The 41,628-nt window shown below is 72.8% G+C and carries 35 protein-coding genes and 1 pseudogene; 22 read left to right on the top strand and 14 right to left on the bottom strand.

The genetic code is table 11. From position 1 onward, the window contains the following. A pseudogene (locus ABZY33_RS30320) lies at positions 1 to 179 on the bottom strand (DNA-directed RNA polymerase subunit alpha); the annotation flags it as partial. 305 nt (positions 180 to 484) lie between these two features. Then, positions 485 to 1,372: a sigma-70 family RNA polymerase sigma factor gene (locus ABZY33_RS30325; RefSeq protein WP_356494899.1), complete on the bottom strand. Its 888-nt coding sequence runs from the start codon at positions 1,370 to 1,372 to the stop codon at positions 485 to 487. An 83-nt stretch (positions 1,373 to 1,455) separates the two neighbouring features. Here ABZY33_RS30325 and ABZY33_RS30330 point away from each other — a divergent pair, with 83 nt between their 5' ends. The 3 genes from ABZY33_RS30330 to ABZY33_RS30340 all read left to right on the top strand — a co-directional run bounded on the left by ABZY33_RS30330 (position 1,456) and on the right by ABZY33_RS30340 (position 3,515). Then, entirely contained in the window at positions 1,456 to 2,232 is a 777-nt protein-coding gene (locus ABZY33_RS30330) for an NAD(P)H-binding protein (protein WP_356494900.1), read from the top strand. 412 nt (positions 2,233 to 2,644) lie between these two features. Beyond that, complete coding sequence (locus ABZY33_RS30335; RefSeq protein ID WP_356494901.1) at positions 2,645 to 3,193, top strand: cupin domain-containing protein; 549 nt, start codon at positions 2,645 to 2,647, stop codon at positions 3,191 to 3,193. 157 nt (positions 3,194 to 3,350) lie between these two features. Continuing rightward, entirely contained in the window at positions 3,351 to 3,515 is a 165-nt protein-coding gene (locus ABZY33_RS30340) for a hypothetical protein (RefSeq protein WP_356494902.1), read from the top strand. Positions 3,516 to 3,681: 166 nt separating this feature from the next. Here the strand turns inward: ABZY33_RS30340 and ABZY33_RS30345 are convergent, their stop codons facing one another. After that, complete coding sequence (locus ABZY33_RS30345) at positions 3,682 to 4,956, bottom strand: cytochrome P450 (protein ID WP_356494903.1); 1,275 nt, start codon at positions 4,954 to 4,956, stop codon at positions 3,682 to 3,684. A 413-nt stretch (positions 4,957 to 5,369) separates the two neighbouring features. Between ABZY33_RS30345 and ABZY33_RS30350 the strand changes: the two genes are divergently transcribed. Both ABZY33_RS30350 and ABZY33_RS30355 read left to right on the top strand, forming a co-directional pair. Then, complete coding sequence (locus ABZY33_RS30350; protein ID WP_356494904.1) at positions 5,370 to 6,131, top strand: alpha/beta hydrolase; 762 nt, start codon at positions 5,370 to 5,372, stop codon at positions 6,129 to 6,131. Beyond that, complete coding sequence (locus ABZY33_RS30355) at positions 6,128 to 6,631, top strand: hypothetical protein (RefSeq protein ID WP_356494905.1); 504 nt, start codon at positions 6,128 to 6,130, stop codon at positions 6,629 to 6,631. The genes ABZY33_RS30350 and ABZY33_RS30355 overlap by 4 nt, the downstream gene beginning before the upstream one ends. A gap of 107 nt (positions 6,632 to 6,738) precedes the next feature. Here ABZY33_RS30355 and ABZY33_RS30360 read toward each other — a convergent pair whose 3' ends face one another. Next, positions 6,739 to 7,347, bottom strand: coding sequence for a TOPRIM nucleotidyl transferase/hydrolase domain-containing protein (locus tag ABZY33_RS30360; protein WP_356494932.1), 609 nt, complete (start codon positions 7,345 to 7,347; stop codon positions 6,739 to 6,741). A gap of 302 nt (positions 7,348 to 7,649) precedes the next feature. Here ABZY33_RS30360 and ABZY33_RS30365 point away from each other — a divergent pair, with 302 nt between their 5' ends. From ABZY33_RS30365 to ABZY33_RS30375, 3 genes are all read left to right on the top strand, one after another. Further along, the gene (locus ABZY33_RS30365) at positions 7,650 to 8,690 is read left to right on the top strand and encodes a serine hydrolase (RefSeq protein WP_356494906.1); all 1,041 of its coding nucleotides are present in this window, start codon (positions 7,650 to 7,652) and stop codon (positions 8,688 to 8,690) included. Between the two features lie 252 nt (positions 8,691 to 8,942). Continuing rightward, positions 8,943 to 10,154, top strand: a complete 1,212-nt coding sequence (locus tag ABZY33_RS30370) for an exo-alpha-sialidase (protein WP_356494907.1) — start codon at positions 8,943 to 8,945, stop codon at positions 10,152 to 10,154. Positions 10,155 to 10,301: 147 nt separating this feature from the next. Beyond that, on the top strand, positions 10,302 to 10,751 hold the full coding sequence (locus tag ABZY33_RS30375) for a nuclear transport factor 2 family protein (protein ID WP_356494908.1): 450 nt from the start codon (positions 10,302 to 10,304) through the stop codon (positions 10,749 to 10,751). Between the two features lie 64 nt (positions 10,752 to 10,815). Here the strand turns inward: ABZY33_RS30375 and ABZY33_RS30380 are convergent, their stop codons facing one another. Both ABZY33_RS30380 and ABZY33_RS30385 read right to left on the bottom strand, forming a co-directional pair. Continuing rightward, the gene (locus ABZY33_RS30380; RefSeq protein ID WP_356494909.1) at positions 10,816 to 11,916 is read right to left on the bottom strand and encodes a glycoside hydrolase family 43 protein; all 1,101 of its coding nucleotides are present in this window, start codon (positions 11,914 to 11,916) and stop codon (positions 10,816 to 10,818) included. Between the two features lie 221 nt (positions 11,917 to 12,137). Beyond that, the gene (locus ABZY33_RS30385; protein ID WP_356494910.1) at positions 12,138 to 13,265 is read right to left on the bottom strand and encodes an NADH:flavin oxidoreductase; all 1,128 of its coding nucleotides are present in this window, start codon (positions 13,263 to 13,265) and stop codon (positions 12,138 to 12,140) included. 256 nt (positions 13,266 to 13,521) lie between these two features. Here ABZY33_RS30385 and ABZY33_RS30390 point away from each other — a divergent pair, with 256 nt between their 5' ends. Then, a complete protein-coding gene (locus tag ABZY33_RS30390) occupies positions 13,522 to 14,490 on the top strand; it encodes an SDR family NAD(P)-dependent oxidoreductase (protein WP_356494911.1) in 969 nt (322 codons plus the stop codon). Positions 14,491 to 14,598: 108 nt separating this feature from the next. Here the strand turns inward: ABZY33_RS30390 and ABZY33_RS30395 are convergent, their stop codons facing one another. After that, complete coding sequence (locus ABZY33_RS30395; RefSeq protein WP_356494912.1) at positions 14,599 to 17,160, bottom strand: discoidin domain-containing protein; 2,562 nt, start codon at positions 17,158 to 17,160, stop codon at positions 14,599 to 14,601. Between the two features lie 530 nt (positions 17,161 to 17,690). On the opposite strand from ABZY33_RS30395, the gene ABZY33_RS30400 reads away from it, so the two are divergent. The 7 genes from ABZY33_RS30400 (at position 17,691) to ABZY33_RS30430 (ending at position 25,306) form a co-directional block, all read left to right on the top strand. Continuing rightward, on the top strand, positions 17,691 to 18,509 hold the full coding sequence (locus ABZY33_RS30400) for an endo alpha-1,4 polygalactosaminidase (protein WP_356494913.1): 819 nt from the start codon (positions 17,691 to 17,693) through the stop codon (positions 18,507 to 18,509). Between the two features lie 56 nt (positions 18,510 to 18,565). Next, positions 18,566 to 19,894, top strand: coding sequence for an ABC transporter substrate-binding protein (locus ABZY33_RS30405; RefSeq protein ID WP_356494914.1), 1,329 nt, complete (start codon positions 18,566 to 18,568; stop codon positions 19,892 to 19,894). A 9-nt stretch (positions 19,895 to 19,903) separates the two neighbouring features. Beyond that, a complete protein-coding gene (locus ABZY33_RS30410; protein WP_356494915.1) occupies positions 19,904 to 20,857 on the top strand; it encodes a sugar ABC transporter permease in 954 nt (317 codons plus the stop codon). Next, on the top strand, positions 20,854 to 21,747 hold the full coding sequence (locus ABZY33_RS30415) for a carbohydrate ABC transporter permease (protein ID WP_356494916.1): 894 nt from the start codon (positions 20,854 to 20,856) through the stop codon (positions 21,745 to 21,747). Before ABZY33_RS30410 ends, ABZY33_RS30415 begins: the two co-directional genes overlap by 4 nt. A 46-nt stretch (positions 21,748 to 21,793) precedes the next feature. Then, positions 21,794 to 22,744, top strand: coding sequence for a carbohydrate kinase family protein (locus ABZY33_RS30420; RefSeq protein WP_356494917.1), 951 nt, complete (start codon positions 21,794 to 21,796; stop codon positions 22,742 to 22,744). Continuing rightward, the gene (locus ABZY33_RS30425; protein WP_356494918.1) at positions 22,741 to 24,054 is read left to right on the top strand and encodes an alpha-glucosidase/alpha-galactosidase; all 1,314 of its coding nucleotides are present in this window, start codon (positions 22,741 to 22,743) and stop codon (positions 24,052 to 24,054) included. Before ABZY33_RS30420 ends, ABZY33_RS30425 begins: the two co-directional genes overlap by 4 nt. A 181-nt stretch (positions 24,055 to 24,235) precedes the next feature. Further along, complete coding sequence (locus ABZY33_RS30430) at positions 24,236 to 25,306, top strand: PHP domain-containing protein (RefSeq protein WP_356494919.1); 1,071 nt, start codon at positions 24,236 to 24,238, stop codon at positions 25,304 to 25,306. A gap of 61 nt (positions 25,307 to 25,367) precedes the next feature. Here the strand turns inward: ABZY33_RS30430 and ABZY33_RS30435 are convergent, their stop codons facing one another. Together ABZY33_RS30435 and ABZY33_RS30440 are read right to left on the bottom strand one after the other, a co-directional pair. Beyond that, positions 25,368 to 27,497, bottom strand: a complete 2,130-nt coding sequence (locus ABZY33_RS30435) for an NB-ARC domain-containing protein (protein WP_356494920.1) — start codon at positions 27,495 to 27,497, stop codon at positions 25,368 to 25,370. Between the two features lie 81 nt (positions 27,498 to 27,578). Further along, positions 27,579 to 30,446, bottom strand: a complete 2,868-nt coding sequence (locus ABZY33_RS30440; protein WP_356494921.1) for a hypothetical protein — start codon at positions 30,444 to 30,446, stop codon at positions 27,579 to 27,581. A 173-nt stretch (positions 30,447 to 30,619) separates the two neighbouring features. Between ABZY33_RS30440 and ABZY33_RS30445 the strand changes: the two genes are divergently transcribed. Together ABZY33_RS30445 and ABZY33_RS30450 are read left to right on the top strand one after the other, a co-directional pair. Next, entirely contained in the window at positions 30,620 to 31,006 is a 387-nt protein-coding gene (locus tag ABZY33_RS30445) for a hypothetical protein (protein WP_356494922.1), read from the top strand. Positions 31,007 to 31,065: 59 nt separating this feature from the next. Then, positions 31,066 to 31,437 (top strand): hypothetical protein, encoded by a 372-nt coding sequence (locus ABZY33_RS30450; protein ID WP_356494923.1) that lies wholly within the window; start codon positions 31,066 to 31,068, stop codon positions 31,435 to 31,437. A 68-nt stretch (positions 31,438 to 31,505) separates the two neighbouring features. On the opposite strand, the gene ABZY33_RS30455 is transcribed toward ABZY33_RS30450, so the two are convergent. Further along, entirely contained in the window at positions 31,506 to 33,011 is a 1,506-nt protein-coding gene (locus ABZY33_RS30455; RefSeq protein WP_356494924.1) for a HAMP domain-containing sensor histidine kinase, read from the bottom strand. Continuing rightward, positions 33,008 to 33,697 carry a response regulator transcription factor gene (locus ABZY33_RS30460; protein WP_356494925.1) on the bottom strand — a complete coding sequence of 230 codons (690 nt, stop codon included), beginning with the start codon at positions 33,695 to 33,697 and terminating at the stop codon, positions 33,008 to 33,010. The genes ABZY33_RS30455 and ABZY33_RS30460 overlap by 4 nt, the downstream gene beginning before the upstream one ends. 160 nt (positions 33,698 to 33,857) lie before the next feature. On the opposite strand from ABZY33_RS30460, the gene ABZY33_RS30465 reads away from it, so the two are divergent. Genes ABZY33_RS30465 through ABZY33_RS30475 form a run of 3 tightly spaced genes read left to right on the top strand, consistent with a single transcriptional unit; the run spans position 33,858 to position 36,462 of the window. Next, a complete protein-coding gene (locus ABZY33_RS30465; RefSeq protein ID WP_356494926.1) occupies positions 33,858 to 35,195 on the top strand; it encodes a ferredoxin reductase family protein in 1,338 nt (445 codons plus the stop codon). Positions 35,196 to 35,213: 18 nt separating this feature from the next. Beyond that, on the top strand, positions 35,214 to 35,627 hold the full coding sequence (locus ABZY33_RS30470) for an FMN-binding protein (protein ID WP_356494927.1): 414 nt from the start codon (positions 35,214 to 35,216) through the stop codon (positions 35,625 to 35,627). A gap of 22 nt (positions 35,628 to 35,649) precedes the next feature. Then, a complete protein-coding gene (locus ABZY33_RS30475) occupies positions 35,650 to 36,462 on the top strand; it encodes an FAD:protein FMN transferase (protein WP_356494933.1) in 813 nt (270 codons plus the stop codon). Here ABZY33_RS30475 and ABZY33_RS30480 read toward each other — a convergent pair. From ABZY33_RS30480 to ABZY33_RS30490, 3 genes are read right to left on the bottom strand one after another with little or no spacing between them, the layout of a single operon-like run. Further along, positions 36,404 to 37,291 (bottom strand): geranyl diphosphate 2-C-methyltransferase, encoded by an 888-nt coding sequence (locus ABZY33_RS30480; RefSeq protein ID WP_356494928.1) that lies wholly within the window; start codon positions 37,289 to 37,291, stop codon positions 36,404 to 36,406. The two genes, ABZY33_RS30475 and ABZY33_RS30480, sit on opposite strands and share 59 nt — an antisense overlap. A gap of 33 nt (positions 37,292 to 37,324) precedes the next feature. Then, complete coding sequence (locus ABZY33_RS30485) at positions 37,325 to 38,776, bottom strand: family 2 encapsulin nanocompartment cargo protein terpene cyclase (protein WP_356494929.1); 1,452 nt, start codon at positions 38,774 to 38,776, stop codon at positions 37,325 to 37,327. 37 nt (positions 38,777 to 38,813) lie between these two features. Then, a complete protein-coding gene (locus ABZY33_RS30490) occupies positions 38,814 to 40,226 on the bottom strand; it encodes a family 2B encapsulin nanocompartment shell protein (protein WP_356494930.1) in 1,413 nt (470 codons plus the stop codon). Positions 40,227 to 40,608: 382 nt separating this feature from the next. Here ABZY33_RS30490 and ABZY33_RS30495 point away from each other — a divergent pair, with 382 nt between their 5' ends. Further along, entirely contained in the window at positions 40,609 to 41,526 is a 918-nt protein-coding gene (locus ABZY33_RS30495; RefSeq protein ID WP_356494931.1) for an endo-beta-N-acetylglucosaminidase H, read from the top strand. Positions 41,527 to 41,628: the final 102 nt, after the last annotated feature.

Raw genomic sequence — 41,628 nt, forward strand, 5'->3', positions numbered from 1 at the left:
AGGACACCGTCGATGCGGATGGACGTGACCGCCGCACCCGGGATCGAGGAGAGGAGCGTACGGCGGAGCGAGTTGCCGAGGGTGTAGCCGAAGCCGGGCTCCAGCGGCTCGATCACGAACCGGGAGCGGAATTCGTCGACGACCTCTTCGGTCAACGAGGGACGCTGAGCGATCAGCATAAAGTGTTTGCCTCCAGTAATCGGCGCCCGCCATTTGGCGCCTTGAACACTGCGAAGCGTAACGGGCGAAACGGTGCCGCATGCGCAGCCCCGCCCCGCACCACCCCGCAGGCGCCCGTCACACGTGGCCGACATCACCCTGCCGAGACCCCGCACGGGGCCCGCTGCGGCCGGTCCGGCCGCAGCGTACGGGGTGCACGTCGGGTCAGCGGCGGGACTTCACTGTCCTGCGCCGCACGGTCGCCCCGACGCGCTCCCCGGTAAAACTTCACCCATAAGAAGCGGTCGTGTGCGGCTCCCTCGGGTCAGGCGACCGCGAGTTCCAGCGCGGCCAGCCGCTCCGGTTCGGCGATCACGTCGACGGCGGTGATCAGCCCGCTCTCCGGCTCGACGGTGAAGGCCAGGACCAGGCGCAGCCGGCCGTGCGGGGCCATCGCCAGGCCGACGACGCCGTCCAGGAGCGCCGGACCGGTGAACCGGGCGCGCCCGGCCGCCGCCATCGCGCCCCGGGCCACCGTGTGCGCCCCGAGCACGACGACCGGCTCCGGGGTCGGGGTCACGGCCGGGTCCGCGGTGAGGACCACGTCCGGGTGGAGCAGGGCGACGAGGGCCTCGAAGTCACCGGTGCGGGTCGCGGCGAGGAAGGCGTCCACGGCCTTGCGCTGCCGGGACGTGTCGGGCGCCGCGGGGGTGGTGCCCCGGACCCGGCGCCGGGCCCGGCTCGCCAGCTGCCGGGCGGAGGCGGGACTGCGTTCGAGGATCGCGGCGATCTCGTCGAAGGGGAGCGCGAAGAGGTCGTGCAGGACGAAGGCGAGCCGCTCGTCGGGGGTGAGTGTGTCGAGGACGACGAGCAGGGCGATGCCCACCGCGTCCGCGGCCTCGACCTCCTGCTCGGGGCCGGGGCGGCCGTCCGGACGGGCGGTGCCGGCGGGGGGCTCCAGCGGATCCTCCCGGCGGGTGGCCCGCGAGCGCAGGGCGTTCAGGCAGGTCCGGGTGGTGATGGTGGTCAGCCAGCCGCCCAGGTTCGCCACGTCACTCGGGTCCGCGGCGGCCGCCCGCAGCCAGGTCTCCTGCACCGCGTCCTCGGCCTCCGCCAGGGAGCCCAGCATGCGGTAGGCGACCGCCCGCAGATGCGAGCGGTGCGCCTCGAAGTCCTCGGCCCGCAGACCTTCCCCGAATTTTTTTCCGTCCATCTGTCACACACCCCCACCGCGGCGTGTCAGAGCAGCAGAACCGACGCTCGCACACCACGGAACGATCGACTGAGGAGATCATGATGACCGCTGACAGCACTGTCCTCGTCACGGGGGGCACCGGAACGCTCGGCCGCCACGTGCTCCCGCTGCTGCGGCAGGCCGCGCCCGGCCGGCCGCTGCGGGTGCTCACCAGGAGCCCGCGCCCGGACGCCGACGGGATCACCTACGTCACCGGCGACCTGTCCACCGGCGAACACGTCGCGACCGCGATGGCCGGCGTCGGGACGGTGCTGCACCTGGCCGGCGGCAACAAGGGCGACGACGTGATCGCCACCCACCTGGTCGCCGCGGCCCGCGAGGCCGGCGTGCGGCACATCGTGCACATCTCGGTGATCGGCGCCGACCGGATGCCGATGGCGTGGTTCGCGACCCAGCGCGCCGCGGAGGAAGCGATCACCGGATCGGGCATCCCGTGGACGCTGCTGCGCGCGGCCCAGTTCCACGACCTGGTGCACCTGATGGTCTCCAAGATGGCCAAGCTGCCGCTCGTCCCGGCGCCCGGCATGCGGCTGGAGCCGGTCGACGCCCGGGACGTCGCCCAGCGCCTGGTCGAACTGACCCTCGGGGAACCGGCGGGCCTGGTGGCGGAGATGGCCGGTCCGAAGGTCTACACGATGGACGACGTGGTCCGCGGCTACCTCGGCGCCACCGGCCGCCGCCGCCCGGTGCTCGGCCTGCGGATGCCCGGCAAGGCGGGCCGCGCCTACCGCGAGGGCGTGAACCTGGCCCGGTCGGCGCGGGCGGTGCACGGGGACCGGACGTGGGAGGCGTTTCTGGCGGAGCGGGTCGCGGTGTGAGGGATGTGGCAGACGTGGCGGCGTGAGGGATGTGACGGCGTGGCGGAGACGCCGGTGTGACGGATGTGGCGGCGTGACGGAGTCACCGGCGTGGTGGATGTGACGGTGTGACGGACGTGACGCGTGGCGGCCGTGTCGGCGTGCGGCGGTCGACGGCGTGGCGGATGTGACGGCGTGACGGACATGACGCCTGGCGGCCGTGACGGCGTGGTGGATGCGACGGCCTGACGGACGCGGCGTAGGGCTCGGGCCCGGTCGGTGGCGCCAGGGTCCGGGGGCGGGGCCGTCGGTCGTCCGCCCCGCGAGGGTCGCGGCCCGGTACCGGGAAACGCGGAAGATCCGTCGCAGGACCGATCCCGCGCGGTGGTGTCGGCGCCATGATGCGGGAACCCTGGATCAGAAGGAGTGCCACATGTCGCACCTGGAGCGCCTCGTCGAGTATCCCGAGCCCCGTTACCACGGGGAGCGCGGGGAGAAGAGCGCCGTGTTCCGCCCCGCGTCCACCCCGCCGGACCTCTCCTCACCCGGCAGTACGACCCACTACCTCGCCACGAACGAGTCCACCGGCGGTGAGTTCGGCCTGTACAAGGTCGAGTTGGGCGGGCGTTCCCCGGGAGCCAGAACCCACTTCCACCGGGCCATGTCGGAGTCCTTCTACGTCCTGTCGGGACAACTGGAACTCTTCGACGGCGACAGGTGGGTGAGCGGCCGCGAAGGGGACTTCCTGTACGTACCGGCCGGCGGCCTGCATGCCTTCAAGAACGTCACCGATGAGCCCCTGTCCATGCTCATGCTCTTCTCCCCGGGGGCGCCGCGTGAGGAGTACTTCGAGCGGGTGGCGGAGATGGCACAGCGCGGCGGCGCGGAGCTGAAGGACTTCCGCGAGCGGCACGACAGCTACTTCTCCGAGGATCTGGACGCGAAGGGGAACCCCGGCGGCGCCGGGCGTCACCGGGACTGACGACCGGGGGGCCGCACCCGCGCGCCCCCTGGAGCGCTCCGCGTTTCGGCCGAATGGAAGACACGAACGGGTGGGTCTGGCCGGAAGCCGTGTAGGGCCGGAACCGATCGGATAAGCCTCCTTTCGATCTTTCCACCCACGAGCAGAGGACTGCCTCATGCGTCTGCGTACAGTTGTCACCGCCACGGTTCTTGCCGCCTTCGCCGTTCTCGGTGGCGCGGGTCTCGCCGCCGCCGACAACGACGGTTTCAGTGACGGCGACACCGCCGTCGTCAACCACGAGACGAACGTGGTTCAGTTCGGCGACATGGACCTGGACTGACCAGCAGCACAGCTGTAGACCCTCTGGTGTTGCGCCACCGGTACGCGGGCGGCGCAACACCAGAGGCATGTCCAGGTGTCAGGACGACGCCCGACCTCAGCCCTTCAATCCGGCGACGGCCACACCTCCTTGATCACGGGCGCGGATCAGGTCCGGGTCTCCGGGGCTACGGGCGCAGCACCACGGGCAGTGCGTCGTGGCCGTTGGAGATGAACGAGCCCGTGGGACGCAACTCCGAGGCGGGGACGGCGAGACGCAGCTCCGGGAAGCGGGCGAACAGGTCCCGGAGCGCGATCTCGCCCTCCATCCGGGCCAGGGCCGCGCCGAGGCAGACGTGCACGCCGTGGCCGAAGGCGAGATGGGCCTGGCCGGTCCGGGTCACGTCGAAGGCGTCGGCGGTCGGGCCGTGCAGGGCGGGATGGCGCCCCGCGGCCGCGTAGGAGGCGAGGATGGCCTCACCCTGACGGATCGCCAGGCCGCCCGGCAGCGGGATGTCCTCCACCGCGTACCGCATCGGCAGGTGAGCGACGGGCGCCTCGTACCGCAGGGTCTCCTCGACGACATCGGACCAGGGGACGCGGCCCTCGCGGACCAGCGCCAGTTGGCCGGGGTGGGTGAGGAGGGCGGTGATGGCCTGGTCCAGCAGGTTGACCGTGGTCTCGTACCCCGCGCTGATCACCAGCAGGAGGGTGTCGAGGAGTTCCTGTTCGGTGAGCGCGGCGCCGTCGTCGTCACGGGTGGCGATGAGGACGGAGGTCATGTCGTCGCCGGGCCGGGCGCGCTTCGCCGCGACCTGTTCGGCCATGATCGCGTACAGCTCCTGGGTGTTCGCGGCGGCCTCGTCGGGGCTCAGTCGCGTGTCGAAGACGCGGTCGACGGTACGGCGGAACCCGGAACGGGTGTGGTCGGGCAGCCCCATGAGTTCGCTGATGACGCGGATCGGCAGCGGATAGGCGAACCGCTCGCGCAGGTCGGTGGGGTCGCCGGGGGCCGCGGTCTCCAGCTCGTCGAGGAGCGTGCGGGTGATCTCCTCGACGCGGGGCCGTAAGGCGGCGATACGCCGTGACGTGAAGGCCGGGCTGATGAGCCGCCGCAGCCGCCGGTGGTCGCCGCCGAAGGCGGTGAACATGTTGTCCACCGCCACCCAGAGCGCGAGGGGCCAGCTACCGACGATCTTGTCGGGGAAGATCGGCCAGTGCTGCCGGGGGTCCTTGGAGACGCGGGCATCGGTGAGCAGTTGCCGGAGCAGGGCCGGGTCGCTCACGGCCCACGCCTCGACGCCGAGGACGTCGACACGGGTGGCTGGACCACGGGAACGCAGCTCGGCGTCCTCGGCGTGCCGGTCGCCTCCGGCGGGGTTCAGGGTGAGGGGGCGGGGCGGGTGCGGGTGGGGCGGGTTCTGCGGCTCGTACGGCTCGTGCGGTTTGTGCAGCTCGTGCATGCGAGTTCCTCAGGGATGCGGGCGGTGAACGCTGCGCCGGTCGTGTCAAGGAGGCCAAAGCAGGCTCTACTCACAGTAGTTGGCGGGTCGCTTCGCGTCAGGGGGGCGTCACCGGGTGGTGGCCGGGGAGGGGCTGCGTCTCTCGGGTGGCGTGCGTCGCGCGCTCCGGTGGTGGCCCCGAGGTGTGGCGCGGGCCGGATCGGTGGCTGTTCGCCGGTCCGGGCCCCCGCACGGGCCGTTTCCGGCGCCGACCCCGTCCGGCATGACCGCTACCGGGACCGGCCGCCTCGGGCGTGAGCCGCTTCCTCGGCCCGGTCCGTTCGTCCCTCGTTTGCCGCGTCCCAAGAGTGGTACTTCCTTGCGTTTGGAGAGATCACGGCGGCCCAAGTGGCCGGAGAGGCGAAGGTGTGCCGGTGGAACAGACGAGAGAGGCGGGGTTGTACACCCGCAGGTTCGGGCCGAAGCCGGAGACGGGCGCCCCGGCCGCGGTACTCGTACACGGGCTGGGGCTCTCCGGGCGGTACTTCGTGCCGCTCGCGCGCCGGCTCGCCGCGGAGGACACGCCGGTGCTGGTGCCCGACCTGCCCGGCAACGCCCGTTCGCGGGGCGCCGCGCGCAGGGCCCCGGATGTCGGCCAGGCCGCCGCCGCCCTGGCGCACTGGCACCGGCGGCTGTCACTGGGGCCGACGCTGCTGGTGGCCAACTCCGTAGGCTGCCAAGTGGCCGCGGCCCTCGCCGCCCGCGCCCCCGGCCTTGTGAGCCGGATGGTGCTCGTCGGCCCGGCCCTCGACCCGGACGTACCGGCCTGGCGGCAGTGCGGCGCGCTCATCCGTGACGCGCCCCGCGAACCTCTGAGCCTGCTCGGGGTGGCCGTCTCCGACTACCTGTTCACCGGCCCCCTGCGCTGCGCGGCATCGTTCCGCCACGCCCTGCGGGACGCGGCCGAGGCGTTCGAGGCGAACCTCGCGCGGATCCGCGTACCGACCCTCGTCGTACGCGGGGCCGGGGACACCATCGCGTCCCGGGCCTGGACCGGGCGGGTGGCCGGACTGGTCGGTGACGGGCGGACGGCCGAGATCCCGGGCGCGGCCCATGCCGCGCACTACAGCGCCCCGGACGCCCTCGCGGAGCTGATCGGGAAGTTCACGGCGGCCGATCCAGGAGGATCCGCATGATGTCGTCCGAGCACTCCGGCCGAGGGACCAAGAACTCGGAGCACCGCTCGCCGTGGCTGCGGCTGCTGCCCGGCATCTCCCCGAAACGGCGCGGCTTCGTCCTGGCCTGGTACGGATTCACGCTCACCTTCGGCGGGATGCGTCTGCTGACATGGCTCATCCACATCGACGTGGCCGGCGTCGGTGACATGAGCGCCGGCGGGGTCCATATCCACCACTATGTGTGGGGCATCCTCCTGCTCATCGTGGTCGGCGCGGCAGGGCTGGGCGAACGCTCGGCGCGGGCCCGCGCGTGGATGGGGCTGGCCTACGGGGTCGGGCTCGCCCTCGTCATCGACGAAGCGGCGCTGCTGATCAGTCTGGAAGACGTGTACTGGGACACGGAGGGCGGCCTCAGTATCGCCATCGCCATCGCGGTGATCGCCGTGGCGGGAAGCATCCTGGCGCTCACACGTGGGCGGCGCGCCTCCCGGGCGGACGAGGACGCGGACGACGACTAGGACGAGGGCGGGGGAGAGGCTGACGGCCGCGACCAGGGCGAGGGCGGCGACGGCCGGCCCGGCCCGGACGGCGCGCGCCCTACGTCATCCACGTCATCCACGTGTCCTCACAGTGCCGAGAGAAGGCGGTCGAGGGGGCGGGGCACCCGGTCCGGCGCGAGCGCTTCGACGAGGAGACGGCCGTACCGGATCTTGCGACCCTTCTTCGTGCCGAGGAAACGCCGCATCTGCTGGTGGCGGTCGCGGCCGTGCTGGTCGGGCTGGCGTTGGAAGGTCTGCCAGGCACGGACGTCGCCTTCGGCGCGGAAGATCTCCTCGACGGCGGCCGGGCCGAGCGCGCGGATCAGTTCGTCCTCCAGGTCCGTGGCGCAGACGCGGATGTCCGCCGAAGAGGCCCGGGCGCGGGTCAGCCCGCGCTCGTAGAAGGCGCGTTCGCGCTCGTCGCACAGGCCCGCCAGGCGCAGGCCGAGGCCGGGCGGCCCGAGGAGAGCGGCGTAGCGCCCCACGCTCATGGCTCCGCCCATCGGCACGGCGCACACTCCCTCGGCGGCCAGGTCCCGACCGCGCCGGGCGGCCAGCGTCTCGACGGCCGCGAGATCACTCAGACCCTCCAGCAGCACGGCGGCCCGTACACCGGCCCGTTCGCCCGACTCGCGCGCCGGCCCTGCCGGTCCGCCCGCCGCCCATGTGGTCACCGCGGTCCGGAACGCCGTCATCCTCGCCCCACCGGCCACGTCCGCCGTATCCGCCATGGGGCCGAGTCTGCCCGCGTATCGGCGGTACGGCACGTGAATTTGCGCGTGCCGGGGCCCCACGGTGCGCTCCCGCCGCGTTCCGTTCCGCTCCGCGTCCGAGGCCCCACCCCGTCCCATCCGCACCGCTTCTCTGCGCGTGCGCACTGTTACCCGGCCATGACACCGCGATCTTGAAGTGGTCGCCGTCGCAGAAGTAGGTTCGCCATGCACCGAGTTCCCCCCACTCCAGCCGGCGCCTCCGCGCCGGGAGAAGAGTCGCCACTATGGGTACCCACGCCCGTCCCCACCGACTGCACCGCACCGGCGCCCGGATCGCGACGGTCGCGCTGATCGGGGCCGTGCTGCCGGTCACCGCCGCGGGCCTCGCCGAGGCGGCCGTGCCGAGCGCCACGCACGCCGTCGACGGGACGGATGCGCCCGGCGCCGCGCCCACCGCCCGTGCCCTGCGAAGCCGGAGCGCGCCCGCGACGTACACCCGGACGCCGGGCGCCGCCTCCGAGGCGAAGGTCCGCAGCCAGGACGTTCCGAACACCGGAGTCGACCACGCGTTCCTGCTGGACGCCCGCGACGGCAGCCAGGAGCGCGAGATGTGGGCCGGGGCAAAGGCGGACGAGAGTGTGTCGATGGCCAGCACGACCAAGATCATGACGGCCCTCGTGGTGCTCCGGCACCCGGAGTGGCTGGACCGGCCGATCACGGTACGGCAGGCGTACCGGGACTACGTACAGGAGAACGGGGCCAGCACCGCCGACCTGCAGACCGGCGACACGCTCACCGCCCGGCAACTGCTGCACGCCATGCTGATCCCCTCCGGCGGCGACGCCGCGATGGCGCTCGCCGACTCCTTCGGCGCCGGGGAGACCCAAGAGGCGCGGATCGCCGACTTCGAGGACCAGATGAACGCCGAAGCGCGCCAGCTGGGCCTGACGGGGACCCACTTCGACTCCTTCGACGGCATCTCACACGGCGACAACCGCAGCACCGCCCGCGACCTGGCCAGGCTCGGCCAGCGTGCGATGCTCCAGCCGGTCTTCGCCGAGGCCGTGAAGAACACGCAGTACAAGACCGAGGCCCCCGCGGCCAACGGCCACACCCGGTACTACACCTGGAACACCACCAACGCCCTGCTGAGCACCTACGACGGCGCCCTCGGCATCAAGACCGGAAGCGGCGCGGAGGCCGGGTACTCGCTCGTCTTCGCCGCCGAGCGTGCCGACCGCACTCTGGTGGGTGCGATCGTCGGCGCCGACCACGAAGTCTTCGAGGACGCCACCGCGATCCTCGACTGGGGCTTCGCCCACTGAGTTCCGCTGCGGGCCCACGCCCGGCCCCACGGGGGATGCGGGACTCCTCCTCAACTCCCGTCGCCACGTGGGGTCGTGCTGCCTCTTGACGCTCACGCCTCCCGTGAGTACAACGATGTAAATCCGATGTACAGCGATGTAAATCGGGTGCGGTACCGCATCCGTCCCACTGCACCACCGTTCCCCCACGCCCCGCCCCCGGTGGCAGCCGCCCCGTGTCACGCGGTCGCGTGGGTGTCCCGAGGAGGCTTCATGTACGCACCGTCCCCCGTGCGGCCGCTGCCACCGGCCCCGCCGCGCAGAGTCCTTCTGTTCGGCGCGGTGGTGCTCGGTCTGTTCGTCACCCTGCTGGGCGGCGTCCAGGCCGGCACCGCACACGCGGCGACCGGTACCGCCCTGCGGGGCGACACCGGCCTGTACCCGCGCGTCGTGCGCCTCGCGCACAGCGGAGTTGCCAACGGGCGCGTCCTGGCCTCGGTCGTCTCCTTCTCCGGTAACAACGGTCTGGGTGCGATCCACGAGAGCACGGACGGCGGCCGCACCTTCCAGCAGGTCGGCACGGTCACCGACCCGGAAGCCGCGGGCGGCCAGGGCCTGTGCTGCTCCACCCTCTTCGAACTCCCGCGTCCGATCGGCTCGTTGCCCGCGGGCACGCTGCTGTGGGCGGCCTCCGTCGGACAGGACGAGGCCGGCCGCCGGATGGCCCTGCGCGTCTTCACGAGCACGGACATCGGACGCACCTGGACATACCTCTCCACCATCGCCACCGCGGGCAACGAAAAGGGGCTGTGGGAACCGGAGTTCTCCGTCGACGCCGCGGGTGAACTCGTCGCGCACTACTCCGACGAGACGGACCCCGCGCACAGCCAGAAACTGATGGCCGCCCGGACCACCGACGGCGTCACCTGGTCCGGCCACCACGCCACCATCGCGAGCGGTCTGGCCTCGGACCGGCCCGGAATGGCGGTCGTGCGCCGCCTCGGTGACGGCACGTACTTCATGACGTACGAGATCTGCGCCGCCGCCGGGCAGTACGTGTGCGTCGTGCACTACCGCACGTCGGCGGACGGCTGGAACTGGGGCGACCCCGCGCACCTGGGCTACCGGCCCGAGACCGCGGACGGCAAGTACTTCAAACACGCCCCCACCGTGGCCTGGGCCCCGCTGAACGGTTCCGCAACGGGCCGCCTGTACCTGGTGGGCCAGGTCCTGCACAACGCCGACGACTCTGTCGCGGCGGGCAGCGGGGGTACCGTCTGGGTCAACGACACGGGCGGCGCGGGCGCCTGGCGGGAGATCGCCGCGCCGGCCGCGGTGGCGTCCGGCACGGTCGACTACTGCCCCAACTACAGTTCGGCGCTGCTGCCTTCGGCGGACGGGCAGAGCCTGCTGGAGATCGCCACGGACTACGACGGGGCCGTGTGCAAGCCCTACTACGCCACTGGCGCGGTGCCGTCCGCGTGACGCCGCCGACTGCGTGAGGTGCGCAGGGCGAGGGCAAGGGCGAGGGCGTGTTGCGTACGTGAGGACGTGACGGACGTGACGACTGTGCAGCACGACGATGTCTGATCGCCGCCAGCACCGTCCGCCGACGGTGAGCATGCTGGCGGCATGACGATGTCATCCACTACGGAGTCAGTGACAGTCCTGACCGGCATGTACGCGGCCGAGGCGGAGTACTTGGCGGCGGGAGGCCCGGGCGAGGCTTCGTTCGACCTGCTCGCCCCCTTCTTCGCGCCGGACGTCGCACTGCACCAAGCAGACGCTCTGCCCTATGGAGGCACCTGGCGCGGGCACGACGGTATGACGCGGTTCTTCCGCAGGATGGGGGAGGTGTGGGAGTCGTTCGACATTCTGGAGCAGGAGTTCCTTGCCACGGGTGAGACCGCGGTCGTGCTGACCCAGGTCCGTGCGCGCGCCCGTGCGACCGGCCGTGCACTCGGCTTCCCGCTCCTGCAAACGATCACGGTCAAGGACGGACGGATCACCGAGGTCCGTCCGTTCTACTGGGACACGCGGGCCATCGCCGACGCCTGCGCCGTGCCTTCCCCGACAGACTGACGGCCCGCCCTGCCGGGCCGACGGCTACGGCAGCTCCACCGTCCGGCGCGGACGGCGCTCCCGCTCACTCGAAGAACTTGAGGCTCCACCCGGTATTCGTCTCGGCCCCTGGGACGTTCGCCCGCCGGTACGTCGTGTTTCCCCACCACGCGAACGACCCGCGGTACCACTGCCGGTTCTCCCACGCGTACGGCGTCCCCTTCGCCACCGCGTGGAACATGAGGGGGAACGTGCTCCCGGCCGGCGGGCTCGTGTTGATGTCCCCGTCGAGCAGGACGAAGCTGTGGTGGCCCGGGCCGTCGACGTGCAGCGTCGGGTCCCATCCGGCCATCATCGTCTCGCGGTGCGAACCGAACAGGCAGCCGTTCGACTTGTACCAGTCCCACACGTACGTGGGATCGCCGCCGCCGCGCAGCCGCAGATCGGCCAGGCAGTACTGGTCGCTCCAGCTGCCGTTGGCGGAGTAGACGATGTGCAGTTGCCCGTCCGGGTCCTTGACGGCCTCGGGAGCCTCGTTGATGTACGGGTCGCCGACCACGCGCTCCCAGCTCTCGCGCGGCTGGGAGATGACGGACCGGCCGCCGGTGGGGGTCGCCGGATCGCTCATGCGGGCGAGGTAGAGGTTCTGCTCGATGTTCGTGTCCCCGGCCCACCCCGACCAGACGAACCAGCGCTGCCCCTGGAAGGTGAACAGGGTGCCGTCGATGGCCCACTTGTCGTCCGGCAGCGCCAGCTTCCGCTCGGCCGAGTAACCGGTGTCCGGGGCGGCGGAGCTGATGACGTACATCCGGTGGGCGGCGCCCCGGCCGGCCGAGAAGTAGATGTAGTACCGGCCGCCGTCCCGGACGATCTCCGGTGCCCAGATCTCGCCGCGGCCGCCGGTGTCCGACCAGACCTTCTTCGGGGACGCGGAGGCGAGAGCGTCCGGGGACGACGCCTGGCGTACGACGATGCCGCCGTCGGCGGACTGGACGGCGATGTAGGTGCCGCCGACCCGCAGCACGCTGGGGTCCGCGCCCTTCAGGCCGATCGCACCCTGCGCCGCCTGTGCCCGCGCGGGAGCCGCGCCGCGCGCCGTGCCGGGCGCCGACAGCGAGAGCGGGACGGCGAGCGCGCCCGCCAGGGCGAGGACGCCGAGACCGAAGGAGCGTCGGAAGAACTTCATGGGCTCTCCTCTGTGCAGGCCGCTGCTCCCGGAACGCACGCCCGAGCGCTGTTACATCGTTGGAAGTGGCGCTCCCACAGGCTTTCGAATGACGTGTGACATGTCAACATCTGGGGCGGCGGACTCCCGTGCGCCGGGGGTGTGGTACGACGTGGTGCCACGGGCTCGGGGCAGCGGGAGGCGGACCGGTGGGCGACGAGCGTCGCCCACCGGCTCCGGTCCTAGCTCAGCGTCTTGAGCGCGGCCGCGTCGTAGGGCTGCAGGTCGTCGAAGCGGCCCGCGAGGACCTTCTCGGCCCACTGCGGGTCCTGGAGCAGGGCGCGGCCGACGGCCACCATGTCGAACTCGTCGCGCTCCAGGCGGTCCAGGAGGTCGTCGATGCCCTTGGTCTTCGACCCCTCGCCCTGGAACGCGGCGATGAAGTCGCCGTCGAGGCCGACGGAGCCGACGGTGATGGTCGGCTTGCCGGTGAGCTTCTTGGTCCAGCCGGCCAGGTTCAGCTCCGAGCCGTCGAACTCCGGGACCCAGTAGCGGCGCGTGGAGGCGTGGAAGGCGTCGACGCCGGCCGCGGCGAGCGGGCTGAGGATCGCCTCCAGCTCCTGGGGGGTCTCGGCGAGCCGGGCGTCGTACGCCTCCTGCTTCCACTGCGAGAACCGGAAGATCACCGGGAAGTCGGGGGAGACGTTCGCGCGGATCGCGGCGACGATCTCGGCGGCGAACTTCGTCCGGGCCACGGGGTCGCCGCCGTAGGCGTCGCCGCGGCGGTTGGTGCCGGCCCACAGGAACTGGTCGAGCAGGTATCCGTGCGCGCCGTGCACCTCGACGCCGTCCAGGCCGATGCGCTCGGCGTCCTTGGCGGCCTGCGCGAAAGCGGCGACGACGTCGTCCACGTCGCCCTGCGTCATCGCCTTGCCGGCGCCCGCGGTCCCGTCGACGGCGATCCCGGACGGGCCGACGACGGGGGCGTCCGTGAAGGGCGGCCGGCCCGGCTTGCGCACCATGCCGATGTGCCACAGCTGCGGCACGATCGCGCCGCCGGCCGCGTGTACGTCCTTGGCGACCTCGGCCCAGCCGGCCAGCTGCTCCTCGCCGTGGAAGCGCGGCACCCGGCTGCTGTCCCCGGCCGAGGCGTGGCCGACGTAGGTCCCCTCGGTGATGATGAGGCCCACGCCGGCCGCGGCGCGCCGGGCGTAGTAGGAGCGCACGTCCGCACCCGGAACGCCGTCCGGCGAGAACATGCGCGTCATCGGCGCCATCGCGATGCGGTTGCGTACGGTCAGGCCGTTCAGTGCAAGGGGGCGGGAGAGGGTGTCGGCGGCACGGGACGCGTGCGACGTGGGGGCAGTCACGGAGTGTTCCTCCTGGGTACCGGTCAGTATGTGCACATGCATGAATACGGCGGTGCCAACCGATCCGAACGCCGTCGCATTCCGCTGCCATGCCCTACGGCTGTGTGATCCAGGACACCGGCCGGGGCGGAGGGCCGCGCGCATCGGTGATCCGTCGGTGATATGTCGGGGAGCGGTGTCAGGGTTCGGGTGGCGGGTCACCGTTCCTGCCGTTCCCCCGAGCCCAACCACCCTCCAGCCACGAGGAGTTCCCGCCATGCCGCCCCATCCCGCCTCCCCGCCCTGGGACGTCCGTCGGCTGCCCCGCGTGGACGGCCGTTTCTTCCTGGTCACCGGCGGCAACGCCGGCATCGGGTACTTCGTCGCGGAGCAGCTGGCGACCACCGGGGCCACGGTCGTCCTCGGATGCCGCAGCCCCGTGAAGGCCGAGGCCGCCATGGCCGCGATCCGCGCGCGCGTGGACGGCGCGCGGCTGCGGGCCCTCACGCTGGACATCGCCGACCTCACGTCGCTCGAAGCGGCGGTGGCGGCGCTGGAGGTGCCCCGTCTCGACGCGGTGGTCCTCAACGCCGGTGTCGCGCTGGACGATCCGCCCCGTCAGGAAAGCGTGGACGGCCACGAGTTGATGTTCGCGACGAACCATCTCGGGCACTTCGCGCTGACCGCGTGGCTGATGCCGCTGCTGTCGGCCGCTCCGGCGGCACGCGTGGTCACCATGGGCAGCTTCGCGGCCAAGTCCGAGCGGCTGGACCTGGACGACCCGCAGTCCCGGCACGACTACCGGCCCAAGCGCACCTACGGGCGCTCGAAGCTGGCACAGATGTACTTCGGCTGCGAACTCGACCGCAGACTGCGCGCGGCCGGCAGCCCCGTCACCAGCGTGGTGGCCCACCCCGGCGGAGCCCTCGATTCTCTGACCCCGTCCCGGCCGCCGGTCCATGTGCGCACCACGGGCGCCCGGTTGGGTGCGGCACCCGCGGCCCTGCTCGTCCAGGGCAAGCACGAAGGCGCCCGGCCCGCGGTCCGGGCCGTGCTCGACCCGCGGGTGCGCGGCGGCGAACTGTGGGGCCCGCGCCGCTTCGGCCTGCGCGGTGCGCCGCACCGGGAACGGCTGTGGGACCACCTGACCGACGCGTCCGTCGCCACCCGCTTGTGGAGCGCGAGCGCCACCCTGACCGGCGTCGACCCGAGTCCCGCCAACGGAGGGCTGAACTCCGCCCCGTGACGGGCTCACCCTCCGTACCGCCGCCCGGCGGCGAGGTGCGGTGGCACACGCGTACGGGGCGGCCCCGTGGTGGGACCGCCCCGCACGCGGCGCGTCAGCGCGGCGGGATCACGGGAAGGACGTGATCTTGGACGGGACCGTACTGGTGCCCGAGGTCGGGGCGCCGGTGTTGTTGACGACGTGGGCGTACTGGCCCTTGCCGCCGAGGGAGATGACCTGGATGTCGTGCAGCTTGATGCCGGGCTTCACCGGGACCTGGAAGCCGTGCTGCTGCACGATGCTCGGATCCGAGGTGAAGTTGCAGTAGCTGCCGAGTCCCCACGCCTCATGGGTGGTGACACTGTCGGCGACCTTGTAGGCGGCGTAGCCGACGATGCCGTCATGGGTGATGGCGGCGGCGTTGGGCACGTCGTACGCCTTCTCGTTCTGGAAGAAGATCGTCCGGCCGCGTTCGCCGTTCCAGAGCACGTCGTACTTGTTGAAGTGCTCCACGAAGAGGCCGGTGGCGAGGACGTCGTCGCCGTTGACGACGAGTCCGTAGTCGGCGCGGTTGGTCTCCCAGCCGACGCCGTCGCCGTGGTCGGCGCGCCAGATCCAGGTGTGGTCGACGATGACGTCATCGCTGTTGACGACCACCGAGTTGGTGGCGAGGCCGGGACCGGCGCCGCCGATGCGGATGAAGACGTCCTGCATGGTGGTCGGGTTCGCGGCGTGGTCGGCGCTCGCGCCCGCCCCGCCGATCTGGAGCAGCGTGTCGGACTTCTTGCTGCCCGCGTCGATGAGGAAGCCCGCGAGCTTCACGCCGTCGACATCGGCGACGTGCATGGCGTCGATGCCGTTGTCGGGGACGATCGTGGCGAGGCCGAGGCCGAGCACCACGGTGTTGGCCCGGTTCACGTTGATGGTCTGGTCGAGGTGGTAGACACCGGGCGTGAACAGGAGGTTCAGGCCCTGGGAGAGCGCCTGGTTGATGGTGGCCGAGGTCGCGCCGGGCTTGACGACGTAGAACTGGCTCAGCGGGAGCGAGGTGCCCGCGTTGGCCGGCCAGGACACGCCCCGCGCGTTGGTGCGCTTGGCGGGCACGAACACCTTGTAGTCATTGCCGTCCAGGTAGAGGAACGGCTTCTCGCGCGAGACCGGGGTGGTGTCGAGCGTGGTGTACGGACCGGTGTCGAAGTCGGTCGCCGGAGCGCCCTGCACACCGGAGAACGTCATGTTCCACACGCCGTTGGTCCAGCCGCCCACCGAGCTGTCGCGGGTGTACCACTGCTGCTGCGAGTACGGGCCGACCGTGCCGTCGATCTTGGAGTCGGCTATGTAGCCGCCGGAGGCCCACCCGTACCCGTTGGGCGCGAGGTTGAGCCCGCCGGTGACGTGCATGCGGCGGAACGGCGCGGCCTGGGCGACGGCCCAGCGGTCGGTGCCGTTCACCGGGTTGAGCGAGAGGTTCTCGGCGGAGCGCCAGAAGTTCTGGGTGGCGTTGCCGTTGAACCAGCCCGCGTCGACGGTGACGTCACCGTTGATCTTCGTGTCGTCGGGGTTGAGGCCGAGACCGGAGATGGAGGTGTAGAAACCGAGCTGGGCGTTGATGTTGTTGTACGTACCCGGCTTCAACAGGAACTGGTAGCGCTGCGAGCCGAACTGGTTCGACTCCTGCTGCGCGAAGACCTGGTCGAACTTGGCCTGGAGCCCCGGCGTGCTCGGGTCCGCCACGATGACGTTGGGACCGAGGTCGCCGCCGCCCTCCACCGGCGGGGTGGTGGTGCCGCCCGATCCGGTGTGCACGGCCACCTCCCACAGCGAGTAGCCGTAGCCGGTGGCGCGGCTCGTGCCCTGCACGCGCAGGTAGCGGCCGGTGCCGCTCACGTCGTACGAGGCCTGGCCGCCGGTGCCGTTGGTGACGTCCTTCAGGGTGGTCCAGCTCTGCCCGTCGGCGGAGGCCTGGATCTTGAAGGCCTTGGCGTACGCGGCCTCCCAGTTGAGGTCGACCTTGCAGATGCTCTGCGAGGAACCGAGGTCGACCTGGACCCACTGCGGGTCGGTCGCCTGGCTCGACCAGCGGGTGGCGGTGTCGCCGTCGAACGCGGCGGAGGCAGGCGTGCCGCCGTTCTCCGTGGACGAGGCGCTCGCCGGCCGGCCCTTGGCGGCGTTCGTGCTGGAGCAGCCGTCGGCGGGCGGGGTGCTCCCGGAGTCGCCGAAGACCTGGAACTCCCAGAGGGAGTAGCCGTAGGTGGTGGCCCGGGTGACGCCCTGCATCCGGACGTAGCGGCCCTTGCCGGCGACGTCCAGGGTGTCGGTGCCGCCGTCCGAGGCGGTCACGGACTTCAGATCGGTCCAGGTGCTCGCGTTGTCGGAGACCTGGATCTTGTAGTCCTTGGCGTAGGCCGCTTCCCAGTTGAGGACGACCTTGCTGAAATTCGCCGACGTGCCCAGGTCGACCTGGAGCCACTGGTTGTCACCGGCGGCGGAGGACCACCGGGTCCCGTTGTCACCGTCGACGGCGGCCGCGGCGAGCGTGCCGCCGTTCTCGGTGGAGGAGGCGGTGGCGGTCCTGCCCTGGGAGAGCGGCGTGTCGGCGGCGGCCGCGGGGGCGGCGGCCGTCAGCTGGGCGGGGACGGTCAGCAGCGCCGCCGCCGTGGCGAGCGCGATCCCCAGGGATCTGTGTCTCATACGTTGTCACTCCGTGCGGGGGTGAGGGTGAAGGCGGCCCGGAGGACACCTTCACCAAGTGAGCGCACGTCTGGTCCGACGGACGCGGTGGAGCGCACCCCTGCCGCGCGCGGAAGGGGTGAACGGTCTTACGACACGGCTTAGTTCGGGGTTTGATTTAAGGTCCGAGGCAATTCATCGGGCAAGACCTCGTACACGATTTATTTTCAGAACCCGAACGGACGGATCACGCCACGCTGCGCGTGATGTCAGGAAGTGGAGGCGTCGCCCTTGGGCCGGATCGGGGGGTATGGGCGGTCACTCCCTCCGCTGCCGTGCGTATTCATGCTTGGAACAGCCCGACTTCGATCAGGTTCACGCTCTTGACAGGGGTGGTGGTGCTCGATTTACTCCGTGGCACGCCGCTGTCGAAGCACGCGGCGCAGAGGTACGCCTAGCCGGTAGGTGGCGCTCGCCACGAGTCCGGACTGAGTCGCCAGGGCCGTCGGCGCCCGAGGCGGGGACGTGCCCCCCACATATGGAGCTCCGCGATGAGCCTCAACCATGTGTTGCGCACCGGGATGACCGTCACCGCCGCCCTCGCCGCCACGGCGGCGGCCGCCCTGCTCGCCCCGGCGCCGGCCTCGGCGGGAGCCGGCGCGGTCACCCTGCCCCCGTCGCATGCCGGCTTCGACTACCAGCTCGGCGGCGCGTACACCCCGCCCGCCGGTGTGCGGATCGTCAGCCGCGACCACACGGCCGCGCCGGCGCCCGGTCTCTACAACATCTGCTACATCAACGCCTTCCAGGCCCAGCCCGGCGCCGAGGAGGAGTGGGACGACGACCTGCTCCTGCGGGACAGCGCCGGGGACGTCGTCCGCGACGACGACTGGGACGAGGCCGTCCTCGACATCCGTACCGCCGCCAAGCGCGAGCGGATCGCCGCGAAGGTCGACGCCTGGATCGACGACTGCGCGGACAAGGGCTTCCAGGCGGTCGAGCCGGACAACTACGACACCTTCACCCGTTTCCCCGACCACCTGACGGCGCAGCAGGCCAAGGCGTTCATCGCCCTCCTGGCGGACCACGCGCACGGCCGGGGCCTGGCCGTCGCGCAGAAGAACACCGCCGAACTCGCCGGATCGGGCAAGGAGACCGGCCTCGACTTCGCCGTCGCTGAGGAGTGCGGCGCGTGGGACGAGTGCGGCGACTTCACCGCCGAGTACGGCGACAAGGTCGTCGTCGTCGAGTACTCCGCGAGCGGCCTGGACGCGGCGTGCGCGCAGTGGGGCGAGCGGCTGAGCATCGTCCGCCGCGACGTCGGCGTCGCACCCGCGGGCAGCGGCGGATACCTCCGCGAGACCTGCTGACCGACGCCGCCGAGGGCGCGCCTGTCCACTTCACCGCCGCTTCCAGGGAGGTACTGATGACCGCACCACCCCGTGCGCCCGGGGACACGGCGCGCCGCACGGTTCTGCGCACCGCAAGCGCCGCGCTGCTCGCGGCGGCAGGCGGCGCGGTCACCGGGTGCGCCGCCGGAGCGAGTGACGGAGTCACCGCCGACGGCACGGTCACCATCCAGGTGTGGCACGGGCAGACGGACACCGCCCTGAAAGTGCTCCGGAATCTGGTCGCCGACTTCCACCGCGCCCATCCGGACATCCGCGTCGACCTGGGCGGCGGCGTCCTGGCCGACACCATGCTCCAGAAAGTCACCGCCGCGCTCGCCTCGGGCGCCTACCCCGACGTCGCGTTCGTCTTCGGCTCGGACCTGGCCAGCGTCGCGCGCAGCCCTCAGGCCGTCGACCTCACCGGCTACGTCCGCGACCGGCCCACCCCCTGGACGAGTTACTGGCCCTCCGCCCGCCAGGCCGTCACCGTCAACGGCCGGGTCCGGGCTCTGCCCGCGGTCGTCGACTGCCTGGCCGTGGTCTGCAACAAGCAGCTCTTCGCCGAGGCCGGCCTCGCACTGCCCCAACCCGGCTGGAGCTGGGCCGAGTTCACCGACGTGGCCCGCCGCCTCACCGACACGGCCGGGGGCCGGTTCGGCACCGGCTGGCCCGGCACCGGCGACGAGGACACCGTATGGCGGCTGTGGCCGCTGATCTGGGGGCTCGGCGGCGACGTGATCGCCGAGGACGGCAAGCACATCGGCTTCGCCGAGGAAGGCGTCCGCGCCCTCGAAGTCGTCCGGGACCTGGTGCGCGACCGAAGCGTCTACGTCGACCCCAAACCGGGCAGCGAGCAGATGTACAAGGTGTTCCTGGCCGGGCGGATGGCCATGGTCGCGACCGGCCCCTGGCAGCTGCCGGACATCACCCAGGCCGGGATCGGCTACCACGTGGTGCCGCTGCCCACCTTCGACGGCCACCCGGTGACGATCTCCGGGCCCGACACGTGGACGGTCTTCGACAACGGCGCGGCACGTGCCCGTGCCGCCCGCACCTTCGTCGGCTGGCTCACCGACCCCGCCCAGGACAGCCGCTGGGACGTCCGGGCCGGCAGCCTGCCGCTGAGCCGGGGGAGCGAGGACAGCCGCGCGTGGCGCGCGCACGCGAAGACCGCCCCGGGCCTCGCGGTGTGGACCGACGCCCTGCCCTCCGCCCGCGTCCGGCCCGTGCACCCCGCCTATCCGAGCATCTCCCAGGCGCTGGGGGAGGCCGTCGTCTCCGTGCTCCTCGGCCGCGCCACCCCACAGGCGGCCCTGCGCACCTGTGCCGACGCCGCCGACGCCGCCCTGCTCATCCCGCGCTGAGGACCTGACATGCCCCGACTTCCCGCACCCCTGACCGTGCCGCCTGACCGCTCCGCACCCCGCGCCCTGCGCCGGCGCCGCCGCCGGGAGTCCGCCACGGCCTGGGCGTTCGTCTCCCCGTCCGTCCTGGTCATCCTCGGCCTGAGCGTCGTCCCGGTGCTCTGGTCGCTGCTGCTCTCCTTCCGCGCCGACGACCTCGTCACCCCCAGCCGCTGGGTGGGCCTGGACAACTACCGCGCCCTCGCCCAGGACCCCCACTTCCACGACGCCGTACGCAACACCCTCCTCTACACGCTCCTGTACGTACCGCTGAGCATCGCCGCCGGTCTCACGCTCGCCCTCGCCCTGAACCGGCGCATCCGGTTCGTCGGCCTGTACCGCACCCTCTTCCTCGTCCCGTTCGTCATGTCGGCCACGGCGCAGGGCGTGCTGTTCTCCTTCGTCCTCGACCCCGAGTTCGGCGCCGCCAACTCCGTGCTGCACCGCCTCGGAATCTCCCCGCAGGGCTTCCTCACCGACCCCGCGCAGGCGCTGTACGTACTGGTCGTCATCTCCCTGTGGAGCGGCACGGGGCTGTGCACGGTCATCTACCTGGCCGGCCTCCAGGACGTACCCGGGGAACTGGTCGAGGCGGCCCGCCTGGACGGCGCCGGGCGCCGGCACGTCCTGCGCCACGTCACGCTGCCCACCCTCGCGCCCGTCACCGTCTTCCTGCTGCTGTGGCAGACCATCCAGGCCCTCCAGGTCTTCGACCTCGCCTACGTCACCACCAAAGGCGGCCCGCTCGGCTCCACCACCGTCATCGTCTACTTCATCTGGGAGCAGGCGTTCAAGAACTTCACCGCGGGATACGGCGCCGCCGCCGCGTACGTCCTCGCCCTGGCACTGCTCGTGCCGGCCGTGGTCCTGCGCGTGGTCCGCGGCCGCGAACGCCGCGCCGGCAAGGAAGCAGCCGCCTCATGACCACCACCACCCGGCTCTCCACCCCCGCGGGGCGGCGGCCGCTCGCCGCGCCCGTCACCGCCGGCCGGCCGCGCCGCCGGCTGCCCTTCAGCGCCTGGCACCTGCTGCTCGCCCCGCTGGCCGTGCTGTTCGCGCTCCCGCTGCTGTGGCTGTGCGCCAGTTCTTTGATGAGCGACGCCCAGTTCAACCGGTTCCCACCCGCCCTGGTGCCCTCCGGCATCGACCTCGGCGGCTACCGCTACGTCCTCGGCAACGGCATGTTCCCGCGCTGGCTGCTCAACTCCGTCATCGTCTCGTCCGTCGCGGTCGTCTCCAACCTCGTCCTCGGCACGCTCGGCGGCTACGCCTTCGCCCGGATGCGGTTCGCCGGCTCGCGCGCCTTGTTGTTGCTGATGCTGGCGACCATGGCGGTGCCGTTCCAGCTGACGATGATCCCGACCTTCCTCGTGATGAAGAAGCTCGGACTCATCGACACGCTCGGCGCGCTCATCGTGCCCTCGCTCGTGACACCGTTCGCGGTGTTCCTGCTGCGGCAGTTCTTCCTCTCCCTGCCCCGCGAACTGGAGGAGGCCGCCTGGCTCGACGGCTGCGCGCGGCTGCGGGTCCTGTGGTCGATCGTGCTGCCGCTCGCCCGGCCCGCCCTGGCCACCGTCGCCGTCCTGACCTTCCTCACCACGTGGAACGACCTGTCCTGGCCGCTCATCGCGATCAACCACGACACCCAGTACACGCTCCAGCTCGGTCTCACCACCTTCCAGGGCACCCACCACACCCGCTGGTCCGCCGTGATGGCGGGCAACGTCATCACGGTCCTGCCGGTCCTGCTCGCGTTCCTCTGCGCCCAGAAGACCTTCATCCGCTCACTCACCTCCAGCGGCCTCAAGGGCTGAACGCCCGTCTGCCCTCCGTTTCCCCGTACGACCTGAAGGACGTGTGATGCCGCACCGGTACGACCTGCTCGTCATCGGCGACGCCAACCCCGACGTGATCGTCGGCCCCCTGACCGAACCGCTCGCCTTCGGCCAGCACGAACAACTCGTCGACGCCGGCTCCCTGACCCTCGGCGGCTCCGCAGCGATCATGGCCTGCGGAGCCGCCCGACTCGGCCTGACGGTCGCCTTCGCGGGCCGCGTCGGCGACGACGACGCCGGACACTACGTCCGCTCCGCCCTCGCCGCCCGTGGCGTCGACACCCACGCCCTGCGCATGGACCCCGCGCTGCCGACGCCGATGACCGTCGTCCTCACCCAGCACGACGACCGCGCCCTGCTCACCTCGCCCGGCACCCTCACCGCGACCAGCGGCGCGGACGTCCCGGCCGGCCTCCTCGCCGCGGCCCGGCACGTGCACACCGCCTCGTACTTCCTCCAGCCCCGCCTGGCCGCCGACCTGCCGGACCTGCTGCGGACCGCGCGCTCGCACGGCGCGACCACCTCCCTGGACACCCAGGACGACCCCGCCGGGACCTGGAGCGGACTGGAGGCGGTCCTCGCCGAGACCGACATCCTGCTGCCCAACGCCGCCGAGGCCCGCGGGCTGGCCGGACCAGGCGCGCGCACCCCGGAGGAGGCGGCCCAACTACTCGCCGCCCGCGGCCCGTTGACCGTCGTCAAGAACGGCGCGGACGGCGCCCTGTGCCACGACGGCCGGCGCCTGTCGAGCGCCCCCGCCCTGCCCGTGCGCCCCGTCGACACGGTCGGCGCCGGAGACAGCTTCGACGCCGGGTTCGTCGCCGCCCTCCTGGAGGGCCGCACCCCCGACGAGGCCCTGCACCACGCCGTCGTCTGCGGCGCCCTGTCCACCCGGGCCCACGGCGGCACCCCGGCCCAGCCCACCCGCGAGGACGTCCTCGCCCACCTCACCCGCACCGGAGCGCCCACCTCATGAACCACCCCAAGATCGCCTTCATCGGCGCCGGCAGCGTCGTCTTCACGCAGGGGCTGCTCGCCGACATTCTCGCCTTCCCCGACCTGACGGGCGCCCACATCGCCCTGCACGACATCGATCCCGACCGCCTGGCCACCGCGCGGGCGGCCGCGGAGCACATCGCGAAGCAGCGCGGCGCCGCACACGCCACGGTCACCGCGCACGCCGAGCGCCGGGCGGCCCTCGCGGGCGCCGACTTCGTCATCAACATCGTGCAGATCGGCATGGGCGAGGCCACCCGCACCGACTTCGAGATCCCCGCCCGCCACGGAGTGCGCCAGACGATCGGCGACACGCTCGGCATCGGCGGCATCTTCCGCGCGCTGCGCACCTTCCCGTTCCTCAAGGCCCTCGGCGAGGACATGACCGCACTCTGCCCGGACGCCTGGCTGCTCAACTACACCAACCCCATGGCCATGAACATCCAGTACCTCACCGCGGCCACCGGCCTCACCCGGGTCGTCGGCCTGTGCCACTCGGTGTACTGGACGATGCAGGACCTGGCCCAGCTCGTGGACGTCCCCTACGAAGAGATCACCTACCGCGCCGCCGGCGTCAACCACCAGGCCTGGGTCCTGCGGTTCGAGCACGAGGGCCGCGACCTGTACCCGCGGCTGGACGCGCTCATCGCCGCGGACGACCAGCTGCGCCGCCGGGTACGCGTGGACATGTACCGCCGGCTCGGGTACTACCCGACCGAGACCAGCGAACACTCCAGCGAGTACGTGCCCTGGTACCTGCGCCACGACAGCGAGATCGAGCGGCTGCGCCTGCCGATCGGCGCCTACCTCGGCATCGTGGACGAGAACGTCGCCGCGTACGAGCGCACCCGCCGGGCCCTGGCCGCCGGGGAGACCTTGGAGGTGGAGGGCACGATGGAGTACGCCCCCCAGATCATCCACAGCATCGTCACCGGCACCCCGCGCACCGTCTACGGCAACGTCCCCAACCACGGCCTGATCGACAACCTGCCCGCGCACGGGGTGGTCGAGGTCCCCTGCCTGGTGGACGGCTCCGGCATCCAGCCCACCCGCGTCGGCGCCCTCCCGCCCCAGCTGGCCGCCGTCAACCGGAGCTACCTCAGCGCCAACGACCTCGTCGTGCGCGCCGCCCTCGACGACGAGCCGCGCCACATCCGCCAGGCCGCCATGACCGACCCGGCCACGGCCGCGGCCCTGCCGGTCGAACGGATCTGGCAGCTCTGCGACGACATGGTCCGCGCGCACGCACAGCGGCTGCAACCGGGGCTGCGCGCACTGCTGGGAGCCTGACGCGCCAGGCGTCGAACGGGCGCGGGCCCCTGGCGCCGGGCCCGGTCGCGAGGTCCGTCCGCGTGCTGAACGGGACCGCGCGGTCCATCCTGGTGGGGCGAGCCGGCCGGGTGCCGCTCGCCGGCCCGACCCGTGCCGCGGTCGCGGCCGTCGCCGCGCAGCGACCTGGGGGAGCAGCCCGATGACGCAGACCGGAGCGGACGCCGGGCCGGCCGGGGAGCCGGTGCGGGCGCTGGAGCGGATCGCGTTCCTGCTGGAGCGCGCCGCCGCTCCCACCTACCGGGTCCGGGCCTTCCGGACGGCCGCCGAGGTGATCGCCGCGCTGGACGCGTCCGAGCTGGCCGAGCGGGTCGCGGACGGTTCCCTGGAGAAGCTCAAGGGCATCGGTCCCAAGACCGCCGCCGTGATCCGGGAGGCGTGGGCCGGTGACGTACCCGCGTACCTGGAGCGCCTGGAGGGCGAGGCGGGGACGACGCCCCTCGTCCCCGACGGGGCGGGCAGCGGCCTGCGGGCGCTGCTGCGCGGGGACTGCCATCTGCACTCCGACTGGTCGGACGGCGGCAGCCCCATCGAGGAGATGGGCCGGGCCGCCCGGGAGATCGGCCACGAGTGGGCCGTCCTGACGGACCACTCCCCGCGGCTGACGGTGGCCCGCGGGCTCTCTCCCGAACGGCTGCGCGAGCAGCTGGCCGTGGTGGCGGAGCTGAACACCCGCTGGGCGCCGTTCCGGCTGCTGACCGGGATCGAGTGCGACATCCTCGACGACGGCTCCCTGGACCAGGAACCCGAGCTGCTCGACCAGCTCGACGTCGTGGTCGTCTCGGTCCACTCCAAACTGCGCATGGACGCCGGTGCGATGACCCGGCGGATGGTGGCCGCGGTCAGCGACCCGCGGGCCGACATCCTCGGCCACTGCACCGGCCGACTGGTCACCGGGCGCGGCCGGCCCGAATCACAGTTCGACGCCGAGGCGGTCTTCGCGGCGTGCGCGGCGGCCGGCACGGCGGTGGAGATCAACAGCCGCCCGGAACGCCTCGACCCGCCGCGCCGGCTGCTGCGCCAGGCCGTCGCGGCGGGCACCTTGTTCTCGGTGGACACCGACGCCCACGCGCCGGGCCAGCTGGACTGGCAGGTGATCGGCTGCGCCCGGGCGGAGGAGTGCGAGGTGCCCGCCGACCGCGTGGTCACCACCTGGCCGGCGGACAGACTGCTCGACTGGACCCGGGCCAAACGCGCGGGGAAGCAGCCGTAGACCCGCGATGACCTGGACGCCGGCGCACCCGCGCCCGGCACGCGCCCCCGTGGCCGCCGGGTCACGCAGCCGCCGCGCCGTCCAGCGCCTCGGCGATCCCGGCGTCCAGGTCGGTCCGGTACCCGGCGTGGAAAGCGCGGTCGTACGCGGGGGCGCCGAGCGCCGCCCGGGTGCGGCCGACGCACTCCTCGTGGGCCGCCACCCACGTAGGAATGCCGACCTGGGGGCGGCCGAGCGCGTCCCACAACTGGTGCGCCAGGCCCAGCAGCCGGGCCGCCCGCTCGGCCTGGCCGTCGGCGATGGCACACTGCGCGATCGCCTCCAGGCACATGCCGGAGCCGAAGCTGTCGTGCATCCGGTGCTTGACCTTCAGCGACGCCCGGGCGGAGTGCTCGGCGTCCTCGATGCGGCCGAGGGCGAGTTCGGCCTGGGCACGGATGGAGTCCCCCCAGGCGCGCATCCAGCTCTCGCCGGAGGCGTCACACGTCCGCCGCATCTCGTCCAGGCCCCCCAGCGCCTCCTCGGCCATCCCCAGGGCGATCCGCGCATGGCTGCCGACGGAGAGCGAACCGAGACCGGGCACGCTGAGCATCGCCTCCGGCGAGCGGCTGTGCCGGACCCGCAGTTCGTCGGTGAGTTTGAGCACGGTGGCCGCGTCCCCGCGCAGCGCCGCCGTCACGGCGGTCACGGACTTGGCGAGGCTGTCCTCGGCCTCGCCGAACCGTGCCGCGAGGGCCGTGCTCTCGGCCTCGCACTCCTCGAGCGCGGGCAGGTCGCCGAGTTCGGTCAGGACCAGGCCGTAGGCGTAGAGCGCCTTCAGCCGCAGCGGGCTGGGCCCCGGGAACGCCGCGAGGGCGCGCTCGAGATAGTGCCTGCCCTCCCGGGCGAGCCCGCACGCGTACCAGAGGAACCACAAATCACCGGCCATCCCGAGGCCGATCCGGGTGTCCGCGGAGCCCAGGCAGGAGTCGAGCGCGAGCCGGAGGTTGTCGAACTCGGCGTGCATCCGCTCGTACCAGAGGTACTGGTCGGCCCCCATCCACGCCGCGTCGCCCTCCCGGGCCAGCCGCAAATACCAGGTGCGGTGGCGGCGCCGGAACTCCCGGCCCTCGCCCAGACTCCGCAGCCAGACCTCGCCGAACTCGCGGATCGTGTCCAGCATCCGGTAGCGCTCACCGGCCGCGGTCGGCTCCCAGCTGATGATCGACTTCTCGGCGAGCCCCGCCAGCAGACGGGGGATGTCCTCGCGGTCCAGACGGTCGTCGGCGCAGACCTGGAGGGCGCCCTCCGTGTCGAAGCTGCCGACGAAGACCGACAGCCGTGCCCACAACAGCCGTTCGGCCGGGGTGCACAGCTGATGGCTCCAGCCGATCGTGGTGCGCAGGGCGTGGTGCCAGACGGGGTCGGCGGGACCCGAGACGCCGTCCGTCTCGCCCAGCACCGAGAACCGGTCCGTCACCCGGTCGGCGAGCCGGTCGGCCAGCTCGGCGGGGGAGAGTTCGCGCAGCCGGGCCGCGGCCAGCTCGATCGCCAGTGGCAGGCCCTCCAGCTGGCGGCAGAGCCGCTCCAGATCCGCCCGGCCGGCGTCGGTGACCGTGAACCCGGGCACCGCCGCCGCGGCCCGCTCCGCCAGCAGCACCATGGCATCGCTCTCCGGCTCCGTGCCCCGCCCCGCGTCCGGGCCCGGCACGGGCAGTGGATCCACCGTCAGCACTTCCTCCACCGCCACGCCCAGCGCCCGCCGGCTCGTGGCCAGGATCCGCAGCCCGGGCGCGGCCGCGATCAGCCGCTCCACCACCGGCCGCAGTTCCCGCGTGAGGTGCTCACAGGTGTCGAGGACGAGCAGGAGGTCGCGCCCGGCGAGGTAGTGCGCCAGGGCGTCGATCACCGGCACGGCCGTCTGGTGCGCCATCGGCAGGGACTCCGCGATGGTGTGCGGCAGCAGCTCCCCTTCGCGCAGACCGGACAGCGCGACCCACCACACGCCGTCCTTCAGCTCCGGCCGGAGCCGGGCCGCGACCCCCTTCGCCAGCCGGGTCTTGCCGACGCCGCCGACCCCCACGAGCGTCACCACGCGGTGCGGCCGCAGCGCCCGCGCGACCTGTGCCAGTTCGGTGCGGCGCCCCACCAGTTCGCCTCGGGCCCGGGGCACCTCACCCGCCCGCCACTCCCGCTGCCCGTCCGCCGCCATCGTTCCCCTCCCACCCCGAGATCTGTCCCCGTCAGTGCTATCAACTCCACGGCCTTCCGTGGGGAGTTATCGCTCGATCCGTCATCCCTTCCGCTTACAGGGCGGGTGGAAGGGGACGCCCGGAAGGTAGCGGTGCCACTGGTGTTCCGTCAGGACGGGCCGGGCCGCGGCGCAGGCCCGGCCGATGACGCGCGGAAAGTCCAGGGGCAGGGAGCGGACCATGCCGTCGTAGACACCGGTGAACAGGGTGCGGCCGTCCGCCGCGAACGCCACGGCGCCGACCGCGGTGGTGTACCCGGTGAGTTCCGTCCGCGGCGCGGGTCCGGCCGGGCGCGACACGTCCCACAGGCGTACGGTCCGGTCGTCGCTGCCGGTGGCGAGGGTGCGGCCGTCGGGGCTGAAGGCGACCGCGCCCACCACGTCGCTGTGGCCCGCCAGCACGGCCAGCCGCCGCGGGCGGGCCGGGTCCGCGGTCGACCACAGGCGTACGGAGTCGTCGCCGCCGCCCGCGGTGGCGAGGAGGTCGGCGCGGGGGCTGAAGGCCACCGCGAGCGCGGTGATGGCGTGGGCGTACCACTGCCCGTACTTGCGGGGGCGGCGCGGGTCCCGCACGTCCCACAGCTGGAGTTCGCGGTCGTCGCCGACCGTCGCGACCACGCGGCCCGACCGGTCGAACGCGACCGAGCGGACGGTCGCCACGTGCCCGGTCAGCCGGGCGAGCTGCCGCGGGCGCGCGGGATCGCGGACGTCCCACAGGCGTGTGGTGCGGTCGGCGCCGCCGCTCGCGAGCGTACGGCCGTCGGGGCTGAAGGCCAGTGCGCGGATCGCCCCGTCGCGCGGGCCGAAGGCGGCCAGCTCCGCGGGGGCCGTCGCGTCGGCCAGGCTCCAGGTGCGGATCTCCCCGCTCGCGTCCGCGGTGGCCAGGACGTGTCCGCCGGGGGCGGCCGCCAGGGACCAGACGGTGCCGTGCATGCCCCGCACGGTGCTGACCGGCCGGGGCACGGAGCCGCCGAGGCCCCAGAGCCGGGCCGTCCGGTCACCGCCGCCGGTGGCCACGAACATGCCGCCCGGCACGACAGCCAGCGCGACCGCCTCGGACTCGTGCGCCCGCCAGGTCCCCATGAGCGTACTGAGCAGGTTGTCCCGGGTGCGCCGCTGCGGCGCCAGCTCGTGGGCGGCCAGCGCCACTTGCCGGGCGAGCGCGGGATCCTTGTGCTCCAGGGTGCTCGCCCGGTCCGACGCGTTGAGCGCGACCGCCGCGTTGCGCTGCTCGGTCACCTGCCTGCCGGCCCGCAGCGCGTAGTAGGTCGTGCCGGTGGCGAGCAGGAGCAGCAGCGCCAACAGGCAGGTCAGCAGCCGCAGTCGGCCGGTCCTGCGGCGGGCGGCGCGGACCTCGGCGCGCTCGGCGGCCAGGCTCGCGTCCAGGAACGCGCGTTCGCTCGCGGTGAGCCGGTGGGTGCGCGCGTCGGCCAGCTGCCGCGCCGGTGCCAGGCGGGCGCCCCGGTAGAGCGCGCCCGGGTCCCGCCCGAGGGACTCCCACACGTCGGCCGCCTCGGTGAGGCGGCGGGCGGTCCGCAGCAGGTCGCGGTCCTCGCTCAGCCAGTGGCGCAGCCGGGGCCAGCCGCGGAGCAGCGCCTCGTGGGTGATCTCGACGCTGTCCCCGTCGAGGACGATCAGCCGGGCGCGCGCCGCGTGTTCGAGCACGTCGGCGGTGGCGCTGTCGGTGCCGAGTCCGGCGCGTGTGATGCGGCGGCGCGTGTCCTCGGTGCCGTCCCCGAGGGTGGTGAGCCGCTGGAACAGGTGCCGGGTGACGTCCTGCCGGTCCGGGGGGAGGGCGGCGTAGAAGGTCTCGGCGGTCTGGGCCAGCGCTCCTTCGATGCCGCCGGCGGCGCGGAACCCGTCGAGCGTCAGCACGTGGCCGCGCCGGCGGTGCCAGGTCTCCAGCAGGGCGTGCGAGAGCAGCGGCAGGACGGCGGCCCGGCCCTGGGCCTGCGCGATCAGGTGGGCGAGCAGCGGGCCTTCCACGCGGCACCCCGCGCGGGCGGCGGGCCGGGTGATGACGCTGTGCAGTTCGTCGACGTTCATCGGTCCCACGGTGACCTGGCCGTCCCGCAGCGCCTCCACCAGCTCGCCGTGGAGCGCGCAGTGCGGGTAGAAGTCGGCGCGGACGCCCAGGACGACGCGGCCGCCGCTCTTGGGGGCCCGGGCCACGGTGAGGAGGGCGGCGAGGAACCCCGTCCGCTCCTGCTCGTCGCGGCAGTGCGTGAAGATCTCCTCGAACTGGTCCACCACCAGGACCGTCCCGGCCGTGGACCCGCGGCCGGCGTCCGGGGCGCCGGCGGCCGCCAGCTGCCGGAGCGTGAGGTGCACGCCGCGCGGATCCGCCGTGAACTCCCGCAGCAGCCGGCCGGGCGGGGTGCCCGAGGGCTCGGCCAGCCGGACCGCCAGCTCCTCCAGCGGGTGCCGCCCCGGCGAGAACGCGATCACGCGGTAGCCGCCGGCCCGTAGCAGCGGCGTGAGCCCGGCGCGCAACAGCGAGGTCTTGCCCGCGCCGGACGCCCCGAACAACGCGACGAGCCGCCGCTGCCCGACCCGCCGGGCGAGATCCGCGACGAGCCGCTCGCGCCCGAAGAACCACTCGCAGTCCTCGGCCTCGAAGGCGACGAGCCCCGCATAGGGCGGCCGGTGCTCCGGCGCCGCCGCACCGGCGGCGTCCGACTCCGCGGCCAGCTCCGCCGCCACCTGGTACCAGCGCCGCTCCCACTCCCCGGCGTCGCCGCCACAGGCACGCACGTACGCCAGCGTCACGTCGAGCGTCGGCAGTCTGCGTCCGGCCGCGGCGCCCGACAGCGTGGCGACGGAGTAGTGCGCCAGCGCGGACAGGGAGCGGTACGACGGGGAGCCCGCGCCGTGCCGCAACTTCCGTAGTTCGGCTGCGAGTCGAAGCAACGGGCTGTCGCCCTCTGTAAGCGGCGTCTCTCTGCGCGGCACCGGCCCACCCCCCTTGATCCCATTGTTCAGGATCTGTTTGTTCACTACCAGCCACGGAGGGCGAACAACGTGCGCCTGCTAGATCTGCTGGAGAGGCGGACCGACCGCCGCACGCAGAAGGGACATCCGCCGTGCGCCTGAAGAAGAATCTGGCTCTGCTGTTCAGCGCGGCCACGCTCACCATCGGTCTCGGTGCCGCCACCGCGCCGCCCGCGTCGGCCGCCGCCGGCTGCTGGCAGAGCGGTGGCCACTGGTGGTGCAACAACGTGTCCGGAGCCGCCGTCTACGGCTTCAAGGACCTCGCCCGCGCCTACCCCGACTCCAGTCGGGTCGTCGGCCACATGTACTCCAACCCCAGCTGGTTCGACTGCCGTTACGACGGGGGCAACCCCGACGAGTACGTCGGCGGACCGCACCCCTACCGCTGGGTGTGGACCAAGGCCGACAACGGCGCCTGGGGCTGGATGAAGGACACGGCCATCGCCAGCGAGACCAACACGCTGCCCGCCTGCTGGTGACGCCTGACCACCGCACGACCCGTACCGACCGCACCACCCGCTCAAGGAGAGCCGATCTCATGCACGTCCTCAGGAACACCGTCGGCACGATCGCGGCGGCGGCCCTCGCCGCCGGCCTCACCGTCGTCGCCGCACCGACCGCCTCCGCCGCCTCCCCCTGCTGGTACCAGGGCTCCGAATGGTGGTGCAACAACGTCCGCGGCGCCGCCGTCTACGAGCCCGCGGAGACCAACGGCTACCCGCACCCCGACGTCGTCGTCGGCCGTATGAACAGCAACCCGAGCTGGTTCCGCTGCCGTCGGGACGACGGCCCCTACGTCGGCGGCCCCCACCCGCACCGCTGGGTGTTCACCAAGGCCGACAACGGCGCCTGGGGCTACATGAAGGACACCTCGATCAGCAGCGAGACGAACCCGCTGCCCGTCTGCTGAGCCCGTCGCCGCGTGCCGTACGAGGAGGCGGCACGCGGCCCGGCCGGTTCCGCCGTGCCGACCGCCCGTCAGGACCCGGACGACGACCGCCGGCCGCCGGCCGCGTGCACGGGCCGGCCGGCGGCGCCGAGCGGCAGCGTCACCGTGAAGACCGTGGCGCCGGGACGGCTGTCGAGCGTGAGCGTGCCCCCGTGCGCGCGGGTCAGCGACCGGGCGACGGACAGGCCGAGGCCGCTGCCCCCGCGGTCGCGTGTGCGGGCCTTGTCCACGCGGTAGAAGCGGTCGAAGACCTGCTCCCGGTCGGCGGGGGCGATGCCGGGCCCGGCATCCTCGACCCGTACCACCGCCGCGCCCTCCTCCCGCGTGACCCGCACCGTGACCGGGGTGCCGGACGGGGTGTGCACGGCCGCGTTGGCCAGGAGGTTGTCCAGGACCTGCCGGATGCGGTCGGGGTCCACGCGCAGCTCCAACGAGGCCGGGGGCCGCGGGACGTGGACCGTGAGCGGGCGGCCCGGGTGGCCGGCCCGGAACGCCGCCGCCGCGTCCTCGACGACCTCCACCAGCTCCGCCTCCCGCAGCCTGAGCGGCGTGTCCATCTCCGCGGCGTCCAGCCGGGCGAGCAGCAACAGGTCGTCCAGGAGCACCCCCATCCGGGCGGCCTCGGCCCGCAGCCGGGTCAGATGCTTGTCGCGCTCCGCAGGGGCGTTGGCGGCGGCGTACTGGAAGAGGTCCGCGTACCCCCGGACGGACATCAGCGGTGTGCGCAGTTCGTGCGAGGCGTCGGCGACGAACCGCCGCAGCCGCCGCTCGGCCTCCGCACGGACCGCGAGCGAGGCGTCGATGTGCTCCAGCATCGTGTTGAAGGCCGTGCGCAGCTCCTCCACCTCCGGACCGCCGCCCCGCTGGCCGGCCCGGATCGGCAGCCGGGCCGCCGACTCGGTCAGGTCGTGGGAGGCGATCCCGTGCGCGGTGTGCGCCATGTCGCTGAGCGGGTTCAGACCCCGGCGCAGCATCCGCCGCCCGAACTCCACCAGCGCCGCGAGCGCCAGGGCGAACGCGACGACCTGGACGCCGACCAGCCGCCGCAGGGTGGCGTCGATGTCCCGCGTCGGTGCCGCGCTGACCAGCACCACACCGGGCTCCACCGCGCAGGCGCGCAGCCGGTACTCACCCCGGCCCGCGAGGCGCACGGTGCGCAGCACCTCGGTCCTCGCGGAGATCTGCCGCCTCGCCACGGCGGTGAGCGGCGCGATGTCGTGGGGCAGGTCGGCGGCGTCCTCCGGCGCGCGCAGCTCGGCGCCGCGGTCCGAGACGTCGTACACGGCGTAGTACCAGCGGTAGTACTTCTTGCCCTGGAGCGTGCCGTCGTGGGCGATGCTCCTGGACTGGCCGACCTGGGCGAGCCCGAGCTGGTCGTCGAGCTGGTGCGTCAGGTAGTCCCGCATGTACGTGGTCAGGGCGGTGCCGACGACGGCGAACACCCCCAGCGCCAGCACCCCGAGCCCCAGCGCCAGACGGGTGCCGAGCCGCAGCCGCCGGTACGCGAGCCGCACCCGCCGGGCCGCCCGCCTCACTCGGCCGCCTGCCGTATGACGTAGCCGAAGCCGCGCACCGTCCGGATCAGCGGGGCGCCCGTGGCGTCGAGCTTGCGGCGGAGCCGGCTGACGACCAGCTCCACGACGTTCGAGCGGCCCCCGAAGCCGTACTCCCACACGTGGTCGAGGATCTGTGCCTTCGTCATCACCGTCGGGGACTTACGCATCAAAAAGCGCAGTACCTCGTACTCGGTGGGGGTCAGCGTGAGCAACCGCCCGCCGTGGCGCACCTCATGGGTGTCCTCGTCCATCGACAGCTCGCCCACCACGAGCACCGACCGCGGGAAGTCGGGCCCGGCGCTGCGCCGCAGCACCGTGCGCAGCCGCGCCATCAACTCCTCCACGGCGAACGGTTTGACCAGGTAGTCGTCGCCGCCCCGGGTCAGCCCCGCCACCCGGTCGGCGACCCCGTCCCGCGCGGTCAGGAAGACCACCGGAACCATCGTGCCCGCGGCGCGCAGCCGGTCCAGGACGCCGAAGCCGTCCACCCCCGGCAGCATCAGGTCGAGCACCACGATGTCCGGGCCGAACTCCCCGGCCAGCCTGAGCGCCTCCTCGCCCGAGTTCGCGGTGACGGCGTCCCACCCCTCGTACCGGGCGACGGTCGCGACGAGATCGGCAATCGGCGGGTCGTCGTCGACGACCAGAAGGCGCACTTTTTCCACCCGCTCATAGTGCGCCACCCCGCGGGCCCGGCCGGCCCCCCGATCACCCGGCGGCCGCATTGATACGCACTTGTCAGCAGTCCGACAGGTTCCCGACAGCTTCCGCGCGCCAAGCTCGAAGACCAGCCGCTCGTCCCCACGACCAAGGAGCCGCCGTCCCGTGACGACCGTCCGCTCACCCGCCGCGCCCCCCACGGCGATACGCCCCAGGGTGGTGGCCCGCACGGGCCTGTACACGGTGCTCGCCGCCAACGCGGCCGTGGTCGCCTTCTTCTTCGCCCGGGCGGGCTTCGCCTCCAACGCCCTCATCGTCATCGGCCGCCTCGCCGGACTCCTCGGCGCGCTGGTCATGGCCTGGCAACTGGTCCTGGTGGCCCGGCTGCCCTGGCTCGACCGCCGCATCGGCATGGACCGGCTGACCAGCTGGCACCGCTGGACCGGGTTCGCCGTGCTGGGCACCCTGCTCACCCACGTCGTCTTCATCGGCTTCGGCTACGCGGACAGCGCCGGCGTCGGCCCGGTCAGCGAGATCGTCGACCTCGCCGAGACCACCGAGGGCGTGCTGCGCGCGCTCGTCGCGCTCGGACTCGTCCTCGTCATCGGCGCGGCCTCCGCCCGCTGCGCCCGCCGCCGGCTCGCCTATGAGACCTGGCACTTCATCCATCTGTACGCCTACGTGGCCGTGGTGCTCGCCTTCACCCACCAGGTCGCGGTCGGCACCACCTTCACCTCGTCCCCGGCCGCGACGGCGTACTGGTACGGGCTGTGGGGGCTCGCCCTGGGCGCGGTGGCCGCCGGGCGGGTCGCGCTGCCGCTGTGGCGCAACACGCGCCACCGGTTCCGGGTCGCCGCGGTCGTCCCCGAATCCGACACCGTCGTCTCCGTCCACATCACCGGCCGCGACCTCGACCGGCTGCCCGCCGCCGCCGGCCAGTTCTTCCTCTGGCGGTTCCTGACCCGGGACCGCTGGTGGCAGGCGAACCCCTTCTCGCTCTCCGCCGCCCCCGACGGCCGGGGCCTGCGGCTGACCGTCAAGGCGGCGGGCGGGGGCAGCGCGGCCCTGCGCACCCTCCGGCCGGGCACCCGCGTCTTCGCGGAGGGCCCCTACGGCGCCTTCACCACCCTGCACCGCACCCGGAGCGAGTCGCTGCTCATCGCGGGCGGCGTCGGCGTCACCCCGATCCGCGCCCTGCTCCAGGACCTGGACGGGCACCCGGTCGTCATCTACCGGGTCGCCGCCGAGCGCGACGCCGTCCTCTACGACGAACTGCGCGACCTCGCCGCCGCCAAGGGCGCCGCACTGCACCTGGTGACCGGGCCGCCCGTCCCCGACCGGCTGGCGCCGCGCGAGCTGGCCCGGCTGGTGCCGGACCTCGCGGACCGGGACGTCTTCCTGTGCGGGCCACCGCCGATGATGACCGCCGTCCTGCGCACCCTGGGCGAACTCGGCGTGCCCAAGCGGCAGATCCACTTCGAGCGGTTCAGCCTGGCCGGCTGAAGAAACGAGGAAGACATCGTGAAGCGAGCCGTACCCGTCGTCGCCGTCAGCCTCGTCGGACTCGTCTCCGTCTGGCGCTACGAGCCGTCGGCCGGCGGCGCGACCGCCACCGCGCAGCCCGCCCCGCCCCCCTCCACCGCCCCGGCCGGCACCGGCGCGGGCGCGTCCGGGCCGCGGACGGTCACCGGATCGACCGTGGCGACCGAGAAGGGCCCGGTGCAGGTCCGGCTGACCTTCGAGGGCGAGAAGATCACCGCGGTGCGGCTGCTCCAGCAGCCGGACCACCCGCAGACGCGGGCGGCCGTGCCGAAGCTGATCGCGCAGACGCTGCGGACCCAGGACGCGCGGGTCGACACGGTCACCGGCGCGACGATCACCAGCGACGCTTACCAGGAGTCCCTACAGGCGGCCCTCGACGCGAGCGGCACCTGACGTGCGGCGCGTCGAGCACGTCATGGGGTTCCCGGTCTCGCTGCGGATCGACGACGAGGGCGTGGCGGACGAGGCCGTGGAGGCGGTGTTCTCCTGGCTGCGCGAGACCGACGCGCGGTTCAGCCCGTTCCGGCCCGGCAGCGAGGTGTCCCGGTTCGGCCGGGGCGAGCTGGCACGGCACGAGTTGAGTGCGGATCTTGTGGAGGTGCTCGACCTGGCGGAGCACTACCGCCGGGCCACGGGCGGCGCCTTCGACGTCCGGCTGCCGGGGCGCGGCCTCGATCCGTGCGCGGTGGTCAAGGGCTGGTCGGCGCAGCGGGCCGCGGAGTCGCTGCGGGCGGCGGGTGTACGGCGGTTCTGTCTCAACGCGGGCGGCGACGTCGTCGTGGCCGGCGGCCCCTGGCGGGCCGGGGTACGCCACCCCGACCGCGCCGACCGGCTCTGTGCCGCACTGGAGCTGACCGACGGCGCGGTCGCCACCTCCGCCCGGTACGAGCGCGGTGACCACATCATCGACGGCCGCACCGGACGCCCGGCCACCGGGCTGCTCAGCATGACGGTGGTGGCCGCGACGCTGACCGAGGCGGACACCGTCGCCACCGCGGCGTTCGCCCTGGGCGGCGACGGCGTCGAGTGGGCCGCGTCCCTGCCCGGCTGCGAGGTGTTCGCGGTGGCCACCGGCGGACGCGTCCTGCGCACCAGCGGGTTCCCGTCGCTCGCGGAGCCGCACCCTCGGGAGGGGGCCCGGCCGCCCAGGCCCTCCCGGCCGGCGCGCGTCAGACGCGGTCGGCCGCGATCAGGACGTACTGGAAGGAGCCGTCCCGGTAGGAGTTGATGAACGCCTCCTCGATCCCCGTGACGAGCGACGAGGTCGCCCGCAGCTCCCAGTAGGGCAGCGTGTCGGGGGTGAGGTCGATGACGGCCTGCGGCACGAGACGGTTGTCGGCCATGGCACGCAGGTACTCCCGGCGCGAGTGGATGTTGCACTCGAAGTGCGCGTTGATCTGCGAGACCCACTTCGAGGGCTGGCCGTACCGCGGGTTCCAGCAGCCGGTGATGGTCACGTAGCGGCCGCCGACCGAGAGCACCCGGGAGTGCTCGGCGAAGAGGTCGTGCAGGTCGACGTACATGCTCGACTCGTTGTTCCAGGAGGCCGCGGCCTGCCCGGTCTCGAAGGGCGTGTCGAGCATGTTGCAGACGCGGGCGCGGACGTGGTCCTGGATCCCCAGTTCGGCGGCGCGCCCGTTGGCGAAGTCCGCCTGCTTGGCCGAGAGCGTGACCCCTTCGACCGAGCAGCCGAAGCGCTGGTGCGCCATCACCATCGAACCGCCCCGGCCGCAGCCCGCGTCGACCAGGGTGTCGTCCCGCCCGATGTCACCGAGGTGGTGCAGGAGGACGTCGGCCTGGGCCGACTCCAGCCGGTGCAACTCGGCGATCAGCCGCTGCCCGCGCTCGGCGTCGTCACTGCCGCCGAGCGCCGAGCGGTCGACCTCACCGATGCCGTAGTGGTGGTGGTAGAGACCGTCGACATCGCCGAGCCGCAGGTTCACGGGCCGCGCCTCCCCGTCCCAGTACCGGGCGATGTCGCCCTGGTACGGCGTGGCCGGGCTAGGCACGAACAGGGGGAGGTCACGGGCGGGGGCGGTGAATTCGGTGCTGGTCACAGGGCATTCCAATCTTTCCCGGGGGCCGGGTCGTTACCAGAAATCGGGCAGGCTGTAGCGGTAGGTGTTGGTCCGGTGCCAGTGGTGGTTGCCGTCGACCCAGGCGGCGACGCCGCGCAGGAAGCGCTGGACGGCCGGCAGCGGACAGTCGGCGGCCAGCGCCGCGGCCTCGGCCTCGAAGGCGTGCATCAGGTCGTTGTGGACCTCGACCGCCTTGAGGTAGGCGTCCCGGGCGCAGAGGTCCTCGCGCACCGCGAGCACGACCGGCAGGTTCAGATGGGTGCCGGGGGCGTCGAGTTCCTTGGTGTACGAGTACAGGTCGTTGACGATGGTCGTCGCGTTCCCGGCGAGGGCGATGACCTTCTGCATCTGCGGCTGGGCGTGCAGGTCCGCCGGGAGTTCGTAGCCGCCGACGGTGTCGGTGATGGTGGGGCAGGGCCGGAAGTTGTTGAACTGGCGCATCGCCAGGTACTCCCACACCTCGGGGACCTCGTCCAGCTGGGCCCAGGCGGCCTCGGCGAGGTAGCCCATGTGCAGCCGCGCCATGTCGTGCCGGTACCGGTCGGCCTGGGAGGCGCTGCCGGCCCGGACGAAGTACTCCATCGCCGACCGGTACGCGCGCCGGGGCGCGTCCGCGTGCAGCGACTTCGCCCAGTCCGCCTGGTACTCCGGCGTCGTGTGGAGGGGGTCGAGCGCGGTGTGCGCCAGCAGCAGCCGTTCGCCGAGGCCGACGGGCGAGCCGCCGTGGTCCTCGCAGTAGCAGTCGTCCACCGCGTTCTCCGCCACCATCAGCCGGGTGGCGATCATCACGTGGTCGACGGTGGGCGCGTCGGGGTGGCAGCCGACCATGTAACTGCCCACGGAGAAGCCGTCGAACTCCTCCTCCCAGTCGTCCGGGTACAGATGGACCTCGTCCAGCGCCCAGGACTTGATGCGGCGGCTCACCTCCTCGACGCGCACGGGATCGGGGTCCGGGACGGCGTGGTGGTACAGGCCCGGGATCGGCCGCCCCTGGGGGGCGGCCGCCGCCACCGGGGTCTCCGGTTCGGCGGGCGCCGCCGGTGTCACGCGCGGGCGCAGGCGCAGCCCCGCCGTACCGATGCCGCTGGGGCCCCGCAGCAGCCGCTCCAGGTCGGCTCCCGGGGCGGGCGGGACGTCCACCGTGGCCGGGGGAGAGGCCGGTGCGGCGGGCGCCGGCGGGGCACCGACCGCGGTCAGGGCGGCCGGCGGCGAGGCCGCGGGGACCGGCGGTGTGGGCGTGGGTACGGCGTCCGTCGCGGTGGCGGCCGCCGAGGCCGAGCCGGGCGCGGCCGGCTCGGGTGGGTCGGGCGCCACGGCCCCCGGCGGGGCCGGGAGCGACGGGGCACCGGTCGCGGCGGCGAGGTCGCGGGCGCGGGCCGCGGCCTCGGCCAGGACGTGCGCCCCGAAGTGCGCGACCGCTGCGGGCAGGCTCGACTGGACGGGCGTCGGCTCGGGCGGGGGCATCCATGACTCCTTGGGGGGAACGGGCGGGCCGGATCCGCTACCTGGGCCAGTGGCCGATCTGCACGTTCTCCAGGACGCCGACCGCGTCCGGCACGAGGATCGCGGCGGAGTAGTAGGTGCTGACGAGGTAGGAGGTGATCGCCTGCTCGTCGACGCCCATGAACCGGACGGAGAGGCCGGGCTCGTACTCCTCCGGCAGGCCGGTCTGCCGCAGGCCGATCACGCCCTGGTTCTCCTCACCGGTACGCATGGCGAGGATGGAACTGGTGCGCTCCTTGGTGACGGGGATCTTGTTGCAGGGCAGGATCGGGACGCCGCGCCAGGCCGTGACCTGCTGGCCGCCGACGTCGACGTGGTCGGGGTAGAGCCCGCGCGCGTTGAACTCGCGCCCGATCGCCGCGATCGTGCGGGGGTGCGCCAGGTAGAACTTCGTGCCGCGCCTGCGGCTCAGCAGGTTGTCCAGGTCGTCCGGGGTCGGCGGCCCGGCGTGCGGCTGGATGCGCTGCTTGAAGTCGGCGTTGTGGAGCAGGCCGAACTCCCGGTTGTTGATGAGTTCGTCCTCCTGACGCTCGCGCAACGCCTCGATGGTGAGCCGCAGTTGCTCCTTGGTCTGGTTCATCGGGTTGTTGTAGAGGTCGGCGACCCGGGTGTGGACCCGCAGGATCGTCTGCGCGACCGAGAGCTCGTACTCGCGCGGGTTCGACTCGTAGTCGACGAACGCGCCGGGCAGCTCGTGCTCGCCCTGGTGGCCGGCCGACATCGCGATCTCCGCCTCGCCGCGGTGGTTCTGGCGGCGGTCGGCACGGGACCTGAACTCCTCGATGTGCGCGCGCAGTTGCGGCGCCGAGGCCATCACGGCCGCGAAGTCCGCCCGCGCGAGGGTGAGCAGCGTGACCGGCGTCTCGGCGACCGCGGTCTGCTCCCAGCGGGCGTCCTCGTCGAGCAGGGCGTGGTCCCCGAACCGGTCGCCGTCGGCGAGGACGTCCAGGGCGATGTCGTCGCCGTACTCGCCGACGGTGAGCTGGTTGACGCGGCCGTGGGCGATCAGGTGGAGCCGCTCCGCCGGGGCGCCGCGCTCGACCAGCGTCTCGCCGGCCCGGAACTCGCGCTGCTCGCACCGCTCGGCGAGGGCGGTCAGCACGCCGACGTCGTCGAAGCCGCGCAACAGGGCGAGTTCGCCCAGCTCACGGGGGACCACCCGGACGTCGGCGCCTTCCTGGACGAACTCCACGCGCCCGTCGCCGACCGTGTACGTCAGGCGGCGGTTGACGCGGTAGGTCCCGCCCGAGGTCTCCACCCAGGGGAGCATCCGCAGCAGCCAGCGGGAGGTGATCTCCTGCATCTGCGGGGCGGACTTGGTCGTGGTCGAGAGATTGCGGGCGGCCGCCGTGCCCAGGCTGGACTGCCGGGGCGGCTCGGTGCGGGCCTCCGGCGTCGCGTCAACGGTCATCGGGGGAGTTCTCCTCGGTCGGGTCCGGCCGTAGTCGGGTGGCGGGCGCGGGGCCGGGCAGCGACGGTCCGGCGGCAAGGTGGGCAGCAGGATGGACAGCAGGGCGAAATGCGGGTGTACAGACGGGAATCCATCCAGATTTCGTGAGAACAGTACGGGCCGCCGCTCGGCCCGGACCAAGAGAAGCCGGGCACATTAACTCGATCCGATGATCACGGCCTCCCGATGTTTGCGCGGGCCGATGCCGGGTGCGGGGGAGTCGTGAAGAGTTGACGCACGGTTCTGTGGATCCGGCCCCGGGGGCGGAAAGATCGGGTGCGCACCCGGCGCTCTCGAACAGTTCGGGCGCCGCCCCCCCCACGTGATGGGAGACCGATCGACGATGTTCACTCTCCTGCGGCGCAGAGCGCGCACGGCCGCGCTCGCGCTCTCGGCCGTCGCGGCCCTCGCCCTCGGCACGACCTCGACGACCGGCGCGACAGCGGCCCCCGCCCCCGCGGCGGCGCCGGGACCGACCTCGGTGGCGTACGTCGAGGTGAACAACCACAGCATGCTCAACGTCGGCAAATACACCCTCGCGGGCGGCGGGAACGTGTTCGACGTCGCCGTGATCTTCGCCGCGAACATCAACTACGACACGGGTACGCGGTCGGCGTACCTCCACTTCAACGAGAACGTGCAGCGCGTCCTCGACGACGCCGCCACCCAGATCCGGCCGTTGCAGCAGAAGGGCATCAAGGTCGTGCTCTCCGTGCTCGGCAACCACGAAGGGGCCGGGTTCGCCAACTTCCCGTCGCAGCAAGCGGCTTCGGCGTTCGCCGGCGAACTGGCCGACGCGGTGACACGGTACGGTCTCGACGGCATCGACTTCGACGACGAGTACGCCGATTACGGCACGGGCGGCACGGGGCAGCCGAACGACAGCTCGTTCGTGCACCTGGTGTCGGCGCTGCGCGCGGACCTGCCGGGGAAGATCATCAGTCTCTACAACATCGGCCCGGCCGCCGCGCGGCTGTCCTACGGCGGGGTCGACGTCTCGTCCGCCTTCGACTACGCCTGGAATCCGTACTACGGGAGCTGGCAGGTGCCGGCGATCGGACTGCCCAGGTCGAAGCTGTCACCGGCGGCCGTCGAGATCGGCGGGACCCCGCAGACCACGGTCGCCGACCTCGCGCGCCGCACCGTCGACGAGGGGTACGGCGTCTTCCTGACGTACAACCTCGACGGGAACGACCGCAGCGGCGACGTCTCCGCGTTCACCCGGGAGCTGTACGGCAGCGACGCCGTCTACACGCCGTAGGCGCCGGCCCGGCCCGACCTGCCGCCCGGCGAGCACGAGGTGACCGCCCTCGACATCAACGGCGCCTACCTCTCCGCCCTGAAGACCCACCTCCCCATCGGC

Source organism: Streptomyces sp. NPDC006552, from assembly GCF_040611655.1.
Taxonomy (GTDB): domain Bacteria; phylum Actinomycetota; class Actinomycetes; order Streptomycetales; family Streptomycetaceae; genus Streptomyces.

Coding starts and splice junctions, on each gene's coding strand:
- ABZY33_RS30345 (WP_356494903.1), bottom strand. CDS start 4,956: ATGCACGAGCTGCACAAACCGCACGAGCCGTACGAGCCGCAGAACCCG.
- ABZY33_RS30395 (WP_356494912.1), bottom strand. CDS start 17,160: ATGAGACACAGATCCCTGGGGATCGCGCTCGCCACGGCGGCGGCGCTG.
- ABZY33_RS30405 (WP_356494914.1), top strand. CDS start 18,566: ATGACCGCACCACCCCGTGCGCCCGGGGACACGGCGCGCCGCACGGTT.
- ABZY33_RS30435 (WP_356494920.1), bottom strand. CDS start 27,497: ATGGCGGCGGACGGGCAGCGGGAGTGGCGGGCGGGTGAGGTGCCCCGG.
- ABZY33_RS30400 (WP_356494913.1), top strand. CDS start 17,691: ATGAGCCTCAACCATGTGTTGCGCACCGGGATGACCGTCACCGCCGCC.
- ABZY33_RS30490 (WP_356494930.1), bottom strand. CDS start 40,226: ATGACCGTTGACGCGACGCCGGAGGCCCGCACCGAGCCGCCCCGGCAG.
- ABZY33_RS30495 (WP_356494931.1), top strand. CDS start 40,609: ATGTTCACTCTCCTGCGGCGCAGAGCGCGCACGGCCGCGCTCGCGCTC.
- ABZY33_RS30485 (WP_356494929.1), bottom strand. CDS start 38,776: ATGCCCCCGCCCGAGCCGACGCCCGTCCAGTCGAGCCTGCCCGCAGCG.
- ABZY33_RS30340 (WP_356494902.1), top strand. CDS start 3,351: ATGCGTCTGCGTACAGTTGTCACCGCCACGGTTCTTGCCGCCTTCGCC.
- ABZY33_RS30365 (WP_356494906.1), top strand. CDS start 7,650: ATGGGTACCCACGCCCGTCCCCACCGACTGCACCGCACCGGCGCCCGG.
- ABZY33_RS30380 (WP_356494909.1), bottom strand. CDS start 11,916: ATGAAGTTCTTCCGACGCTCCTTCGGTCTCGGCGTCCTCGCCCTGGCG.
- ABZY33_RS30425 (WP_356494918.1), top strand. CDS start 22,741: ATGAACCACCCCAAGATCGCCTTCATCGGCGCCGGCAGCGTCGTCTTC.
- ABZY33_RS30420 (WP_356494917.1), top strand. CDS start 21,794: ATGCCGCACCGGTACGACCTGCTCGTCATCGGCGACGCCAACCCCGAC.
- ABZY33_RS30415 (WP_356494916.1), top strand. CDS start 20,854: ATGACCACCACCACCCGGCTCTCCACCCCCGCGGGGCGGCGGCCGCTC.
- ABZY33_RS30325 (WP_356494899.1), bottom strand. CDS start 1,372: ATGGACGGAAAAAAATTCGGGGAAGGTCTGCGGGCCGAGGACTTCGAG.
- ABZY33_RS30475 (WP_356494933.1), top strand. CDS start 35,650: ATGGGGTTCCCGGTCTCGCTGCGGATCGACGACGAGGGCGTGGCGGAC.
- ABZY33_RS30355 (WP_356494905.1), top strand. CDS start 6,128: ATGATGTCGTCCGAGCACTCCGGCCGAGGGACCAAGAACTCGGAGCAC.
- ABZY33_RS30410 (WP_356494915.1), top strand. CDS start 19,904: ATGCCCCGACTTCCCGCACCCCTGACCGTGCCGCCTGACCGCTCCGCA.
- ABZY33_RS30370 (WP_356494907.1), top strand. CDS start 8,943: ATGTACGCACCGTCCCCCGTGCGGCCGCTGCCACCGGCCCCGCCGCGC.
- ABZY33_RS30450 (WP_356494923.1), top strand. CDS start 31,066: ATGCACGTCCTCAGGAACACCGTCGGCACGATCGCGGCGGCGGCCCTC.
- ABZY33_RS30430 (WP_356494919.1), top strand. CDS start 24,236: ATGACGCAGACCGGAGCGGACGCCGGGCCGGCCGGGGAGCCGGTGCGG.
- ABZY33_RS30390 (WP_356494911.1), top strand. CDS start 13,522: ATGCCGCCCCATCCCGCCTCCCCGCCCTGGGACGTCCGTCGGCTGCCC.
- ABZY33_RS30335 (WP_356494901.1), top strand. CDS start 2,645: ATGTCGCACCTGGAGCGCCTCGTCGAGTATCCCGAGCCCCGTTACCAC.
- ABZY33_RS30375 (WP_356494908.1), top strand. CDS start 10,302: ATGACGATGTCATCCACTACGGAGTCAGTGACAGTCCTGACCGGCATG.
- ABZY33_RS30330 (WP_356494900.1), top strand. CDS start 1,456: ATGACCGCTGACAGCACTGTCCTCGTCACGGGGGGCACCGGAACGCTC.
- ABZY33_RS30360 (WP_356494932.1), bottom strand. CDS start 7,347: ATGACGGCGTTCCGGACCGCGGTGACCACATGGGCGGCGGGCGGACCG.